The following is a 57,671-nucleotide window of genomic DNA, read 5'->3' as shown; positions in this document are numbered from 1 at the left end:
CCTTTTGTGAATTTTGTAGTCCCGGGCTTGCTGCTGCTGGTGATCTTTGGCTTGCTGCCCTTGCTGGTGCTGTATGGCCTGGTCAAGAAACCGAAGTGGACATGGGCGGCTGCGCTGACTCCGTTCAAAACGCTGCAAAGCGCATGGTCCCTCTCCCTGTACATTGGCTTCGGGCAGATTATTTGGATCATGGTCCAGACGTATATGCTGAACACCGTTTCTTTGATCCATATTTGCTATATGAGCCTTGGAATGCTGATACAGATTGTTACGCTGCTGCCTTCGGTGCAGAGATATTTTGTGCTGGACGGCGGCGCCCAAAGGCGTTAGAATGGCAGTGAATATAAAAGGGCTTTCATTGTGGGCCGGCGGGAGTGAACCGGATTGACAACAATTTATGATATTGCCAAAAAAACCGGCTACTCGCCAACCACGGTTTCCAAGGCGTTCAACAATTATTCCGATGTGCGGGAGAAGACACGCCAGGAAATCCTGCGGACGGCCCAGGAAATGGGGTATCTGCCCAACGCGCACGCCCGTACCTTGACGACCAAGAAGTCATGGACCATCGGTGTGCTGTTTGTGGAGGGGACCGGGGCGGGTATCCGCCATCCATTTTTCAGCGCGGTGATTGAGAGCTTCAAGCAGGTTGCGGTAGCCAAAGGCTATGCGCTGATGTTCATTTCCAAGGATGTCGGCGGCAAGCAGAGCGGTTATCTGGAGAATTGCCGGATTCGCGGGGTGGACGGGGTTGTGGTATTCCTGTCCGATTATAACGACCCTTACTTCCTGGAGCTGCTGGAAAGTGATATTCCCACGGTTATTCTGGATTATGATACGCCGCAGTCGCATACGGTCTGCTCGGATAACAGGGCGGGAGCACTGCTGGCGGTTAATTACCTGGCGTCGTTGGGGCACCGGAGAATCGGCCACATTTCTGGAGGCGGGAACTCCTTTCCGGGAAGCGAGCGGGAGCTGGGGTACATAGCGGCCATGGAGGAGCTGGGCCTTGGCGTGCCGGACGGCTATATTGCCGAAGGCGCTTTTTTCTCCAGAGAAAGCGGCTATGATGCCATGCTGAAGCTGCTTGAACTGCCGGAGTGTCCGACGGCTGTGTTTGCTTCGGGTGACCTGCTGGCACTCGGCGCGGTGATGGCAGCCAAAGACAAAGGCTTGTCCGTTCCGTCAGATATTTCGGTGATCGGCTATGATGATATCGAGCTTGCTGCATATGTATCCCCCGCGCTCACGACCATCCGGCAGGATACGGAGATGCTCGGGACACGGGCGGCTGAGATTCTTATCGCCTCCATCGACGGCAAAGGGCAAGACAAGGAAGCACTGATGCTTCCTGTTGAAGTGGTTGTGCGGGAGTCCTGCGCGCCGCCGGGCAGAGCATAAGACGGTTCTGCCGGGCGCGCATTTTTTTTCGAAATAATCGAAACCGGTTTCGATTATGATATAGCATAAAGGAGATGGCTGAAATGACAAAAGCTCGTACAGTAATTACCGCCAAGGATACGGGGGAGCGTCTAAGCCCGAGAGAAGGCATTGTTTTCAGTACCCGCAACACCGGGGAGAAGGCCGATGTGCAGTTGCTGCCGGAACGGGAGTTCCAGCAAATGCTTGGGTTTGGCGGCGCTTTTACGGAAGCTGCGGCCTACACGCTGTCACGGATGAGCCCCGGGAAACGGGCAGAGGTGATCCGGCGTTATTTTCACCCGGAGGAAGGATTGAACTACAGCATGGGGCGTGTGCACATCCACAGCTGTGATTTCGCGCTCGGCAATTATACCTATGTGCAGGATGGAGATTCAGCGCTGGCGACCTTTGATATTTCCCATGACCATAAGTGGGTGATTCCGCTGATTAAAGACGCAATGGACGTCAAAGGCGGCCCGCTTACAATGCTCGCTTCCCCCTGGAGTCCCCCGGCCTGGATGAAGACCAACGGTGAGATGAACCATGGCGGTTCGCTGAAGCCGGAATACGCGAATGCATGGGCGCGGTATTACACGAAATTTATTGAAGCTTACCGCAGGGAGGGCATACCGGTCTGGGCTGTCTCGGTGCAGAATGAGCCGGCAGCTGTTCAGACCTGGGATTCCTGTGTGTACAGCGCGGAGGAGGAGCGGGATTTTGTCAAAAACCATCTGGGCCCTGTGCTGCATGAGGCCGGTATGGCGGATGTGAACATTGTCATCTGGGACCACAACCGCGATATTATGGTCGAACGCGCCTCAACCGTGTTGTCCGATCCTGAGGCGGCCCGCTATGTCTGGGGCACAGGCATTCACTGGTATGGCGGTGAGGAGTTTGACAAGGTGGCGAAGGTGCATGAGCTTTTCCCGGAAAAGCATCTGCTGTTCACGGAAGGCTGCCAGGAGGGCGGTGTGCGGCTGGGTGAATGGTTCACCGGTGAACGTTACGGGCGGAATATGATCGGGGATTTGAACGCCTGGACGGAAGGCTACCTGGACTGGAATCTGGTGCTGGACGAAACCGGAGGGCCGAATCATGTGGGCAATTTCTGTGATGCTCCGGTGATTGCAGATACGACTTCCGATGAGGTTCATTACAACAGTTCCTATTACTACATTGGGCATTTCAGCAAATTTATTGCTCCGGGCGCTGTGCGCATTGGACTGGAATCTGCTGCTGAGGGTGTTCTGTCCACGGCATTCCGCAATCCGGACGGCAGCCTCGCTGTAGTGCTTATGAATGAGGGCGAGAATGTGCGCAGCATAACTCTGGGGCTGGGTGATGAGCTGGCCGAATGTGAGCTGCCGCCGCACTCTATTGCAACACATGTTATTTCACAGATGTGCTGAGGAATTGCGGGAATGATCAGAATTTAACATATTTTTTAGGAGGCAGGTTTATGAGCCATTATTATTTTGATTCCGGTAACTTTGTAATCGAGCAGTTTCATGAGGGCAAGCCTTTCGCCAGTTTTTTGCCCGGCCTTGCCGGATTGAAGGGAATTCCGATGTGGACCTTCTATGTGAACCGGGGCCAGGGAATTTGCAGCTTTGGGGTGCGTGACAAAAACTCGCCGATCATGGAATTTTCTCCGGCGAACATCTCCTATAAGAACGTAGCCTCTTCCGGCTTCCGCACGTTTATCAAAATAAAGGGTGTCCCGGAAATGTATGAGCCGTTCCAGTCGGCACGGCCTGATCCTGAGGCGAAGCGCAAGATGACGATTCTGCCGAACGGGCTGACCATCGAGGAATCCCACGCCGGGTATGGACTTAAGACAACCGTCCACTACTTCAATTTGCCTGGTGATGACTATGCGGCACTGGTCCGGCGTGTGGAGCTTGAGAATGTGGGAGGCCGGGAGCTTGAGCTTGAAATGCTGGACGGTCTGCCGGAGATCCTGCCGTACGGTGTGGAGAACAGCGGGTATAAGGAAATCGGCAACCTGCTGCGCAGCTGGATGGAGGTATACAATCTGGAGAACGGAATTCCGTTCTACAAGCTGCGCTCCAGCACGAATGATGATGCGCAGGTCAGCGAAATCCGCAGCGGCCATTTCTATCTGTCGTTTACGGCAGAAGGAGAGCGGACGGCACCGATTGTGGACTTCGAGACGGTATTTGGAGGCAATACTTCGCTTGGTTTTCCGGAGCGTTTTGCCGGTCTGCAGCTGGCAGAGCTGCTTGCACAGCCCCAATACCCCGTCAACAAGGTTCCCTGCGGCTTCAGCGGCGTGGCGCGGATACTCGCTCCGGGCGGCAAGCTGATCCTGAACACCATTATTGGGCATGTGAACGACATTGATAAAATCAACCGCAAAGCGGAAGCCCTCTGCCGTGATGAATACATTACGTCCAAAGCCCTGGAGGTGGCCAGCCTGACCGACGGGCTGACGGAGGACATTGCAACCCGTACCGCCTCGCCTATATTTGATGCGTACTGCCGGCAGTCCTATCTGGACAATTTCCTGCGCGGCGGTTATCCATTCATATTCGACAACGGGGGAGAAGGCGCTGTCGTGCATCTCTTCTCGCGCAAGCATGGAGACATGGAGCGTGACTACAACTTTTTCTCGCTGGCGCCGGAATATTACTCCCAGGGAAACGGGAATTTCCGCGACATGAACCAGAACCGGCGCAATGATGTATTCTTCAATCCCCGGGTCGGCAGCTTCAATATCAAGATGTTCTACAGCCTGATCCAGGCGGATGGCTACAATCCGCTGAGTGTGCAGGGAACGACCTTTGAAATCCTGCCGGGCAAGGCGCCGCAGCTTGCGGAATGGATTCACACGGCGGCTGCCGATCACCAGGAGGAACTGGTGAAGCTCTGTGCAGGCCGTTTCACTCCCGGACGGCTGATCAATTACATTGCCGACCATGGCGTCACGCTGAAGGCAGGAGAGCAGGAATTCCTGAGCGGAGTGCTGGCCCTGTCGCAGCAGAACATCGAAGCCGCCTTCGGGGAAGGTTTCTGGTCCGATCACTGGACCTACAACCTCGATCTGGTGGAGGGGTATCTGGATATTTTCCCTGAACGCAGGCAGGAGCTGCTCTTCGGAGATGAGACCTATTCGTTCTACGACAGCCCGGCCTACGTGCTGCCGCGCAGTGAGAAATATGTGCTGAGTGACGGCAAGGTCCGGCAGTACGGTGCCCTGCTGGAGGATGAAGAGAAGCTGCACCGGCTGAAGCGGAAGGCTTCGGAGACGCACTGGCTCCGTACGGAAGGCGGTCACGGAGACATCTACCGCACCAGTCTGTTCGTGAAGATGCTGTCTCTCACTCTGAATAAATTTGCCACACTTGACCCGTATGGCATGGGCGTGGAGATGGAGGGCAACAAGCCGGGCTGGAACGACGCCATGAACGGCCTGCCGGGGTTATTCGGTTCAGGCATGAGCGAGACATTTGAGCTGAAGCGGATGATCGTCTTTCTGCTGGAGGTTCTGGAGAGTGGCGGGAACGGGATTGAAGCTGCAGGAGCAGCCGTTAAACTTCCGGCCGAAATGTCTCTGCTGCTTGAGCAGGTGCACAGCGCCACAACCGCCATATTGGCCGGGGAGATTGCGCAGTTTGACTATTGGCATACCGTAGCATCCGCACGTGAGCTCTACCGGGAACGTATACGCTTCGGCATCACCGGGGAGGAACAGCCGGTAGCCTTTGCGTTGATTCGTGAGGCGCTTGGCCGGTTCCTGCGCAAGCTTGATACCGGTATCAGCCTTGCTGTAGAGATGGGCGGGGGGCTGGCTCCGACCTATTTCCGCTTTGAAGCGACGCGGTTTCAGGCGGTGACCGATGAGAACGGACAGCCGGTATTCAGCGGCTACGGACTGCCCAAAGCGGTAGTGGAGGAATTCGAAGCCTTTGCGCTGCCGCACTTCCTGGAAGGGCCGGCCCGCTGGCTGAAAACGCTCGACAGCCCGGGCGAGGCGCGGGAAATTTACAACCGGATTAAGCAAACGGAGCTGTATGATCCGGTTACGTCGATGTACCGGACATCGGTCAGCTTGGATGGGGAATCCAATGAGATCGGGCGGATTCGTGCCTTCACACCGGGCTGGCTGGAGCGGGAGTCGAACTTCCTGCATATGTCCTACAAATATTTGCTGGCACTGCTGAAAATGGGACTGTATGAGGAGTTTTGCGGGGAGCTGAAAACCTCGCTTATCCCCTTCCTGGACCCGGAAGTCTATGGGCGGAGCACGCTGGAGAATTCCTCCTTCATCGCTACAGGCGGCAATCCGGACCCGGAGACGCACGGAAGAGGTTTTGTCGCCAGACTTAGCGGTTCCACTGCAGAGTTCTTGAGCATGTGGCGGACGATGATGGCCGGAAGCCATGTGTTCTCGGTCATTGACGGGGAATTGGCCATGTCCTTTGCCCCGGCGCTCCCGGGCTGGCTGTTTGATGAGCAGGGAGAGGTGTCCTTCACCTTCCTGGGCCACACCAAGGTAACTTACCACAACCCCCGCCATCTGGACACCTTCGGTCAGGGAGGGGCGTTAATCCAGAGCCTGACGCTGGCCTACTGTGATGGCACCGTAAGCCGTATTTCCGGTGCGCTGCTGCGCGGTGCTGAGGCTGAGGCGCTGCGCCGGGGGGACATCGCCGAAATCCGGGCGGTGCTGGAATAGAAGTAATGCGGGAATGCTTAGTGAAAATTTTAAATCGTGTTCCCGCTCTCCTTCATTCTGTGCAGACGCAGACCATGCACCAGTACAATCAGCTTGGCAGCCCCGATCACGAGTGAAAGAATACTCAGGACAAACGCGAGATGTCCAAGTCCGGGCAGAAAGGAGAACACCACACTCCATGGAGCAAAAGTATGGCTAAAGCCGTATAAAACAGCAATTGGCAGCACTACATTAAACAAAACCAGGCAGAACGCAAACAGGATGATTCGCAGCGGGGTAAGTCTAAAGCTTTTCTTGCGTTTAAACAGATTAAAAACCGACACTCCCAGCATAATCATCAATGCCGCACTAATCACATCAATCAGAACATAGGTGCCGGTAATGCTTCCCGCATCATCCACCGGCTCCCGTCCATGCATAATTTCAAGAATTCCGTCAGCAACCATGCCTAGCTTAAAGGCGCGGACCGCATAATCATGGGCATTCATTAATACCACAACACCTATGTCCCCGTCCAGCTTCATATCGGCGTGAAAGCTTTCAACATCACCCGCATGCTGAACAACACCATGAGCGATTTCCCAGCCCATGCCATATTCACCGCCGGTGGCAGGGTCTTTTATGGCCGGCTGATGCATCTGTGCAACACTTTCCGTGGCAGCCACGCTGATATCGTGGAACTTTCCGCCATTGAGTTGAGCAACTAAATAATGGCTCATATCTTCTGCGCTTGAAATCAGATAGGCGGATGCGAGCATAGACGGGTTGTCCGGCTGCTCAAAAGGGGCCATAAAACCAAAGATGGACTTGTATCCTGTGGCCAACCCGTGTTTTTTCGCCTCAGATGTAGAAGTATAGCTGTTCTTCATGTCCAGAGGAGAATACACGTGGTCCTGTATATATTCTGCATAAGACTTGCCGGAAACGGCCTGGATAATTCCGCCCAGAATATCGTAATTGGCATTAGAATATTGATACTGGGTGCCAACCGGCTCGGTTAAGGGTGTGTTTTTTAGCCCATGTATGAGTTCATCAATAGTAGATGCCGTGTTGGTAAAAGCTGTCCGGCCATGACGAGTGGATATTCCGCTGCTATGATTCAACAAATGCCGGACCAGAATGGTTTTGGACGCTTCCTTGTCTTCAAGCTCAAATTCCGGCAAATAACGCTGCACCGGTGCATTCAGATCAATCTTTCCTTGCTCAACCAACTGCATGATGGCCAGCGCCGTAAACGATTTGGAGCTGGAGCCCAGTATAAAGGGCGTTTGCGGTGTAACAGGCTGTCCATCCGGACCCGAATGTCCATATCCCTGGGTGTAAACGATCTGGTCTCCCTTCACAATGCCGACCGCCATGCCGGGAACATCCAGCTTCTCCAGCATCGATTCAACAAAATTATCAATCCGGGCCGTGTCTACAGCATGTGGAGCTGCTTCCGCATGGGCCGTCCCCGGTTGCAGCAAGGGCAGTACGCTGCCTGCGATCATCAACAGTATGATCATTAGGGTTTGAATTTTAGGGCAAGTAGTTCCTTTCATTTCTCTCTACCTCTTCTCCTGATCTTGTCTTAATTTTCCTGTTTGACGTATGAATCAAAGATATCCCTTCAATCTTTCAGCTATCTTTCGTGAATCTTAAATTAATCTTACATGTACCTCTGCATGCAAATCCAAACCACCCGTTTTACGGATAGTTTGCTCTGAGGGCTATAAGCCGCTGGTGCCTTCACACTCAATTTATTCAGAGTTTCACCAACTAATTTGTTCAAATGGGCCAACCCGTTAAGTTTCAGAGTTAGGTGGAAAAAGGGAACTTAATTTGTACTTTTTTTGAGGTAATTGGGTATTTAGGTGGAAAAAGTAAGCTTAATTCGCTCTATTTCCTCGATTTCTTGTTTTGGGCTTGGAATTAAGTCTACTTTTTCCCACATAAGAGGATCCGAAGCTGAATCTTGAGAATTAGTGATACTTTTTCCACTTAGTAAGATGAGCGGGTTAGGGACCAGAGCCGCCGCGAGAAGGCCCAGGTGAGAATGCCAAGGTGAGAACGCGTGGTACCCACCGAAGTTGTTGAAGCCACGGAAGTTACTGGAGTCACGGAATTTGTTGGAGCCAGCGAAGTTGATCGAGCCACCGAAGTTACTGGAGCCACCGAAGTTGATGAAGTTACGGAAGTTACTGAAGCAACCGAAGTTGTTGAAGCTGCCGGAATTACCACAGTCACCAAAGCTATAGAAGCCGCCGGAGCACAGGTGGCAATCGAATCACTGAAGCCCGGCAAAGCGAGGCGGATTCGGCAGCATGGGTGCGAAAACAGGCAAGGGGAGGCTGCACAGGCCTCCCCTTGCCCTTCAAGCACCCGCCTGATTTTCTATATCATTTGAACTTAAAGTCCAACCTGAAGAGGTGGGAGTGACGGAGGGGGAGTTTGGAACTGTAGGAGCGGCAGCGTTCGCCTTTGTATCCGGATTTCATCCGCTTAGTAGCGGCATAAATCAAAGAAATCTGGATACAACAGCGACCGGAAGTCCAAACATTCCCCGCAGTCACGGCTTTCACCGTCCCAGCCGCACTTTACTTCAAATCCTATAGCCGAAAAATCAGCCCCCAAATACGAAATCTCGGCCCTTACACCCCAGACTGAAAGCCTATACAATAAACACATAGAGCTGTAAGCGCTTCAAAGTAAAAACAGAGATAGATTTTGGAGGCCATATGATGGAGAACAAAAGCAGCACCGAAGCAAATCCGGCGATGAATTTTTCGCCAAAAATCGAAACCGGTTCAGGTCCGAAAAGTCCGCTATGGAGGCGGCTGCTGGCCCAGCGCCATTTACAGACGATGGCCCTGCTCGGCGTGGTCTGGATGATTATTTTCAACTATATTCCGATGTACGGGCTGATTATCTCCTTTAAGGACTACAACATCGTGAAATCGATTGCCGAAGCGCCCTGGGTGGGGCTGACGCATTTCAGGGAGTTCCTGGATGACGAGGATTTGGTCAATGTCATTAAGAATACGCTGGGCATCAGCTTGATCAAGCTGTTGATCGGATTTCCGCTGCCGATTATTTTCGCCCTTTTCCTGAACGAGATCCGTTCCTTAAGGTACAAAAAAGCCATCCAGACAATCTCATATCTGCCGCATTTCCTCTCCTGGGTAGTGCTGGGCGGAATTCTCGCCACCTGGCTGGCGGATGTGGGGATTGTGAACAATATTCTGCTGTCGCTCCATCTGATCGATCAGCCGATTACGTATCTCGCCGAGCCGAGCTATTTCTGGACCATCATTATTTCCTCCGATATTTGGAAGGAGCTTGGCTGGTCCGCAATCATCTACCTGGCAGCCATCTCAGGGGTTTCTCCAGAAATGTATGAAGCCGCAACCATCGACGGAGCCGGGCGGTTTCAGAAAATGTGGTTTGTCACCCTGCCGGCGATTAAATCGACGATCAGCATCCTGTTCATTCTGGCTGTCAGCGGCGTGCTGAACTCCAACTTTGACCAGATCCTGGTCCTGCGCAACTCCCTTAACGACAGCGCCAGCAATGTAATCGACTACTACATCTACTATACAGGGATTGTCTCAAACCGCTTCTCCTACTCTGCAGCGGTCACTCTGATCAAGGCGGTCATTGCACTGATTCTGCTGCTGATTGCCAATCAGGTATCCAAAAAAATCAACGATACGTCGCTGTTCTAGACAAGGAGGACTTAGTATGTTTGCTCTCAAACGCAAGACGAAGGGCGAGGCCCTGTTCGATATCGTCAACAATCTGATTATGCTGTGTGTCTGTTTTCTGACGCTCTACCCGATCTGGTACGTGCTGATCAATGCCTTCAATGACGGAAATGACGCTATGCTGGGCGGGATTTACTGGTGGCCGCGTGTGTTCAGCCTGAAAAATTTCGATGCGGTATTCGCAAGCCCCGGGATCATGCAGGCCATGGGGGTTACGGTAGCCAAAACGGCGCTCGGTGTACTCGTGCATGTGTTCTTCACGGCGATGGTGGCTTATGCGCTGTCGCGCAAAGGGCTGATCGGCGGCAAGTTCTATATCCTGCTTGGCACGATTACCTTATTCTTCAACGGTGGGCTGATTCCGACCTTTCTGCTGAACAGGGACCTGCATCTGCTGGATAACTTCCTGGTCTATATCATTCCGGTAATGTTCAGCTTCTTCGATCTCATTATCTTCATGACCTTCTTCCGGGAGATTCCCGAGGGGCTGGAGGAGGCCGCACGGATTGACGGAGCCAATGACTGGTCCATCTTCCTGCGGGTCGTGCTTCCGGTATCCATGCCGGTTATTGCCACGATTGCCCTCTTCCATGGTGTGTATCAGTGGAATGATTATTTTGCCGGCATTATCTACGTCAATAATCCGGATCTGCAGCCGATTCAGACCTATCTCTTCCGGGTGGTGGCCCAGTCCAGCTCCAACCAGATGATGGTGGCCGTCCAGGGCAGCAGCCTTACCAAAAGCGTGACCTCGCAGTCCATCAAACTGGCGACGATGGTGGTCACCACGCTCCCGATTGTGTTCGTCTATCCGTTCCTGCAGCGCTATTTCGTGAAGGGCATGATGATTGGCTCAATCAAGGGCTGAGGTTTGGTTCTGGAGCAAGCAAAGGTCAAGCGAAGGTACAACCAGGTAACTCCTCCGGTGCTTGGACACATGCGGGTGACGGAGTTGAGCTTATAATTTACTACAATCTTAGAAAAGGGGTAAATAAGCATGGGCATGAAACGCAAGCCAAAAGCAATGGTACTGCTGCTCTTGGGGCTGATGCTGGCATTCTCGGCAGCGGGCTGTTCAAGCGGCAATAATGCCGGGAACAATGGCAAGGATAACACGGGGGGCGCAACCAATGCGGCAGAGGCTACCAAAGCACCGGCAGAACCGGCAGCGTCAGCAGTCTCGGCGGATGAGCCGGGCTGGAAAAGCGACACCTCACCGATTACGTTTGACTGGTATCTGAACTTCGCCTGGTTTCCGAATAAATGGGGTGTAGATCCTACCTCCCAATATGTAACGAAAAAGACAGGTGTGAACATCAACTTCATCGTTCCCGCAGGAAATGAGAATGAGAAGCTCAACACGCTGATTGCTTCCGGCAAGCTGCCTGACTTCATTACGCTGGGCTTCTGGGAAGATGCGATCAAGAAGATGATTGAAGGCGAGCTGGTGCTGCCGCTGAACAAGCTGGCTGAAGAATATGATCCTTACTTCTTCAAGGTGTCGGATGCCGACAAGCTGGGCTGGTATACGCAGCCGGACGGCAATGTATACGGCTATCCGAACTCCTCTTCCTCTCCTGCTGATTATAAAAAATACGGCGACAACTATGTCTCCAACCAGACCTTTGTAGTCCGTAAGGATATTTACGAAGCGATCGGCAGTCCCGACATGCGTACTCCGGAAGGTTTCCTGAATGCGCTGAAGCTGGCCAAAGAGAAATACCCTGAGATCAACGGCCAGCCGATTATTCCGCTCGGTCTGCATGAGTTCACTGAGAACGGAAACGACTCGCTGGAAGGCTATATTCAGAACTTCCTGAACATTCCTTGGGAAAAGGATGGCAAGGTCTATGACCGCGAAACCGATCCTGAATATGTACGCTGGATGAAAACACTCCGCCAGGCTAACCAGGACGGGCTGCTGGCCAAGGATATTTTCATTGACAAACGCGCTCAAATGGAAGAAAAAATTGCGCAGGGCCGCTATTTCGCCATGCTGTATCAACGCACTGACTTTGCTTCGCAGCTCGGCACCATTTACCAGAAAAATCCGGAACAAACCTATATCGCTGTAGACGGACCTGCCAATACCAAGCTGGACCCTCCGGCGCTGAACGGCCCGAGCATCGCGGGCTGGACCGTAACCCTGATCTCCAAGGATGTTAAGGATAAAGCCCGTGCGATTAAATTCCTCAGCTACCTGAACAGTGAAGAAGGCAATAAGGATCTTTACCTGGGCGAAAAAGGGGTCAGCTATGATACAATTGACGGCAAAGACCAGTTTCTTCCTGAGGCTTTTGATCTGATGAACAAGGACCGCGCGGCATTTGACAAGAAATACGGTTCGTCCTTCACGTTCTGGATGCTGCAAAACACGAATATCACCGACCAATGGGCGCCGAAGTCTGTTGAGCCGTTCAAACAGCTGGAAGACTGGACCCGCGGTAAAGCTAAAAACACTTCCGAATTCCAGCAAATTGATCCTACAGGCAATTCGCCTGAAGGCATTATTGCCACCAAGCTCAAAAACTTGCGCGGTAAAACGCTGCCGAAGCTGCTGATGGCGTCCTCCGATGCCGAGTTCGATAAGCTCTGGAGCGACTATCTGGCGAAGAAGGAAAAAGAAGGCCAGGCGACCTTCGACGCTTACCGCCAGACGAAATATGAAGAGAACAAAAAGAAACTCGGAATGTAACTTCTATACAGTTGCCCAATTGCCCGCTAACCGCGGGCTTTTGGGTTATTTTCTTCAAATATAAGGATGTACGTCAGGTGAGGTGTACAGGACACAGGTGAGCATACGCAAACGAACAGGGGCATTATGGAGCTCCTTCAATTATTGGTGGGGACGAAGATCGCTGCAAAGCCGGCTGGTGGCGGCCTATATTTTTATTATTCTGGGTCCGTGTCTGCTGGTCTCCCTCTATTCCTACAGATCGATCAACAATACGTATGTACGCGATGCCGTGGACAAAAACAGCTATTTGCTGCAGATGGAAAAGCTGCATATTCTCAACCAGATCGAGGCCATGGAACGGGCGGCGCAGATGGCCTATTCCGACAAGGCGGTCCAGAATTATCTGCTCAATGAAAAAGACCCCTCCCTCGGCGAACTGATTGATTTCAATACGACGACTTTTGTGAATCTCAGCAGAATCCAAATCAACAACCCCAATATTGAGCATTTGCGCCTTTATTCAGGAAGCGGGGAGGTTCACGAACTCTGGCCTATTATTTTCCGGGAGGACCGGGTATCCATGGAGCCATGGTTCCAAGAAGCCCTGAAGCTGGAGGGGCAGGAGCTGTGGTCTTTTCAAAATGAAGACCCTGATCTCATGCAGCGTTATTCGGGCGATCCCCCGAAGGGGCAGCCAAAGGTCTCTTTGTTGCGCGAGATCAGCATTCCGGCCGGCCATCATGTCGGGATGATTCAGGTGGATATGCTGCTCAGCCGGTTTACGCCGAAAACCTATACCGATGTGCGCGACAACCAGTCGCAGATGTTCATCGCGGGCGAGGAGCTGCAGTTGTTTACCCGCGCCGATAATTCTTTTGTGCAGGATAACCCGCAGCTGACCGGAGCGATTGCCGGACGCCTGCGGCAGTATGCGGAGACCGGGGAGTGGGATATCCACTATAAGGAGAACGGCAACTCTTTTCTGCTGGTTCATACCCCGCTTACGGAGATCGGCGCCTCACTGGTCAATGTGGTGTCCATGGAAGGGGTTATGAAGGATATAGCGCATACCCGCAATCTGATTATCGGACTCAATATCGGCTTTATTGTTCTGGTTACAGCTATTGCCTATGTGCTGAATGCCTTTATCCTGAAGAATCTGCGCCGGTTGACCGAGACGATGAAAAAAGCGCGCAGAGGGGAAGCGTATACGGGGATCAGCATCCGCGGAGGCGGGGAAGTCGGGGAGCTGGCCCATCATTTCTCCAAGCTGATGAACACGATTAATACGCTGGTAGCCCAGGCTGTGAACAAGGAGGCTCTCTCCAAGGAGGCCGAACTGCGGACGCTGCATAACCAGATCGATGCCCATTTCCTCTATAACACGCTGGAAAATATAAAAATGCTGGCCGAGATCGAGAATCAGCGGGGCATCTCCGATGCGCTGACTTCGCTTGGCGGCATGATGCGCTACAACTTCAAATGGTCAGGAGAGTATGTGAAGCTGCGGGATGAAATCCGCCATATCGAAAATTACATTGAAGTGATGAATATCCGGTTTGAGTATCCGATTCTGCTGGAACTGGAGATTGATGCTCCTTATCTGGAGCTTGAGGTGCTGAAGATGTCGCTGCAGCCGGTGGTGGAGAACAGTGTGAAGCACGCATGGGCAGCCGGAGAGGAGGAGCTTCAGAACCGCTCGATCCGCATCCGGATTTCGGAGGCCGATGGGGATATCTTTATCGCTATCCGTGATAACGGGTTCGGGCTGACCCCGGAACGGCTGACGGAGCTGCACAGCTCCATATATGCCAAGGAGGAGCCGGGGGCAGATGCTTCCGGTTCCTCAACTGGCGGTTACAGAGGGGGAGGGATAGGGCTGCGGAATGTGCATCAGCGGCTGCAGCTGTTCTATGGGGAAGCCTACGGGCTGGAAGTGAAGAGTCAGGCGGGGGAATGGACGACAGTGTTCATGACGCTGCCCAAAGTTCTTTTGACGGGGGATAGACAGACATGAAGAAGCTGCTGATTATAGATGATGAAAAGATGATCCGCCAGGGTCTGCAGGCCATGATCGAGCGGGAATACCCGTCCCGCTACAGCATCGCACTCGCGGGGAATGGTGCAGAGGCGCTTGCGCTGTATCAGCAGGAACGCAGAGATATCATCATTACCGACATCCGCATGCCGGTGATGGATGGTATCACGCTGCTGGAGCGGCTGTCCGCGGAAGCGGAGCCCGGCGGGGAAGGGCCGGCGGTCGTGATCTTAAGCGGCTACGATGATTTTGAATATGCCAAAAGCGCGATCCGCTACCGCGTTAAGGATTATCTGCTGAAGCCGATCCGGCGCGAGGAGCTGTTCGGGGTTCTGGAGCAGATCAGCCGGGAGTGGAAGGAGCAGGAGTCCAGCTCCCGGAGGCTTGCGCAGGAGGCTGAGGGCTACCGCCAGGAGCTGCGGACCGCCCGGCTGCGCGGTCTGCTGATGCAGGAGCCCGTGGAGCCGTCGCTGGAGCAGCAGCAGGAACTGGAACGGCTGCCGGCTCCTTTTACGGTAGGAGTGTTGAACTTCTATTATAATGACGGGACGCGGATGAAGCCGGAGGAAGTACAAGGGCTGATCGAGCGGATGAGCGGCCCGCTCTCCAGCCGTTTTACTGAGATTCTGACAGACTGGGAAGGGAAGCTGGTCCTGGTCGGAAGCGGCAGGGAGGCATTCCGGGAGCTTGACCGGCAGGCTGCAGCCAAGGATTTGAACGGGCTGCTCATCGGCATCGGCGGCGAAATGCGCAATCCGGCAGATTTCCGCACAGGGTATAAGGAGGCCTGCCGCGCGCTGCAGTATACGTTCCTGCCGCCGCAGGCCAGCTTCATGGACTACGCGGATCTGCGCGAAGGGCGGCTGCAGTTTCCGGCGCCGGAGGAAGAGCTGCGCAAGCTGCTGAACATGCTCGGGACCGAACGCGAGAAGGAAATCAAAAGTTTGCTGGGCGTTATTTTTCAGCTGGAACATTTGCAGCATTTGGATCTGGCATATCTGGAACATGTGGGCCGCAGCATCAATGAACGGGTGCTGGATGAGGTTTTCCGTTTGCACGGGGAGGCTTCGGTAGAGGTACTGAAGCTGTACCGCACAGTAGGCAATCTGTATAATTTCCGCCATTTTCACGACTATTACCGGACACTTGAGCATTTGCTCATTACGGTGAACGAATATATCATAGGAATTAGATCCGCTCACACCGAGCATACCGATATGGAGGAAGCGCTGGCCTATATTGAAGCGAATTATGCCCGTCCGCTGAATATGGCCATGGTCAGCAACTATGTGTCGCTTAACTATTCTTATTTCAGTGAGGCCTTCAAGGCCTACACCGGAGAGAGCTTTGTGCTGTATCTCAAAAAAGTCCGCATCCGCCACGCCAAAGCGCTGCTCTCCGAGAACCGCGTCAAGCTGGCCGGTGTCTCCGAAGCGGTCGGCTTCGAGAACAGCAAGCAGTTCGCCCGTGTATTCAAGGAGCTGGAAGGCATCTCCCCCGGCGAATACCGCGCCAAGCTGCTGCTGGAGCGTTACCCGGGACGAATGGGAGATAAGGAATCGTGAGAAGCCGGAAGCGGCAGGCGCTTGGCTGAGGCAAGGATGCTGCTGACAAGCTCCAACTAACTTTTTGTTAGTGGGAATTAGTACAACTAATTTAACGGAATTGTGCTCATTTTTTGATTTAGGTGGAAAAAGGGAACTTAAATTTTCAGCGAACAGCGAACTTGGGGGTATTTTAACCATTACAGAAAATTTAAGTGGACTAATTCCCACTAAATGCGGATTAAGTTTGTTATCAGAAGAATTAGTGGGAGAAATTCCATCTAATGAGTATGAAATCGAGTACGAGGTTGGGCAGGATAGGCAGGTAGATAGCAGATGCCCTCTAGGTGCGGTGACTTGTCCCCGGAAATCCGGAAGGTCACTGTGCTGAACCGTTGGACTGCCCAAGCCTGTTCAAGTCTGATCCAAGTCTATTAGGCTTGAGGTATGCTCTCAAATTGCAGAGGAGTAGATCCTCAGATATGAAAAGTTGAGGTGAGACATTCGAGTGGAAGAAGTTCAAGGGGAACTAATTACTGTAGAGACGCTGGCTGCGGATTTTCGGAGGCTGGGTGTGTGCGAGGGGATGACGATGCTGCTGCATTCGTCTTTCAAGTCGCTGGGGCAGTGGGTGGCAGGCGGGCCGGTGGCCGTTATTCTGGCGCTGGAACAGGTGCTTGGGGAAGAGGGAACTCTGGTGATGCCCACCCATTCCTCAGACTTGACCGATCCGTCAGGCTGGAGCAATCCGCCCGTGCCTGAGGCATGGTGGCCGGGCATCCGGGAGCATATGCCGGCCTATGACCCGGACCTCACGCTGCTGCGGGGGATGGGCGTGATTCCTGAAACGTTCCGCAAGCAAAAAGGCGTGAAGCGCAGCAGCCATCCGATAAATTCTTTTGCCGCCTGGGGCAGGCACAGGGATGAGATTATCGATGGGCATGCGCTGGAGTATGCCTTTGGCGAACAATCGCCTCTGGCCCGGATTTATGATCTGAAAGGAAGCGTATTGCTGCTCGGCGTAGACAGCCTCAACAATACCTCACTGCATCTGGCTGAATACCGGGCGGAGTATGCCGGGAAGCAGGAGGTCACTGCGGGAGCGCCTATGCGGGTTGATGGGGCCAGACACTGGGTAGAGTTCAGGGATTATAACTGGAATTCGGAGGATTTTGCCGCCATTGGCGGGGACTTCGGACAAGAGACGGGACAGATTACATATGGTAAAGTTGCCGCAGCACCAGCCCAGCTAATCCCGCAGCGGGAGATCGTGGACTATGCGGTGAAGTGGCTGGAGCAGAGGCGGGTGTAACGGATCAGGTTACGTATGCGGCTGGGAATAGCAGCTCTTCAGCGCAGTGACGGGCGATTTTTTGGAATTAGGGAGATCAAATTTGTCTTATAACTTATATGATTATGAAGGACTATAAAGGAGGGTGGCCTCTTGACTGCAACAACAGTATTTATAACCCGGCACGGTCAGACAGAATGGAATGTCCAGAAAAGGATGCAGGGGCATCTTGATTCACCGCTTACGCCGCTTGGCGAGCAGCAGGCACAGTGGCTGAACGCGGGGCTGCAAAAGGAGCCGCTAGATATCATTTATTCCAGCTCAAGCCCAAGGGCATTTCGGACGGCGGAGATTATCCGGGGAGAGCGGGACATCCCGCTAACTGCCTGCGATGAATTCAAGGAAATCGGCATGGGAGTCTGGGAAGGATGCGACTCCGGCGAGATCGAAGCCCGGGACCCGGTGCAGCACTTTAATTTTTGGAAGGACCCGGAGGAATTCAGGGTGGAAGGCAGCGAGACCTTTGCCGGTGTGCAGAAGCGTGCGCTGGACAAGCTGCAGGAAATTGTGGCCGCACATGAGGGGCAGCGCATCCTGATTGTTACCCATACGGTGGTTATTAAAGTGCTGATGGCTTATTTTGAAGAGAGGGCCATGGAGAAGCTATGGGATCTGCCTTATATTTATCCTACCTGCCTGTGCCGGGTTGATTTTACGGACGGGATGGCAGAGATCCTGCTGCACGGGGATACAAGCCATTATGTGAGAAGCACAGAAGATGAACTTTTTGATTAGACCTATAAAGATCATGGTTGCTAAAAGCTCCAGCCTGCAGGCGATACTCCAATGACACGGGTATCGCCTGTTTGGTGTTGGGATATGGATCGCCCGAATGTTGATCGGATCAGGCCAGACCCTGTGGCTCCGTGGCGGCGGGGTTACCTTTCCGCTAAAACGCCTGGAGCCACGGCGGGCAGCCTGCTGTTCTGCAATTGTCTGGCTTCAAGCATTGACAGGTCGCCATCGAGCATCCGGAGGCCGGGGAGCAGCAGGGCGATTCCGGCAAATACAGCCGGCAGCAGTCCTGCGGCGAGAAATAGGGCAGAGATGCCGTAGGCCTCGGCAATAGCCCCTCCGGCAAAAGCGCCTAGGGGCGTCAGGCTGCCGCCAATCAGAAACCGGATGGAATTCACCCGTCCCTGGAGATTGCCCGGAACCAGACGCCCGTGCAGGGAGGAGCTTAAAGAGCCGAAGAAGGGTCCCAGGGCACCGGATACAAATACGGCAGCAAGCGCGAAGGGGAGGCTGGGGACCAGCCCCCATATGGATGTAATGATTCCGATGGTGCCCAGACTGCCGAGCATGACCAGGCGCCTGCGCTGAATCTCGCCCAGCAGGGAGATCACACCAAGCCCGACCAGCGTTCCCAGTGCAGAAGCTGTGGTGAGCGTGCCCATGGCTGCAGCGTCGCGGTGGAGCACCTCGCGCACATAGGGAACCATCATCGTCCAGACGGCGATGGAGCTCAGATTGCTGACCGAAGCCATGAGCATAATGGTAAACATTGCCGGGAACTGCTTGTAGAAGGTGAAGCCTTCTGCGATTTCACGCATATATGCAGCCAGGGAAAAGCTGCCTGGAGCTGTATCCGGCTTGGGCAGCTTCGGCAGACACAGCAGCGTGGCAATGGCAGCGGTGCAGCACAGCATATTGATGCCAAGGGCCGGCAGCGCTCCGCTGGACGCGGTGATCACACCGGCCAGCGCAGGCCCAAGCAGCGCCGCCGCTCCTTTGCAGCCGTCGATGACGGCGAAGGCGCGCACCAGCTTCCGGCTGTCTGCGACGCCGGGAATGACAGCCATCGCCGTGGGCATGAACAGCGCGGCGCAGGCGCCGCTAAGCCCGGCTGCGGCGAACAAATGCCAGAGCTGGAGCTGGCCGGCGAGGCCCATGCCCAGCGGCAGGGCAATGGCCAGCAGCCGGACGGCGGCCAGGCAGGCCATGAAGCGCACGCGGTGCAGCCGGTCCGACAGCGGCGAGCCGATTAAGCGCAGCACCAGTTCCGGGATGCCGGAGCTGAGTGCCAGTGCGCCCATGGCCAGCTTGGAGCCGGTCAGCTCGTAGACCAGCCACTCCATCGCCAGCAGGCCAAAGGCATCTCCGAAAGCGCTCAGGGAAATCGTGGACAGCAAGCCATAATAGCTGCGTTTCAGCATAGGGAATTCACTCCTTTTTCACGTATCCCCGCCCAAGCGCTCAGACCATAAAGGGGACATAACCGCTAAGCGGCTAAGTGGTAAACGGCGGCTCATCCGGGTGATTGCTCTTTTAGCGCTTAACCGTCTGCTCCTGCTCACTTCTCCATATAATCGGCAATCTGCTGCGGCAGATTGTTCAGGGCATCCAGGCGCAGGCTGTAGGACGCGCTTTTGCCGCTGGTATGGACAATGACCAATCCGGCCGAACGCAGCGTGATGAGATGGTAGTGGATCGTGCTTTTGGACAGGCCGACCTGCCGCACAATTTCAGTGAAGCCCAGCTGCTTCCCGGCCAGCAGACGGAGAATGTAGAGCCGCGTCTCGTCCGAGAGCGCCCGGGTTAGCCGCAGCAGCGAAGGAGCGGGCCGCCCTTCCTCCGGAGGCAGCGCATCACAAGCATAGCTGGTAAAAACAAATTCATCGTATAACGAAGAGGTGACCAGCGGGCGGGCATGGTACTGTGGGATCAGTATGATCTGCTTCAATTGTTCGCCGGGATACAGCCGCATCCCCTGTGTCGCCTGCTCGTAGACCTCCAGAGCATTAGTGCTGTTTAATCCGGCCCGTCTGGAGTCTGCCTCCCGGCTCAGCGAGTCTAAAATAGCGGGATCGATTTCCCGGAAGTACCGTTCATTCCAATCCCGCAGAACCCGGGAGACTTGGCTGCGCATATCGGTGAGATTGGACGGAACCGTTGATCCGAAGCGTGCGGTAATTTCGAACAGTTCTCCCGGAGAGAGGCCGTCGAACCAATCCAGAAAACCGGATACTGTACGGTCACCAGGGCAGCTCCATATGTATGGGGTGAGCGTGAAATCGGCATTTTCCCTGGAGAACTCCTGCATGTTCTGAAGCTGGGCTGTGGTAAACTTTTTCTGAACCTCCTTAACCCAGAGCTTGCCGGACTCCAGAGCGTTATGATTCTGCTTGCCCAGAAAAGCAGTTAAACTGGTGAAGCATTCATACATAGGGGCAAAATCCACTTCTACCTTATAATCCATGTGCGTTCCTCGTTTCCTTAGATTGCCCCATGCAGGCGTTGGGGGAGCTGAAGGGCTGAATTCATATACAGCGGCGGATGCTGGTCGAAGCAGCCCACCATTAACGGTGATCTGAATATTTTGTTCTATAAATATAGAACTAAATTTTGTTTTATTATAAACGAACTAATTGAAGGTATCAAGGGTGTAGAACCATATTCCGGAAAATAAATCTATGGCCACTCGTACATAAGACACCACTTTTCAGTTACACAGATAAGGGCGGAGGATGCTTGGCGATAGGGTGGTTGGTGACCCTTTTTCCAACTAACGTTTGCGGGGAAGGGGGATAAGGGAGATTTAGGTTTACTTTTTCCACTTAAGTTTGTTACCGAACCGAGCAGATCCAAGCAGGGGGGACAGGGGGACAGGACCTCTCATCCTAGCAATCACAGTTTACAGGATTTTTAAGCAATCTTAAAACTAAAACGGCTGCACTATCCTGTGAAGGATGGCGCAGCCGTTTTGTTCCATTAACGATGAGCTTCCTGCCTCGCAGGGCTCTAAGCTCTGATAGCTTTAATTGATAAATTGAAGCGACTTCAGGGTCTTCTCTAGCATCGTTGCGGCTTCCGCCCGGGTAGCCAGCGCCTGCGGTGCGAATGAGCCGTCCGGTCTGCCCTGAATGATGCCTTCAGCAGCAATCTCGGCTATTGCCGCCTGGGACCAGGCCGGAATGACGGTGACATCGCTGAATTTGGCCAGTGCTGCAGGATCGGCATGCAGGGATTTGCCCGTGTACTTCATGGCTTTGGCCATAATTGTGGACATCTCCTGGCGGGTAATCGGACTGGCCGGCTTGAAGCTTCCGTCGGTATAGCCCGTAATGAGGCCTGCGGCGGCGGCTGTCTTCACAGCATCCGTATACCAGGCATTTGCCCCCACATCACTGAAGGTGGTTCCGCTGCTCATGGACGCAAGCCCGAGCGAGCGGGTAATCAGTGCGGCGAATTCCGCACGGCTTACCATCTGCGATGGCTGGAAGGCTGCGGCGCTCGTGCCGGTTATAATCAGCTTGGAGGCCAGCAGATCAATGGATGCTTTGGCCCAGTGTCCGGTAATATCTCCGAACGTCTTACTTGATTTTACGACGGTGTAGAAGCTGTTGCTGTTACGTTTGATCGTAACTTCGGTGGTTCCGTCAGGCTTACCGGTGAAGACGGAAGGCACGAAGGACAGCTTGCCGGTGGCCGGGTCAAACGAAACAGCGGTCGAACCCTGCGGGTTCAGCACTCCTGGTGCAGTAAGGGTACGCTTCACATAGGTGCTGCCGAAATTGTTCAGTGAAACGCTGCTGCTTCCAGCCTGTGCTGTAACTGTAAACTCCATCACGGGTGCAGCCAGGCTAAGCGGGCCGCCCTGGGCCGCAAGAGCCTGATTCAGACTGCTGAGTGTTGAAGCACTTGCCTGCAGCAGGGACACGGTAATGGTGAAGTCGCTGGTGCCGAGTTGAGCTGCCAGTGCTGTTCCGTTCAGTACACGGAGTGGAAGTGAATAGGAAGCTCCCCCAGGGACCGTGAACGTAAGGACGGCAGCAGGATTCTTAGCTGCCTGCTGTATAAGCACGCTGCCCGGAAGCACCACTTGTGCTCCGCCGCTTGAAGCGGTGAGCGGGATCACCAGCTCACTGGTTCCGTCAGGCAGGGCCGCCAGCCTGCTGGTCAGATCTGCTGCGGTGATCGTCGTCACCTGCGGCGGAGCCAGCGCAGAGGCGGTTGCGCCAGGCGTCGGCGTTGGTGCTGCCGTTGCCGTTGCCGGTGTGCCGCCACCTCCTCCCGATGGGCTAGTCGGAGTTGGCGTTGGTGTCGGTGTAGTTGAAGGTGTAGGTGTCGGTGTAGGGCTAGGAGTAGTGCCCTTCAGATCGGTAATCCGGCCCTCAACCTTGCTGTTAATTGGATGGTGCAGCTTCAGATAAGATAAAAGAACCTCAAAATCCGGAAGACCCAGCTCATAATACCGTCCGTCGGCCTTAGCTCCAGCCAGTGCGCGGTAGAAGTCACCGCCCCCGGCCATGAAGGAGTTGGTGGACAGGAGATAGTAAGCATGCGGATCAATCGGCAGATAAGAACCGTCCGTCTGCCGGATTTCTACTGACACTATACGTTCTCCGGCCTGGGTTACCTGACCGGTCAGCGAGTCTACAATCTCCGGTTTCTTCGTGGAATCATACGTATATTTCATCCCGGATACCTGTGCAAACCGGCCCTGATCCGAGCTCAGTCCGCTGACCGAGTTCTCCAGGGAGGAGATAATTTCCGCACCGGTTACTTTGAGAGCGGCCAGACTGTTGCCGAATGGCAGCGTGGTCAGCACTTCGCCCATCGTAATGTCACCTTTGTCGATGGCTGCGCGGATACCGCCGCCATTCTGGATAGCAACAACACCTTTGATGGAAGCGAGGTCGCCTGCCGATACGAAGTTTGGCATCAGCTCTCTGACTTTGTCTGCGATGCTGTCAGCAATCATGTTGCCGATTGGGGTTTCCTCCTGGCGTACAACTCTGACGGACTTGCCGTCGATCATGCGGTTAGTGTAAAGATCGACATCCGAGTAGCCGACGACGGTGTTGCGTACGGTGGCGAGTTTGGCATCATAGGGAGCAAGCAATTCTTTGGCCCTGCTGTCCTCACCGAACAAATTGACGTCAAGCAGCTTGCCGTTATAAGCAAGAATTTCGCCGTTTTTGTCAAACGTTACATTCAGTTCACCAAGGAACTGGCTGTATTCACCGGTCTGTACGATCAGCACATTTTTACCGGTGCCGGCATTGACGATTGGGGTCGGGGGATTATCGATCTTCGTATGCGAATGTCCGCCCACGATGATGTCAATTCCGGGTACAGCTTTTGCCAATTCCTGATCCACAGTGTAGCCAAGGTGGGTGACGGCGATAATTTTGTTGATGCCCTGCGCTTGCAGCATGGCTACTGTATTTTTGGCACTTTCCACATGGTCCTTGAAGCTGATTTGATCTCCGGGCGAGGACAGCCCCACGGTATCCTCAGTAGTCAGGCCGAAGATGCCGACCTTTTCACCATAAACATCCTTGATGACAGAAGGATAGATATTACCGTCCTTTGCGGTGCTCTTGGTCTCGTCGGTTTCAAGCGTGCCGATGGCATTGTGATAGAGTTCTGCCAGTTCGCTTCCCTTTGTCGTAAAGTCAATGTTTGCGCTCGCGAACGGGAATTTGGCGGCGGTCACGAAGTTCTTCAGGACTTCAGGCTGCTCCTTGTTCAGATCGAACTCGTGGTTGCCGAACGTCATCGCGTCATAGCCGATATTGTTCATGAACTCGATGTCGGCTTGTCCCTTAAACTGTGTGAAATACAGGGTTCCGGAGAAAACATCGCCTGCATCCAGCAGAACCGTGTTGCCTGTCCGTTCACTGCTGATGGCCGAGGTCCGCTTGGTGATATTCTCCAGATGGCCATGCGTATCGTTGGTATGCAGGACACGCAGGTTGAAATTTTCCGTGCCAAAATCAATTTGCGTCAGCAGCGGATCATGATCGCTCACGCGTCCTTCTTTCTCATCAAAGTCGGCATTGATATGCACAATGTCCAGTGCCGATCTGGCCGCCAGCTTATTGTTGACCAGCATATGATCCAGCGTCTGGGAATTGCCCTGGTATACGTAGGAGTAACGCTCTCCCAGCGGCAGGGTGTCGACCAGGTTAGTCAGCGCGCTGCCTTTGAGAATTTTCAAAGTATTCGAGAACTGGAAATCGTTCAGATCGCCAAGCACAACAAGATTTGCGTCGGGATTCTTGGCCAGCACGCCGGAAACGAAACTGTTCACGACTGTCGCAATTTCCGCCCGCTGGGCTTCACTTGGCAGAACCGGAGGCTGGATGCCGCCGTAAAGTGCGGAGTCTCCCGTCTTGGAGTTGAAGTGGTTGGCAATGACCACTACCTTTTGATTATTGAAGATAAATTCCGCTGCAAGCGGCTTGCGGGAATTGAAGAACGCGGGATTGGCCGGATCAATGCGCCCCGGATTCAGGCTGAGTCCGCCATCCTTGGTATAGGCTACCGCAGTGGTGGCATCGCCCTTAGTACCTTCCGCCAGCTGCACGCGTTCAGTGTTGTAGATGAATCCGGCACGGATATTCCCGCCCGGCGCACCGCCGTCCATATTGTTCACAGGAGCAATATCGGTAAAAGCATAGGTTGGACCGCCCTGCTGCTTAATGGCATCAATCAGCGCTTTATAGCTGTCCGTGGCATCAACGGTTCCGGTGTTGTCTGCGCCATCATTGTCCTGAACCTCCAGAAGGCCGAGGATATCCGGTGTGTTCAGATTAGTCACGATGGCCTTGGCGATATTCCCGATTTTGGTGGAGCCGCTTTTTAAAGAGAAGTTTTCCACGTTAAAGGAAGCTACCGTCAATTTATCAGCTCCGGCTTTCAAAGGGGTCGTCTCCCGCTCAATAGAAGTTCCTTTGTCGACCTCCGGCAGAGCGCCTTCCGGATGCACCTTGAAATTGCCGTAGTCATAACCGAGAACACCGGTGATGTTTCCTTTAAATACCTGTCCTGTCCGAACTGGAGCGCTCGGCTGGGCAGCGATCAGAACACGCTGGGGATTGAAATCCGCTCCAGTAAGTACCAGACCGCCCGCAGGTGAAGAAACTTCGGTTGTACTGGCGCCGTTGTTCACAGTAACCGGAATTTCATGATCATAAGGCCCGATAATCTTCGGGGTGTTGAGCTGAACGCGCATCCCCTCCAGACTCTCATAGAAATCGAGCGCATATTTGGCCGGGTCAAGCTCTTTGCTTAGCCCTACAGAAATCGTAGTAGCCGGAATCACACGCCCGCCCGTTCCAATAACCGTGGGTGCAGGGAGCGGGTTGTTGCCGGATAACACGGTTGCCTGGGTCGCCGCAATTTCCGTGGTCAGCAGATCAGTGGCATCTGCATATCCGCTTTCTTTATATTCCTTAACCCATCCATCCACAAGAACGGAATCGGCGGCCTTTACCTTGTTGCCCGGCAGGTAGACCATGATCGCCTCAGAGGTCCGGGGATCGTTGTCCGGCGCTGCAGTCTGAATGTAAAATGTGCTGCCGCTCGTGTATGTGACAATCCCCGCCACATCCTTCACGAGCTGTCCTGCATAGGTCGAGGATTGGACGGTGCCCTGAATCTTGGGAATCGTCAGTCCGCTGATAGCTTCCTTGGTGGTATAGCTGAATTGGGAGATGCCGCTGTCCGTTTTGCCTGCTTCGGCAGAATAAGCTTTAATCTGCACGGTATCATCCTGGAGCAGAATCGGAGTATTATACAAAGCAAAGTCTTCCAAAGCACTGGTACTGCCGTTAACGTACACGCTATAATATACGCTTGCCGTTACACTGCTTGTGCTCAGGGAAAGCTTCGTGCCCTTGGGCACCGTCTGCCCGGAGGCGATGGATGCAGAGACTGCCGGAGCCTTGGTGCTGTCCGTACCGGAGCTGCGAGGGTCCGGTGCCTGTACCGCGAAATCGGCAAGGTTCTGGTCCGTATCCAGTCCGCGGTTGCCGTCAGGGAGCAGGGAAGAGGACTTGCGCACGGCTGCGGTGGTGTTGGAGAGGGGTTGGGTCGGACCAGACCCTTCGATACCTGGGGTGCCTTCATATTCACTGGCTGATCCGTAACCGACCAGATCGGCCCGGGTTCCGGAAGCATCGAGCAGTTCGACCTTGCCGTTCGTGCCGCCCATAGCAATAACGGCATCGCCTTCAGCGATTAAATTGGGAGCCGGAAGAGCATCAGTACCTCCGGTGCCGGCGGCTTCCTGAATCAGAAAATACCCGCCAGCAGGAATACTTCCGCTGAGTGGGGTGAAGAATTTGGCGTTATCACTAAAAGTGCCTGAGGCAGAAGCGTACCTCACTTTCCAGCCGGTCAAATCAATATCTGTATCCGTAGGGTTGTACAGCTCGATGAAGTCATTTTTGTACTTGGCTCCGGTGTTGCCTCCGCCGCCATACACCTGGGAGATCACGGGAGTGCTGTTATCCGCTGCCGCTGAAGCCGTTCGGGCTGCAGGCAGGGCCATACCGGTAATCAACACAAATGAAAGCGCTGCCGACCACCATTTTGTTCGCCTTGAGGGAATGTTCATTTGATACAATCTTCTCCTCTCTAGATACGATATTGTTGTAGCCTTCTCCCAATCTATCATTTGCAGATTAAATGAGAGATTGTCTAACGTAAATATATAGTAAACAATGGCTGATTAACATCAATTTACAAGGAAATTTGTCATGTTGCACAAAAAAACTATGAATTTCTCCTGAACAGGCCGAAGCAGCGGCTGAATAGGCAAATTCATAGTTTTATAGCTTTCTGTGAGGATATATGAAAGGTTATCTGTGTGTCAGATGTCTTAATCTTAACCGGTCAATTACTCCGCAGCGGTCACCGCAGCGTGAAGAATTTCCTGCCCGTCCATATACTTGCGCAGCGCCTGCGGAATATAGATCGAACCATCCTCCTGCTGGTGGTTCTCCAGCAGCGGAATCAGAATCCGCGGCGTGGCCACTGCGGTATTGTTCAGGGTGTGGCAATAGTGCAGCCGGCCGTTCTCGTCGCGGAAGCGGATGCCTGAACGGCGGGCCTGGAAATCCAGCAGATTCGAAGCCGAATGGGTCTCCCCGTAGGCGCCCCGGCTGGGCATCCAGGTCTCAATGTCGTATTGCTTGTGGGTCTTCAGCGCCATATCCCCGCTGCAGACGGCTACTACGCGGTAGGGCAGCTCCAGCAGCTGGAGAATCTGCTCCGCATTCGCCAGAATCTCCTGCAGCAGCTGCTCCGAGACTGCCGGGTCATTCTTGCAGATTACAACCTGTTCAATCTTCGAGAACTGGTGCACCCGGTACAGGCCGCGCACATCACGGCCTGCCGAGCCGACCTCGCGGCGGAAGCAGGCCGACATTCCGGCCAGCCGCAGCGGCGTATCTGCCTCGACGATTTCGTCGCTGTAGAGCGAGACGAGCGATACCTCCGAGGTTCCGGCCAGCCAGCGCTTTTCTCCGTTCAGCTCATAGGTCTGGTCCATCCCTCCCGGGAAAAACCCGGTCCGCTCCAGCGCCTCCGGGCGGACAATAACCGGCACGTCCATCACGGTGAAGCCGCGCTCTGCCAGCACATCCAGCGCCAGCCGCTGCACGGCGAGGTGCAGGTACAGCCCCGCGCCCTTCAGCACGTAGCTGCGCGGTCCTCCGGCTTTGACGCCGCGCGGAATATCGATGATGCTGTGAAGCTCGCCCAGCTCCACATGATCGCGCGGCGTGAAGCCGAAGTCCGGCAGCCGGCCGCTTCGCCGCAGCTCCACGTTCCCGCTGTCATCCGCGCCAATCGGCGTATCTGCCGATACGGGATTTGGCGCAAGCAGCAGCAGCTCACCGCAGCGCTGCTCTGCTTCGGTGAGATCCGCCTCCAGCTTCGTTAGCTGAGCGTTAATCTCGCGCACCTGCGCCTTGGCTGTTTCTCCGGCCCCGGCCTCTCCCTGGCGGAGCAGGCGCTCGATCTCCTTCGTCAGCCCATTGCGTTCCGCACGCCGCCGCTCGGTTTCCCGGCGCAGCTCCCGCCGTTTATCGTCCCATTCCAGCAGATTCTCCAGCGGGAAGTCCACCTTTTTCCACTGCGCCGTGTTTCTTACAAGCTCCTCATTGTCCCTGATCCAGTTCATGTCCAGCATGCCGCTTCGCTCCTTTTTTGTCCTATAAAAATACAAAAAACGCCCTCATCCATGGGACGAGGAGCGTCAGCTCGCGGTGCCACCCAGGTTGACCGAATCCTCTGAAATCACAGCAGGACAAGGCCCTCTTTGGTCTTCGCGGTAACGGGCGAAACCCGGTAAACTTAGGGAACAACAGAATTGCTCCGGTCGCAGACGCCTCACGGTTGGATGCCGCTCATTGGCCTGATCGGGATGTAGTATTGCCGCTTATTATAGCTTAGGATGCTGCCGGGTGCAAGGGGCAGGATACGTTTGACAATAATCCCTGCGCTCTGCTAGGATTATTACTAATTTAAAGGATTTTTGCCGTAGAAGCGGCGGGAGCGTAATGTGGATAACGAACGGAAGAGGTGGAAAAGTGGCTAAAATAGTTGTCATCAACGGAACACCATCCCTGGTCTCGCGGGTGAATGCAGTCATTGAATATGCGGAGGCCAATTTGCGCGGGCGTGGCTTCGAAGTGGAGCGGATCAATGTGGCCGAACTTCCGGCCGAAGATCTGATCCATACCAAATTCGAAAGTGAAGCCATCGTCAAGGCTAACGGCCTTGTAGCTGAAGCCGATGCAGTAATCGTGGTCAGCCCGGTATACAAAGCTTCTTATACGGGGGTCTTAAAGACCTTCCTGGATCTGATCCCGGAAAAAGGGCTGGCCGGCAAAATCCTGCTTCCCCTCTTTATGGGCGGCAGTCTGGCACATCTGCTTACCATTGAATATGCACTTAAGCCGGTATTGTCCGTATTGGGGGCGCGCCATATTCTGGGCGGCGTGTACGCAGTGGATTCCCAGGCTGTGCGTAATGATCAGGGTGTCGTCGAACTGGCCGACGAACTCAAGCTGCGCCTGGACAGCGTCCTTGCGGAGCTGGCGGAAGAGACATTGCACAAGGCAGCGCGTAAATCTGCAGAGTAGCAAGTTAAGAAGCGGCGCCTAAGGTTGTTTGGCTCCCAGTTGCATACATTTAACGGGAGTGTTCCGGCGGTAACCAGCAGTAGACGGTGCTGTTTGGACTCTGTAGAGCAGGCCAACAGAAACAGTAGGCGCTGCTGTACGCTGCGCAGCTTCCATGGACCAGCGATAGCATCAGAAAAGCCCTTTACTGCCGGGATTCCGGCGGTAAGGGGCTTTTGGTAAATGTAAGGATTTATATGTGGTTTGAAGTGAGCGAATTGAAGTGCAGAGTCTGGGGCCTTAAATTGGCTCTGCGGATCTTCTGCCTCAACATCAAAGTCCAGCTTGGATCCGCACTAATTAGTTCTATTGCATTCTGTGCAGCAGAATTTCCTCCGGGAGCGCTGGAAGTCAATTCAATTGTACTTTGTGCAGCAGAATGTAGAGGATACGCCTTAAAAGTGCCTTTTGGCGAAAATCTGCTGCACGAAATGCAACAGATCGCTTTCTTATGCCGGAATTGGGCCGATCTGCTGTACGAAATGCAACAGATTGCTTTTTCTATGCTGGAACCGGATGAATCTGCTGCAGGAAATTCCATAAAATTACGGGAAATGCAACATATTGTCTTTTAGGCTGGAACAGATCTGGAACCAGGCGGATCAGCTTCATTTTGTGCAATAGACTGCGGGCGTCAGTCCCGCAGCCTTCTTTTACATGCCGGCCAGGCTTCATGCACGTTCCAACCATCACAGCTCCTTACAAATCATCGAACCCATTATCGTCGCCAACCTTGCCGTAGTTACGGGACTTGGCTTCGAAAAAGTCGGTTTTGGTCGCGTTCAGCGCTTCGTCGGAGAAAGGCTTGATCCATGGCATGCAGTTGACATCTACGCCGCTGTAGGCTTTTTCCAGACCCATAAGGGTCAGACGCTTGTTGGCCGTGTATTTGATGTAATCGCTCAGCTCGTTCATATCAATGCCGCGCACGTTGGTCAGCGTGTAATAGCCCCAATTCGTTTCGAGTTCTACAGCGCGGTCGATGGTGCGGTAGACATAATCCATATTTTCTTTGGTATTCAGCTCAGGGAAATCCACCAGCAGCTGCTTGAACACTTCGGCGAAGAAGTAGCAGTGCTGATTCTCGTCACGCTGAATGTAGGAGATCATCTGGCTGGTCGCCATCATTTTCTGGTCACGGGCCAGGTTATAGAAGAAGGCAAATGTGCTGTAGAAGAAAATTCCCTCCAGAATCAAATCAGCCACCATCGCCCGGAAAAAAGTCTCCTTGGACGGCGCATCGCGGAACTCCTGATAAATGTCCGAGATGAACTGGTTGCGCTCCAGCAGCACCGGATCATGCTTCCAGTATTCAAAAATCTCTTTCTGCTCGCTCTCCGAAACAATGGAAGAAAGGACGTAGGAGTAGGACTGGTTGTGCACAACCTCCTGCTGGCCGATGATCGCCGAAATCGCCTCCAGAGAAGAGTCGGTAAAATAACGCTTCACATCGCCGACGAACATCGTCTGCATGGAATCGAGCACCGCCAGCAGAGCGATGTTGATTTTGAACACGCGCTGTTCTTCCGCTTCCAGCAGCGGGAACTGCTGCGCATCCTTCGACATCGGGATTTCATCGGCGATCCAGTGGTTCAGCAGCAGCACCTTGTACAGCTTGTACATGTGCGGCATACGGATATCGTTCCAGTTCAGAATCCCTGAGCATTCCCCGTCGATGATGCGGGTGGATTGGTTCGGGGCTTCGGTATTAAAAATCTTTTGCAGTTGCATTTTGTTTCCCTCCTGTATTTTGGGCAGCTAATCTTATGCAGTGTTTTGCCAATAGAAAGATGGTGATTGAGACACGGAGAGGAAGTTTGGAGCTGGAGGAGCGATAGCGACCGCCTTTGTCATCGGATGTCAACCGCTAAAGGCGGTATACAATCGAGACATCTGATGACAACAGCGGCCGGAAGCCCAAACATTCCTCGTAGTGACGAATACATCACCGTTTTTCTATTCAAGGCACGAAGACAATTAGCTCGCGCAAGACTCACACTCTTCTATTGTTAAGGCACGGCTCCGCACATAATACGTCGACTTCAATCCGCCCTTCCAGGCGTTCAGGTGCAGGTTCAGGAAATCGGTGGCCTTGATGTCCGGCGTCACGTACAGGTTAAAGCTCTGGCCCTGGTCAACATGGCGCTGGCGGGCCGAGGCCATGCGGATGGACCAGTTCTGGTCGATCAGGAACGCCGTTTTGTAGTACCAGATCGTCTTCTCGGACAGATCCGGTGCCGGATTGGCGATCTTATAGGTGGTTTTCTCCTCATAGGAGAGCAGCTCATACAGCGGATCGATGCTGGCTGTGGAGCCGGCGATGATCGAGGTCGAGCCGTTCGGGGCAATCGCGAACATCCAGGCGTTGCGCACGCCGTCCGCAGCCACTTGCTCCTGCAGCTCACGCCACTGTTCGGTGGTCACGTATTTGCCTTCCTGTTCGCCGCTGGTATAGCCGCGCGAGGTGAAGTAAGCACCGGTATCCCAGTCGGAACCGGCGAACTTCGGATAGCGGCCCTTCTCGCGGGCCAGCTCCATGCTGGAGCGCACTACCAGATAGTTGATATGCTCATACAGATGGTTGTTGTATTCCACGGCTTCATCGGACTCCCAGCGGATGCCCTCCAGTGCCAGCAGGTGATGCAGGCCGAAGGTGCCGAGGCCCACCGCACGGTATTGGCTGTTCGTGTACTGCGCCTGCAGCACTTCAATATTGTTGATATCGATGACGTTGTCGAGCATGCGGACCTGAATCGGCACCAGCCGCTCCAGCACGCCTGCCGGAATAGCACGGGCCAGGTGGATGGAATTCAGATTGCAGACAACAAAGTCGCCGGGAACCTTCGAGATCACGATCCGGGTCTGGCCGTCCTTCGTAACCAGCTCTTCACTCTCAATAACCGTTGCCGACTGGTTCTGCATAATTTCTGTGCACAGGTTGGAGGAGAATACCATTCCCTGGTGACGGTTCGGGTTGGAACGGTTGACCGTATCGCGGTAGAACATATATGGCGTGCCGGTTTCAAGCTGGGATTTCATAATCCGCTTCATGATGTCGATGGCCGGAACCGTGATGCGGGAAAGCTCCAGATTGGCGGTGGCTTCGGCATACTTTTCCCGGAATGAGCCTTGTCCCAGCTGTTCATCATAGAAATCCTCCAGACCCAGCGCGCGTCCTTTGGCATCTTTCCAGCCCATCACCTTCTTCACTTCATGCGGGCAAAAGAGATTCCAGTGTCCCCGTGCTTCCACAGCCTCCATGAACAGATCGGGCAGGCAGACGCCGTGGAATACGTCATGCGCGCGCATCCGCTCGTCCCCGTTGTTCAGCTTGAGGTCGAGGAAGGCGAGAATGTCTTTATGGAAGACGTCGAGGTAGACGGCGACGGCGCCTTTGCGCGTGCCGAGCTGATCGACGCTGACCGCGGTATTGTTCAGCTGGCGGATCCACGGGATAACGCCGGAGCTGGTGTTCTTGTGGCCGCGGATATCGGAGCCGCGGGCCCGCACCTTGCCGAGGTAGACACCGATGCCTCCGCCCATTTTGCTGAGCCGGGCCACATCGGTATTGGAGTCGAAGATGCCTTCGAGCGAGTCATCCACGGTGTCGATGAAGCAGCTGGAGAGCTGTCCGGCGACCTTTTTGCCCGCATTGGACATAGTAGGGGTGGCAGCAGTCATATAAATGTTGCTCATGGCCCAGTAGGCCTCTTTTACCAGCTCCAGACGTTTCTCTTCAGGCTCTGTATGCATGAGGAACATGGCGATAACCATATAACGCTCCTGCGGCAGCTCCATGACACGCCCGTCAAAATCATGAGCCAGATAGCGGTCCGAAAGGGTCAAGAGGCCGATATAATCGAACAGCAGGTCGCGCGTGTGATCGATGCAGCTGCCCAGCTCCTCAATCTGCTCCTTGGTATAGTGGGAGAGCAGCTCTTCGCGGTAGATGCCTTTTTTCACCAGATCGGTAATCAGCGGATACAACTCGCCATAAGGCTCTTCCGGGTAAGCCTTGTAGCGGCGGTTGACGGCAGCTTTTTTGTACAGGGAGGTCAGCAGGGAACGCGCAGCGGCGAACTTCCAATCCGGCTCTTCTTTGGTAACCAGTTCAAGCGCACTCATCGTGAAGGCATTGCTGATCTCTTCTCCGCTGACCTCTTCACGGCGCAGCTTGGACTGCACACCGCGCAGCAGGGTTTCTTTGCTTAGCTGATCCAGGCCTTTCAGGATACGGTCGGCGTACACGGAGAGACGGATTTCATCAAAAGCCAACTGGCGGTTGTCGGGTTTCACTACGAGCTGTGGCATAGTTCATACATCCTTTCGTTTTTGGGTTTAATTTTCAATATCAAAAATTGAAGTATATAAGCGCAGAGAGCGGCCCGCACCAAGGCATGGCCTGCTCTTTGTATAGTTGCCCAATTTATAAGTCAGCCGGCTGCCAATGTACGATTTCCGTACCGGCAAGGCTGGCCTGAATATCGATAATCCGCTGGTTGCTGCTTCCCCGGTAGGGGAGAGTGGTATCCTTGAGTTCTTCCACAAAACGTCCATCAATCACGACCTGGCACAAGGCCAGCAGGTTCCATTCGGGTGAGCCGGGAGCCGCTGTAAGCTCCTCATACGTATAACCGGTGTAAATCCAGACGGAATAGTCCGGCAGCACGCTGCGCAGCTCCTGTATGAAGCCCGCAGCCTCCTCTGCCGAGAAAAAAGGGTCGCCGCCCGCCAGCGTCAGTCCGTCCAGCAGCGGATTCGCCGCCATCTCGGCGATAATCTCCCGCTGGCGCTCCAAGGTGAACGGCTCGCCATAATTGAAATTCCAGGTCTTCGGATTGAAGCAGCCCGGGCAGCGGTGACGGCAGCCGCTGAGGAAGAGGACGGCCCGCATGCCCTCTCCTTCGTTGATCGATTCCGGGTAGTAGCCGCATATATTCATAGATGCTTAACGCGGTCCCTTACTTCGGCTTGTTTGGCGGCATTGAAGCGGGTCTGGTAGTCGCCGGTCAGATAGCCGGTTACCCGGCGCAGGCGGCGGATATGCACATCCTTCTCATGCGCGCCGCAGGAAGGGCAGTTCGTGCCAATTACGCCTTCGTAGCCGCAGTCCGAGCAGCGGTCTATCGGATGGTTGATGCTGAAGTAGCTGACCTTCTGCTCCAGCGCATAACGGATGATCTTCACAAAAGCCGCCGGGTTGCTGCGGGCATTGCCGTTCAGCTCCACATAAGAGATCGCGCCGGCGTTGCAGTATTCGTGGAACGGCGCTTCCAGGCTGATTTTCTGTGCGGCGCTCAGCTCATGGTAGACCGGGATATGAAAAGAGTTCGTATAATATTCACGGTCGGTGACGCCCGGAATTGAGCCGATCACCTTGCGGTCCACCTTGGTGAACTTACCGGACAGGCCTTCAGCCGGTGTGGCGAACAGCGTGATGTTGAGGTTCAGCTCCTCACTCTTGCGGTCGCAGTATTCCCGCATGTGGCGGACAATCGCCAGCGCTTTGGCGTGGATCTCCATGTCCTCGCCGTGATGCTTGCCGTACATGGCCTTCATGCATTCCGCCATGCCGATGAAGCCAATTGACAGGCTGCCGTGCTTCAGCAGCTCGCCTACACTGTCTTCTGGAGCGAGCGCTTCGCCGCCTTCCCAAACGCCTTCGCGCATCATGAAATCGGAAGCTTTGGCCTTCTGGGAAGCCTGGATGCGGAAGCGGTGGAGCAGCCCTTCCAGAGCGATGTCCATGTAATGGTTCAGATCGTCATAGAAGCCTTGTTCGTCGGCGGCAAGGCGGCGTCCTGTGGCGATGCCGTATGCCAGTCCCAGCCGCACCAGATTGAGCGTATTGAAGGACAGGTTGCCTTTGCCGGAGCAGTGGTTGCGTCCGAAGCGGTCGCCCAGCACCCGGGTGCGGCAGCCCATAGTGGCAAATTCGGTATCCGGATCAGCCGGATCGTAATATTGCAGATTGAGCGGCGCATCCAAATTGGCGAAGTTCGGATATAATCTGCGGGCCGAGCATTCCGCCGCCTTGAGGAACAGCCCGTAGTTCGGATCGCCCTGCTGCTGGTTCACGCCCTGCTTGCATTTGAAGATCTGGATCGGGAACACCGGCGTTTCGCCGCTGCCCAGACCGTTCATCGTGGCGGTCAGCAGCGAGCTGATGACCAGCTGCCCCTCCGGTGAGGTACAGGTACCATAGTTGATGCTGGTAAAAGGAATCTGTCCGCCCGACCGGCTGGACATGGTATTAAGGTTATGTATCATGCTCTCTGCTGCCTGAAGCGTTTCGCTTTCCGTCTCCTTCAGCGCAAAGCGGAAGGCCCGCGGATACTGCTCCGCCAGATCGCTGCGGCTCATAGTGACTTCCCCGGTGATCTCTCCGGTTGTGCCTTCTTCGAAATACTCCAGTCCCTTGCGGAACAGCTTGGCGAAGGACTTGGTCACATATGGAGCCAGATCATAATCCAGTTTGTTGGCGGAGACGCCGCCGTATTGGGCATTCTGCTGTGACTGGAAAATAATCGCCACCAGCGACATCGCAGTCATAATTGAGTTGGGAGGGCGTACACTGCCGTTGCCGGTGTTGAAGCCTTCGCGGAGAAGCCGCTCGAACGGGATAAAGATGCAGTTGGTGGTTCCGATCGCGTATTGGTCCAGATCGTGGACATACACCACATTATCGAGGGTAGCCTGCACGAGCTGCGGCGGCATCGTGAAGTTGCGGGCATACCACTTGGAATACTCACTGCCGAACTTGCTCATTTTGCCGGAAAAGCTCTCACCGTTCAAATTCGCATTCTCGCGCAGCAGATCCAAATCCCGGCTGTCGATAATATCGCGCCCCAAATGGATCACTTCCTCTAAAAGAACCTCCTGTGCAGCTTGTCCACCGTTGTACCGTTTCTCCAGCAGCGTCATTGTCTAGCTCTCCTCTCCATATATGAAACATATTCTGATTGTAATAAAAAGGCATTTCCCGCCGAGGAAGGCGAAAAATGCCCGGATGCGTAGCGCAAACAGCCGAAGCCGGTTGTTTGCGGATGGTCTCCATGGAAATATGCTTTCCCGCAGAAGCCGATACCTGAACGCGATAAGGCTTATCGCGTTCAGGTATCGGCAGCCTTGGCTCCCTGGCATAGGGAAGACTAAATCTGCTTATGCAGGCCGCATGCGGACACCTCTCCTGTTCCTCGCAGGCATAAATAATGGTGCCCGGAAACAGGCAGGTCTCCTGGCTTCCGATGAATCCGGGGCGCCTTCCCAAGGGGAGCTGCCCCTCAGTGGCGTGAGCCTCAGGATACTGCTCCGCAGGGCTTCTGGAAGCCTGCGGGGCATCCGGTTACAGTGGCGGGACCACAGCGGATTTGCACCGCGCTTCCCTATTAAGCTTTAACTCTCCTGGGAGAGCAAAGCACCTGTTTCCACTATATTTTGTTGTCGCTAGATAAAAATAACCCAATATCTTGTGTTTGTAAACATTTTTTTGCGAACCCGCGCCCGGTGCGGAATCCGCCCGTTTACTCACAGATGATCCACAGCCCATCCACAGATAACCCGGTGTTCGTCCACAATTCGTCCACAGGTAATCCACAGCATGGAGGCAAATTATGCCGAATCCGATTCAAAAATTGTCCGAAATCCGCCACAAAGGTTCCGGAATTTTCCAACCTTTCTTTTACGGCCTTTTTCCGTGTCCGTTCGTGTGTCCCGAATATAGTAGGACTTTAGGAGATTTGTGAGGGGCGGCGGGAGTTGCTACAATAGAAGGGACCAGAGGCTTATGCAACGAAGCTTATATAGGAGGGATTTCAGGATGGCGATTGGCGAAGTAACCGTAATTCCGATTGGTACAGGCAGCACCAGCCTCAGCAGCTATGTGGCTGACATGCAGCGTGTACTGGAGACGGTGGAAGGCATTACCTACGAGCTGACATCCATGGGCACCATTATCGAAGGTCCGCTGGCGCGGATTCTGGCGGCTGTCGAAGCGCTGCACGAGTCTCCTTTTGCTGCCGGAGCACAGCGGGTGTCCACCTCGCTCAAGATTGATGACCGGCGGGACAAGCCGTCCACAAGCCGCAGCAAGCTGGAATCGGTGGAACGCAAGCTGCAGGCGGATTAATTCAGATTAACAATTACAGCGACAAGGAGCGGATGTTTAATGGCGGCAATCAAACAGCAGATCGGTATACAGATGTACACGTTGCGGGACAGCGCTGAGAAGGATTTTCTGGGAACGCTGCGCAAGGTGGCGGAAATCGGCTACAAGTCGGTGGAGTTTGCCGGATATTTTGGCGTGTCGGCTGCAGAACTGCGCAAAACGCTGGATGAGCTTGGACTGTCGGCCCCCTCAGCGCATATCGGGCTGGATTTCAGCAGTCTGGAGAATATGCAGTCGGCATTATCCAGAGAGATCGAATATGCCCGGGAGGTTGGGCTGGAGTATCTCATCACGCCTTCAGCTCCGCTTCCACAGCATCCGGCGCTGGACGACGTGCTTTCTCTGATTCCATTTTTTGAAAAGGCTTCCGAGCTGGTACGGGCAGCAGGGCTGAAGTACGGATACCATAACCATGACTTTGAGTTCAAGCAGGTCAACGGGCAGGCCGTCATCGACATCTGGCTGGAGCGGATTCCCGCTGAGCATATGGTGGCGGAGTTTGATTTGGGCTGGGTGCATGTGGGCGGTGCAGTACCGGCAGAGTATATCTCCCGCTATGCCGGACGCGTGCCGCTGGTCCATATCAAGGATTTCGGCGCAGGCCATGAGGAAACTGATCTCGGAGAAGGTCAAGTAGACTTCGATAGTGTCTTCAAGGCTGCGGATGAAGCTGGAATTCAGCACTACATCGTGGAGCAGGAGGTTTTCGCTACTTCGTCACTGGAGAGCGCCCGGCTGGCGCTGGATTACTTCCGCAAGCGGGGAATGCTGTAACCGTTTCCTGATTCGTTCAGTAAATACGTGCCACAGCAGATATCGTGAGGGGCTGTGAGAGAAAGGGTTGCGTTTTTCTCCAGACGATGTATAATGTATTTTGTTTGACGGAAAATGCTGTAAGCTGGTGTAGCTCAGGGGTAGAGCAACGCACTCGTAATGCGTAGGCCGGGGGTTCAATTCCCTTCACCAGCATCCTTAATAGTTTAATCATGGCGCGGTTTCCCGGGGTTTCGGGGGCTGCGCTTTTTTTCATAGGACCCCCTCTCATCTACCATTCATCTACCCTGTACTCGACTAAAGTGTTTTACCCGTTATTTGGAACTCTCTCTTTGGCAGTTAATTTTATTTCTGGCTTGAACTCATCTGTTATTTATGTATTGTATTCAGCTAGGAGCTGCCGAAAGGCAACTCCTTTTTTGCGTATCAAAAAGCATGCTTATAATATAAGTTTTTATACTTATAGTAGTGGCCAGGATAAGATAATCACATGAAATCAATTGTTGAAAAAAAACGAACCTTTTTTCCATCGAGCGACAATATAGGGTGTAAGCTGCTTACTCAGGAGGGCCCTCTGAATGCAAAGTGAATCTATGTACCACGTGCTCACAAAAATGATCGAAGGAGATCAGCAGGCGTTTCATACGTTGTATGATGCCACCTATAAGGATGTCTACCGGACCGTCTCTTTTCTGGTGGATCATCCGCAGGATCGCGAAGATATTATGAATGAGATCTACATGCAAATGTGGACCTCGCTTCCCAACTACGATCCCAATCGTTCTTTCCACTTCTGGCTGCACGGCTTGGTCATCCGACAAGTGCAAAGATTCCGGGTGAAAAGCTGGAGGAGATTCCGAATTTTCGAACGTATCCGTGTCTTTTCCCGGGAAGAGCATCATTGGGATCAGCCCACGGTGAGGACGGATGGGACAGCCCCTGAGATATCGGGGGCCATGCACAAGCTGACCGATAAACAGCGAACGGTGATCATCCTCCGCTTTTACCACGACTATACGCTGGCGGAGATTGCAACATTACTCAATATTCCGCTCGGTACAGTCAAGTCCAGATACCATGCCGGCCTGCAGCTGCTTCGAAAACAATTGGGAAATCTCCCGTTGGAAAGGAAGGAAAAGAACAATGCCTAATGAAAGTCAAATCCGCGAGTACCTGCACCAAGAGGCAGAGACCATGGAATGTCCCCCGGCTGTTTCCAAACGAATCGAACAATCCTATTCTCAATACGTACAACGGCAAAGGAGCAGAAAAACGATGAAAAAACGATTGATCGGCAGCATCGTTGCTGCAGTAATTATGATTCCAACCGCGGCATTCGCGGCCCCTCCCCTGATTGAATTGATTACGAGAACACCGATGACAGCCAAACAAGTCAAGATGGATGCGGTTGGCCAAGCAGCGCTTGAAAAGTTGTATCGCTCTTATCCGGAAACCAAGTCGTTTGAAATCATCGACGCCAGCCAGATTGGAGGAGACCCCGCGAATGCAAGTCAGGGAAGAGCCATTCAAACAAGCATCGTGCTGCAGGAAAAGGGAGCTCACGGCAAAAAGATCCGACTTGATTTGAACGGTATCACGGGTGAAATCGAACATGTGAACCAAGAGAATTGGGAGCCTCAGGAGAAACCGGTCATCTCCTTAACCAATCAAGAAATCAAATCGAAAGTAGATGATCTCATTAACAAACTGTACGGTAGCTCCAGTAAGTACGAATGTAACATGGAGCCGATGCAGAAACCGGACCAAAAAACGTTTATATTGAACTACACCGAAAAGGGATCAACCACGCCGTTTTATCAGGCATTGGTTCAAGGGAATACGATCAGCGTTTCTCTAATCGGAGGCGGCCCAGCTCCGTCCGTGGAAGGCTTTTTCACGACAAACGGCAAGTCTGACTATACTGCGGATGCCTTTTTAAACGATGAAAAGCTCTTTTCTTTACTTCACATGAGTCCAGCAGACTTGAAACAAGAATTGGCAAAGGGGGCATCTGTCGTCGAGATCGCAGCATCTAAAAAGATTTCCAAACAACAAGTCATGGACATAATCGCAACTACGCAGGCAAAAAAACAAATCCAAGCCGATCCGCATGGTGGAGCTACTCATGACGATCGTACGCTGGAACAATTGAAACGGATTCTTGAACCCAAAGTATTGAAAGTGATTGAACACAAAACGGAAACGCCTTGGTAGGGAGAGCAATACAGGCGCCAGAAATGGCGCCAAGTACTTTACTTTTTAGATATTCTTACATTACGCATTCGAAATGCAATTGATGTATTTTGGGCTGCTCACCCTGCTAGCCAGGCAGTAAACTTCGTTACAGCTAAAGTGTATGCTGTTTGCTACAGTTAAGTAAAACGCAATAAACGAAACAAAGAAAGCTTCAGGCTGATTCATCTGGTCTGAAGCTTTCTTTTCATTTGTCAGCTCAATATGAAATTTGAGCTTATATAATCCAAGTCTTAAGATATTTGGAAATGGTAAAGTATTACCATTTATTAACTGTGACTTTCTATCTATGTGAAAAAAATACAGCTAAATAGTATCATTTGTTTTATATGTTAAATCTGATATTATGGAAATCGGAATATTAATAGTATTAATATTCCAAAAAAACCGAAAAAGAGTAATTTCATGATCTCCAAAAAAATATTATTGACTGGAATTCTGGCTACTTCCCCTGAATTGGATTACCTATATGATGAAGCGTTAAATATCATTAGAGTGATGGAGGAAACAACAGGACGAGTGTTAAAAGACTTTAAAATGGATTTTAAACAGACATCCAGCGAGAATAAAGGAAACAATACTATCATTGCAGGAGAACTAACACAGACTATTATTTGGGAAGGTTCGGATGAAGATACTGCTTTGAAGGATATGGTTACTTTTACCATATCTGATGATACCAAAGTAGTTACTAGGTCAACCTTTCCAAAAAGCGCGATAACTGGTGATGAATTGGTGAAGAAGGCAATAAACAACCTTGAAAAGTATTCAACTAAAAAAAATGAACAGGCACAGGTAGAACAGGAGCTATCATATTCAGAGAAAGTAGGTATAGATACAACGCGTGAAGAATCTTCAGATCATTTAGATTCCACACCATCTTCAATAGTATCACCCGCAGCTTCCTATACATTTGATAGAACACAAGCAAAAGCATATGCACTTATTTATGCTATCAATAATAACTCGCAATACTGGACTTTCGATAATGATTGCACAAATTTTGCGTCTCAAGCACTTAATGCCGGAGGAATTCCAAAGCAAAAAATAGTAGAACCTTATGAAGGTATGCCCAACTGGTGGATGAACACCGGAGCAGCGGGACAATGGCTTTACGCTGTACCCTGGGTTCAGGCTGATTCCTTCTTCAAATTAATTAGAAGTGCAGACACCATCCATGGCTATGGGAAGCCGGGACCAGAATATTTATACGAGGGCGATATAATTTCTTATGACAAAGGTTCTGATTATACTATGAACCACACAGCGGTAATCACAAACCGAGACACACCCTCTACACCACTGGTTTCATACCACACGACTAATCGAAAAAATGTAACGTGGGATTTCTATATCATTAACACACCGGATAGTGTCATTCCATATTTCACACACATTTTGTAGAAAAATAACGCTAACAATGGTACAATCTCTAGATTGTACCATTGTTTTATTAATTCTGTATGCCTGAGGGAGAAATTACTAATGAAAAATAAAATGAAGTTATTCCTTTCATTTGTTCTTTTATTTGTTATTGCATATATCTCGTTTGGTGCATGGGTCGCACATGATACTAGAATTATTCTAGAAGAGGCCACGAAGGGGAATGCCGATATCAAGTACATGAATAGCTCAGCATTTAAAAATATTAATCCAGTCGAACGTGGAATGACAGCAGATAGCTTTAAATATAATAAAAGCTTACATCATATCGGTTTTGTATTTCCGTTGCATTTCTTCTTTGTATCAAGAGCGTTTGTAACTCAAGAATATACAAATGATGATCTTGCATTTAGAGAACCTGTCAGCCTATCACTAAAATTAAAATCTGGAAAGTGGTTTGCAACAAAAGCAAGCATTAAACCATAGATGGAACATGCAAGTCGAAAAAAAATGAGAAGGTCGGTTAAGTTTATCTTGGAGGGCCTATTTAGTTTTTTGGTCAATGGGAAATAGAGGGGAAACTTTGGCTCATGCTGCTTCTTCTATGGGGTCAGTCTAATTCTAGATTTTCCATGAACAATATTCTCATAACAAGTTATCCATGAGCTGCCTTCGGGCAGCTCTTTTAATAAATAAGAATTTATATGTTTTGGGGTAAGCGAAGCTAACCAAAGAGTGGAGTCGGATGATCATGGAAGATGTATTCCAAGTCAACCATCGCTACGTGGTATTTACCATAGATGAGGGGCTGTGGAGCATCTTTTTGCTGCATCGAAAAATGCTGAAAGGATTTATGGACGAGGCGGTAGGAATCATCAAAGAATATTTTACGCCTGGAATTATTGCAGGACTACATACGTTTGGCTCACGGTTAAATTTCAATCCTCATGTGCATATTTTGGTGACGATGGGTGGAATGAAGGAAAGCGGAGAATAGAACGTATGATTACGTGCCGTTTGAAATGCTTCGAAAACAGTGGCAAACGGTGGTGTTAAAGCTCATTCGAAAAAGTTTGAACGCAGAAGAAAAGAAACGGGTACAGTCTAGACTACAGCAAGCCTATTCCGCGAATGTAGAAGGCTTTTATGTGCATGCCCCGAAGCAAAAAGGGAAAGTACAGAAGCAGCTAGGCTACATCGGCCGTTATATCAAGCGACCGGCCATTGCATTAAAACGAATCCAGTCCTGTGACGGAGAGTACGTGGTATTCAGCTATTACGACAAAACAAGTGGGGAAGAGAAAACGGAACAAGTGACGGTAGAAGAATTTATGACCAGAGTGAATCCGTCATATTCCGGATGAACATTTTAAAACCATCCAGTACTCCGGTATTATGGGGTCTATTCGCGGAAGCTGAAAAAGATAAGCAAAACGTTAGTGACAAGATGGCAAAAGGAAGCTAGAAAGTGGATCATCCGTGCTCAAAGACAGCTCAAACGCAGAAAATGGAGAGAGCGAATCCAAAAAAGAACGGGAACCAAGGAGGAGTTTATTTTGCATAAAGTGCTTAGGTTGGCTGGGATTTTATGCAGTGTATCAACCATCATTCTCTCTTTTGAGATATTCATGAAATGTGGCGGTTTTACCCGAAAAATCCCCTCTCTGCAGAGATGGACAACATGTTCCATTCCCATAGGAGGGGATTTCGCGAAGCATCCCTTTCTTATTTCCCGTAACCGAGCTCATTCAATTGGCTGACGGCCGTATCGAGATAGTTCTTGTAGCTGAACGTGCCTTCCAGTGTCTCCAGAAACTTGCCGTAGTTGTCGATCTTGGCTTTGCCATAGACAAATTTGATCATTTCTTCTTCAATGAAGCGGTTGGCGTCGGCCGGGTTGTAGCCCGGAGGACTGGTCACGAAGCCGTCCAGTGTCTGAATGCGCGGAAGGTTGGCTTCAAAGTCAATATAGGCGGCCAGATTGCTGAATTTGGATTTCAGATAATCCGTTTCCGGGCGGCCTGTGAACTGGTACAGCCAGGTGAACGAAGCGTCGGAACGGCCTTTGTCGGTAATTTTGACAGTATCGCCGTCCAGCGTATAGTGGGTATTCTCCACCCCGTACTGCACCAGCCGGTTGCCTTCCGTTGTCGATACATAATTGAGCAGCTCCAGCACTTTGTTCAGCTTTTCCGGCTCGCTTTCCAGCTTTTTGGGGATGACCCACAGGCCGCTGGAAGCGCCGATATTCAGGGAATTGGCGTTTGCGATGCCGGTCGGTCCTTTCGGGGGAGCCAGCTGAATCCATTCCGCTTTCGGATTGGCACCTTTCCAGACGGCTACCTTGTCGTCTTTCATGATTTGCGCCCATTCGGTGTTGATGATGCCCACCTTGCCCTGGAACGCCTTGTCGATGGCCATCGTCCCCTTGTTGCTTACAATTTCAGGGTCAACGACTCCGGCATCGAGAAAGCTTTTGATAGTGGTGAGTACCTCTTTCATTTCAGGCTGGTAGAATGTGCTGACCACCTTGCCGTCACGGACGTACAGCTGCGAGGTGTCAAAAATATTGGTGAGGCCGTAAGCGCCGAATATCGGGTCGAAGGTCTGGAAGTTGGTGCCGGTGAGGCCAAAGGTGTCGTTTTTGCCGTTTTTGTCCGGGTCGTTGGTTGTAAACGCTTTAGCAACTTCCAGCAGTTCATCCACGGTAGCCGGCGGCTGCAATTGCAGATTATCCAGCCAGTCCTTGCGAATCCAATACGTGTAGGAAACCGGTTGACCCGTTTTGGGCAATGCATACTGCTTGCCATCCAGAATGCCTTTCTTCAGCACCTCATCTCCGATAAATTTGGTGTATTCCGGCAGTTTGTCCAGATACGGCGTCAGGTCGAGCAAAGAACCGGACTGGGCCAGTTTTTGCAGATGGGCTTTGCTGGTCGCCAGCAGCAGATCGGGGAGATTGCCCGAGGCCGCACGGACATTCATTTGATTCTCATAGTCGTTCTGGTCGCCCACGAGTGTCAGTTTCAGGTTAATGCCTACTTTTTCATCCAGCGCTTTCTTGATGAAATCATCTGCCGGCAGGCTGGTGCCCCAGCTGATTTCGGCTGCTTCGATGTCCACCGGCCCGGCTGCCGTCTTAGCGGAAGCATCGCCTTCTGCGGTTTTGGGCGCATTGGACCCGCCGCCGCAGCCGCTGAAAAGCGCGACAGTCATAGCCAATGCGGTCCACGCCATTACTCTGTTCTTCTTTCTCATTACAACCCCTGCCTTTTCCCTGATTTATTCCTTGCACAGTAGTATGAATGAAGTGGGAAGCCTTAACGGATTCCCAGTTATCCCTTGATCGCTCCCAGGAGCATCCCCTTGGTAAAATGCTTCTGGATAAACGGGTACACCACGATAATTGGCAAGCTTCCGGCAATGACCGCCGCCATCTGCATGGCTGCTGTTGGTACGGTAACCTCGGCCTGCAGCTCATTCGATTGAGTCAGCAGCAGCATGTTGCGGATGACCACCTGCAGCGGATGCAGCTTCACGTCGGTAATATACAGGATCGCCGAGAAAAAAGAATTCCAGTGGCCGACCATATAGAACAGGCCAACCGTCATTATGGATGGAACCGACAGCGGAATGACAATCTGCCATAAGATGCGGAATTCCCTGGCTCCATCCATTTTGGCAGATTCAAACAGTTCTTCCGGCAGATTCTCGAAAAAGCTCTTCATAATAAGCACGTTGAAGGTAGCGATTGCCCCCGGAATAATGAGCGACCACAGGGTATCAAGCATCCCCAGCGAGCGGACAACCAGATAGGTTGGAATCAGGCCGCCGTTGAACAGCATGGTGATGACAATGAACAGCAGGAAAAAGGTCCTTCCGCGCAAATTCCGGCGGCTGAGCGGATAGGCGGCCATCGTTGTCAGAATCATGTTGATGGCGGTGCCAGTCACGGTAACAAACACCGTGACCAGCATGGAGCGGCCAAGCGCCGGGTCGGCCAAAATCCGCTCATAGGCTTCAAAAGAAATGCTGCGCGGAATGACGACGAATCCTCCGTTTTTGATGACTTCGCTGTATGGCGTCAGCGACATTGAAATGACATAGAGCAGCGGGAAGACCGCCGCTACCGCCACTGCCGCGAGCAGGAGATAGACCACGCTGTTAAATAATTTATCGGACTTGGCGTTTACCATATTCCGCCCCCCCATCGTTTAGCCAGCTTGTTGGCCCCGAGTACCAGCACAAAGCCAATAGCTGATTTGAACAATCCTACCGTGGTGGCCAGACTAAAGTTCATTTGCTCCAGACCGGTCCGGTATACCCAGGTATCGATAATGTCGCCGACCTCATATACGCGGGGATTGTAGAAGACATAGATTTGCTCAAATCCGGCGTCCATGATGCTGCCGATTTTGAGGATGAGAAGCAGGATGATGACATTGCGGATACCGGGAAGCGTAATATGCCAAATCATCCGCAGCCGGCTGGCGCCGTCCACTCTGGCCGCTTCGAACAGCGTCGGGTCGATCCCGCTGATCGCGGCCAAATAAACGATGGCGCCCCAGCCGATATCCTTCCAGATTTCAGTTGAGACCAGCATGCTGCGGAACCATTCCGTCGAGCCGAGGAAAGGGATAGACGACCCGCCCGCTTCCGTAATCCAGCGGTTGACCAGCCCGGTCGTCTCCGAAAAAAAAGCTACCGAAATGCCGTAAATGATAATCCAGGACAAAAAGTGCGGCATATAGCTTAATGTTTGGACCCACCGCTTCAGCCACATCACCCGGCATTCGTGGAACAGAATCGCCAGAATGATCGAAGGCAGCATTCCGAACACCAGCTTGTATAAGCTGATCAGCAGGGTATTGGACATGAGCTGTGAGAAATACGGAGAATCAAAAAACATTTTGAAATACTTGTACCACGGGTCGGCCCAGGGGCTGTGCAGAATGCCGTCCGTAAAATTATAGTCCTTGAAGGAGATAATGACGCCGTACATCGGCAAGTATTTGAATACAAAATACCAGATTAGGCAGGGAAGCAGCATCAGGTACAACGCCCGCATTCCCCATATCCTGATCCATGCCTGACGCAGCGGTGACTCCGCTGTCTTGTTCCTTGTCATGCCAATGGATTCTTCCATACGCTCAACCTTCCTGTCTGTGTTTTGATACTATCATAGCGGACAGGAGAGGCAGGGCGTAATCTTCATATCTCAGCGATTCAGTGTACAATTTTAAGTTCTGGGGAGAGTAGCGAAGCGGACAGACAAGGGGGGATGAACGTGCCAAAAAGAACGGCGCCGCAGAAGTATATCCTGCGGGCGCATATGTTCAGGGGGAGCGGGTCAGAAGGACGGCGGCATTAAATTTATGGCGCCGGCGGCTCAGCCCTTTCTTTACGCTGTATCCTGTATTCGTTGGGTGTCAGTTTCGTCCAGCGCTTAAAAATTTTAAAGAAGTAGCTGGGGTTGGCGAACCCCACCCGCTCCCCGATTTCGGCGACGGTCAGGTCGGTCTGCTCCAAATAGAACCTCGCTTCATTCACCCGGATGTGCTGGAGGTAGTTAATGAAGGTCTCGCCCGTTTTTTTCTTGAATAGGCCGCTCAGATAATTTTCATCCATATTGACGTATTGCGCCATTGCCTGCAGGGAGATGTCCTCGTCATAATGATGCAGCAAATAGCGGATCATCGTATTGATCTCTGGATGGTCCGTCTCCTGCGGCCGCTGCCCGCCGAGACCCTTGGCATAAGTCCGCATCCGCGAGACCGTCCGCTCCAGCAATTCGGGATGGCGCACGCCATCCAGCAGTGCGCCGGGCGGCTCCGCAGGCTTTCCGGCAATGCGTGCGAACAGCTTGTCCAGCCGCTCGGCGGTCTCCTTGACTGCCGCCATCGGCATCCGGACGGCCGCCATGAACTGCCATAGCTGCTCCAGTCTGGCGGCGCAGTCATTGACATCGAGCCGCTCGAAGCAGCCGATAATCTCCCGTTCCTGATCCCAGGGAACGGAGAGGGCCTGCACCGGCAGCGCATCGGCTGCGGCCGTCGCACCGTTCTCTCCACGGACACCGCCATAATAATGGCGGTCCAGCACCCCCAGGTTCATCCGCCAGGCGCCCAATCCGCCGTCTGCCGCCGATCCCAGGCGGCGGATGGCGGGGAGCCCGTCATGGATGAACACCTCGGGCCGCAGTACCGGGCTGTGCTCCAGCCAGACCCAAAAAGTGCTCTGCCCCATATGTCTGAACAGGTGGCAGCGGGATGTCTGCCCTGCCTCTGCGGGCAGCAGTGAAGGCAGAGCGGCTTTGTCCAGCATCCGGGTGCCGCTCAGCACCGATATAAGCAGCAGCCCTGGGGAGTTTGCCGTTAGGCGGCGGAAATCCTCGAATTTGTCAGTTTCATCCTGGTGGAGTTCCTTGCCCCACAGGCTTCGCCACATATAACTGGCAGCCTCCCGGAACAGCTGGTCCTCCAGCCGGTCCTGCTGTTCCACCCGCTTCATCAGCTTGTCCCGGGCTTTGTTCAGCGCCTGGAGCAGTTCTTCGTCGCTCATGGACAGCTTCAGAATATAACTGGATGCGCCGTATTCAAGCGCAAGCCGGGCGTATTCGAACTCGCCGGCGCAGGTAAGCATGATGAATGATCCTTCAAAGCCTTTGGCCTGTGCAGCCTGAATCAGCTCCAGGCCGTCCATGTAAGGCATAAAAATATCGGTAATTACAATATCGGGCTGCAGCCGGTCCATAAGCTCCAGAGCTTCCTGCCCGTGGTTGGCTTCACCGGCGATAAAAAAGCCGTGTTCCTCCCAGCAGATCGATTGGCGGATCGAGCGGCGGACGAACGGCTCATCCTCAACCAGAAGTATTTTCCACATTTCGCTCCTCCTTGTCATAAGGCAAAGAATTCAACAGCGGAATATCCAGCACAGCCACCGTGCCTTGGGGGAGGGGCAGCAGGAGCAGCTCGCCTCCCCCCTTATAGAGCAGCGTAATCCGTTCCCTCAGGTTGCTGAGGCCGATTCCCTTGCGCCGTTTTCCCGAAGCGGAGCCGCTGCGCTCCAGCCCCTGGCCATTGTCACCGATTTCGACCCGCAGCCTGCCGCCGGCGCCGGCAATCAGAATGGTTATTTTCCCGCCCGCCTTCATATGCACAAGTCCGTGATAAATCGCATTTTCAACGAGCGGCTGCAGGCTGAACTTTGGAATCAGGGCATACTCCAGGCCGTCGCCGATCAAGTATTCCACGTGGAAGGAGTGGTCATAGCGGAAGGACTGGATGTAGACATACGCCCGGATCAGCCCGATTTCTTCTTTCAGAAAGACGAGGTCCGCATCGCTGTTGAGGCCTGATTCCAGCAGTTTGCCCAGATTTTGGCAGATTTCCGATGTCCCCATATCGCCGTGGTTGCGCGCGTTCCATTTGATCGTATTCAATGTGTTGAGCAGAAAATGCGGATTCATTTGCGACATCAGCATTTGAAAGCGGATCGCTTCCTTCTGCCTTTCCTCCATTTGCAGCCGTTCAATCAGCTTGCGGATATCGCCGGTCATCAGATTGAAAGCACGGGCCAGCCGCCGCAGCTCGCCTTTATATTTTCGTTCGGGGATGCTGACATTCAGATTTTTATCGACAAGCTCACTCATTTTTTTCTGTAAATTATGCAAGGGTCTGACCGTAGAAGAAACAATCGCATACATGATTCCGGCAAAAACAATACAGGTGACCAGAAACGACAGCATAATCTCCCGTTTCATCGCCAGAATGTTTCCGGAGAGCGCTTCCAAGGGGAAGCGGCTCACGAGGTACCAATCCATATTCGGCAGATAAGTGCCGTTGAAGATGAACAAGTCTTTGTCATCGGTAAAATAGTGGGCCGGGTTGCTTTTGAAGGTGGCCAGCATCCCGCGCAGCGCCTGTGCAGAGCGGTCATTGCGGCCCATCAGAATCGGCTGCCCGCCGCCGTCCAGCAAATAATAGGTCTGCTTCACCTGGAAGCCTCCCGTAATCGAGTTAAGCCAGGTCTTCATATCCAGACTGATTCGCAGATAGGCGAAGGTATGGCCGTCCGTTCCCTGCAGCTTCGAGAATAAAGAGAATAACTGCGAGCCCGGCAGGGCGTTCGCCAGCAAATAATCAGGCTCATGAACGGTCCAATAATAGGCTTCAGCACCTTGTCTCAGCTTCACGAACTCCGGCTGCTGCAGTAATTCCGCTCCTCTGACCGCCGGGACGGCCATGCCTTCCTCCAACGTGTTGTAGACCTCTCCCTTATCATCCAGCAGCGTGAGATGCACGGGGACAATGGCATTCATCAGCCGCTGCTTCACCAGCAGCAGCTCATTTTTGATTAGCATATTTTTTTCCGTGACGTTTTCTCCAGTGCGGCCAAGCTGTTCCCGCAGGTTCGGATCGCGTTCAAGCTGCAGCATTGCGCCCAATACACCAAATTTCAGGCTTTCAATATTGTTTTTGAGAAAAGTGAGCTGCGCCGTATTTTGCTGTGATATATTGTCCTTCATCATCGTTTCCAGCTGAGTGATATTGCGGATCTGCAGGAATGCGGAAGGAATCAGCACGAACAGCAGAATGGATAGGACTAACCGGTTTTTCATGCTTGACGGCCACAGCCATTGTAATTTGCCCATATGCTCTCCTCCGGAGCTTGAATTCAAATCCCCTCTATTCTAGCAAAAATGGCCGCCGCCCGCCCATGAATATAGCGGTCGGCAGCAAGTTAGTGCTTATTCAGCCAACGTGCCCCTATTGGGATACAGCAGACAGGTGTCAGAAACGGTAACAGCGGATTTCCGCGATGCACGCACTGGGATCGCCGTTCGTGGCGTGTACTGTAACGCGGAGTTTATCCGTCTTAACCGCCTCGGACAACGGATGACGGCGGCGGGTCTGGTAATTGCCCGTGACGGACGCGACTGTTGTCCATAAGCCGCCGGTCCAGGCGGCGATGCTGTAATCCCTTGGACACTGGGGATCGCGGTAGAATGGCGGATACCGGTGGTATTCGCGGAACAACTGGCCGGGAAAAGCCAGCTCGACCGTTCCGATGCACTGCTCCGTTTCCCATTCCAGCTCCAGCCGCTGCGGCAAAGGCCCGGCCGGATCGGAGCGCCACAGGTTCGTGTAATCATACGGCCGGGCAATGCCGGTCAAGACATTGGACGGCTCATAGCAGGCTTGCGGCGGGTCAATCCGGAAGCTTAGCGTTCCCCCGTCGCCGTACCGGCGCATTGTGGAAGGTGCCATCTCGTAGGCCGAGGTATGGCCGGGAATGACGGTGCCGCCTTTATGCCACTCCACCTGCGGATTTGCCGCCAGTTCCAGGCGGACATATCCTCCGCTCCGCAGCCCTTCGGCTGCGGTAAGCCCGGCTTCCCAGGCGACCCACTGCATCCGGCCGGGCGGGACGGCCAGCCGCTGCCGGGCCAGCGGCTGCTTCCCTCCGCATCCGTAGTCCCAGATGGAGTCCACCGGGACAAGACTGGCCTCAACGGTCTGCTCCGTCCCGGATTCATTGCTTAGGCACACGGCCAGGGAACGGATTTCCTCCGTACCGACGGCAATCCATTGCCCGCGCCGGTGCGTAAGCGGCTCCTTCTCCGGGAGCCGGGTTCCGCCAAAGCCGCCGGTGTAGTCGCGGCTCTCCGGCCCTACGCCATGCACGCGGGCGGAGCTGCCGGCCCGCGCCCGTGCCGAGCGGGCCACATCGCCGGGGTCCTCGTTGCGGCAGTTCGGCAGGAAGCAGCCCTCGCGGAGCAGAATCTGCTGGACTTCGCGGATATCCGCTTCCTCCAGGCTGCACGCCTCCCGGCCCCGCCGCAGCGCCACAGAGGCGGCCGTACCCGCCGCCTGACCCAGCAGCGCCGTCGTTGCCATGACGCGCACAGTGCCGAGGGCGGCATGGCTGACGCTGACATTGCGCCCGGCCAGCAGGAGATTGTCGGCATCCTTCGCCATGAGAATGCGCAGCGGAATCCCATAGGGCCCGCAGTAGCTTTTGATCGCATATTCGCTGGTTTCCGCGTAGCCTTCCGCCGCCGACGGCTCCGCAGTCGGGGCCAGCAGGCCGCCTGTGCTGTGCAGGTCGATGAACCAGCCGCCGAAGGCGATTTCATCGGGAAATACGGTGCGGCCCGCCGGATCATGCTCCGTCATGAAATAACGGCCCAGCACCCGCCGGCTCTCACGTTTGCCCGGCACCTGGCCGATCCAGTCCAGCGCATAGTTCGCAGCTTTTTCTTTCAGGAGCGGGTCCCTGTTCTTAATCCAGTCCCAGATGCCCAGCACATGGCGGGTCAGTTCATGCCGGATCTGCTCATTGTTATAGATGGTATTCCAGGGGATACCGATTTCAATCCACCAATACCCGGCAGCAAGGTCGTAGAAGTGCCGTCCCTGATCATAGAAAAAAGCGGGGTCCTCATATCTGACTGCCCAATCCGGTGCCTCAAACGGGACCGGCCGCCCCATATCCTTCGCCTTAAAATGTATTGAACTGCCCATCGTGTCGCCGCTGGCCGCAAGCGGGGCATGAGGTTCGCTGAATTCCTCCCGCCCCTCCGAACCCCAGCGCCATTCGCAGCCGGCCAGGTCGGCAACCACACCATCGCCGGTACAGTCGATGAACACCTGGCCTTCTGCGGTGATTTGTGTCTCTGCGCCCGCCACCCGCACGGTCACAGAGGAGATATGCCGCTCCGCGTGTTTGTGCACTCCGGTGACCGTGGAGTTTAAATGCAGCGTAAGGTTCGGCGTTGACACCGCCATATTGTAGAGCACCATATCCCATACGCTGTTCGTCCAGCCATTCTCCAGAATCGGTTCATGATTGAGTGCCCGTTCCTCAATCAGCAGCTCGGAAATAATGCCTGTCTCCCGGGCATAGGCATGAAATTGAGCCGCCCCGTGTGGAGTGACCCGGATTTCCGACGAGCTGTTGCCGCCCAGAACCGGTCTGTCCTGGATGATACAGACACTGGCTCCCTGCCGGGCTGCCGCCACAGCCGCGCAGACACCGGCCAATCCTCCACCGCATACCACCACATCATAAGCTTCCTGCTCCATCTTCACGATCATCCGCCCTTTCATCATATTACCATTAATTTTAAACGGATATGGAGGGGAGAAGTATCAACAAATCTGGCTGATCTTATGTACAAAACTGTTGGATTGGGTTGGATGCCGCAGGACAGTGTATTAACGCTTATACTATAAAAATCTGGATAATTCCGGTATAATAAATAGAAAAGTAAATTCAAGAAAAAGGAGAAATGAGCAATTTGAGGAATAAATACATATTTATATTCATGTTCACCTGTTTCGCGGCTTTCCTGCTGTTAGTTCTGCAACCGGCACTCGTCCACGCGGCGGATACAGGAACAATTGTGGACAGCGGCACAAAAGAACGGCTAATGGAGCAGTATGGACTTGAGCCGCCGAAGCCTTCTTTTTCCATGGGCTGGACCGGAATGGATGGCGGAATGAGTACACCGCTTCAAGTCTTTTTAGCCATCTGCGGACTGGCGGCCAGTCCTTATTTAGTTGTAATCTGGAAGTTTATTCTACTTCGTTTGTCGTAAAAGTTGCACAGAATCCCATAGCGGCATACAATACAGAAGTAGAAAGCACACACATTGCGCAGGCAGGGGCTTTGCCCCTTCTCCAGCATCCCGATAACTATAGGCGGCGCGGCTTTCCGGATGTTCGGCGGCTGCGTTTTTTGCTGTTCAGAGAGGAGAAAAGGCGGAGATGAAATGTCTGACGATCCGGCAGCCCTGGGCCACGTTAATTACGCTTGGGGAAAAACAGTTCGAGACCCGTTCCTGGCAAACGGCTTATCGCGGTGAACTGGCAATCCATGCCGGACTGGGGATCGACAAATCCGTCTGCAGACAGGAGCCGTTCAAGTCGGCCTTGGCGCGGCATGGCTTCACTGTGGACAATCTCCCTCGGGGAGCCATTATCGCCACAAGCCGTCTGGCCGGTTGCTATGAGGTAACGCAGGCGGATGCAGCTGAGGGCTGGCCTGGCGGCAATGAGTTGGTTTTCGGCGATTATGCGCCAGGACGCTATGCCTGGAAGCTGGAGGATGTGACGGCGCTTGCCCGGCCCATACCGGCGAAAGGCAGGCTGAGCTTCTGGGAGTACCCTGTGCTGGAGGGGGAGCAGTGACCTGCTGGAACTGTATAACCTTTTGGCGGAACAAGAAAAAATATTTAGCGGCCCAAGCCATGATTGGGTATGAACCGGCTGACCCGCGGGTAATCTTCTTATAGGATGTTTGGTGCTGCCGCTGTCCCGCGCGATCATCAGGATGTATAAGAAAGGGCGTATGCATAGGAAATGGGAAGTCTCCTTATTGCGTGGCTTTGTATGCTGTGTTTGTATTTTTCGTTTGAGGATAAGGTAAGCCGGAAAATTATACTTCCCGTGGCACTGGTCGTTTTTTTCGGCACACTGGGCTATTGGAAGCTCTTAATGTAATTTTTATGCAGCTGTCAGCTTATTTTCAGGTTGAGGATATATATTGAATGTACCAGACACACCCCGGTGTTTATAGATAGCTTGCAGGGCCTTGCCAACTCCCATGGTGAGGCCCGTTTTATTAAGTCTGGCTGATCCTTGCGCATTATGGACCGGATTTAATTCTATACTGCTCCTCAAAGCATCCGCTCATGATCCCCCGGCAGATGAATTTGGCTCCGATTCAAAAAATAATCACTGGAATTTATAAATAAGACAATTATATGTGATATTTTTCACAATAAAATAAGAAGAATTATTTTATATTAAAATTGAAATATAAAATATTGAAGCATACAAAATAAAGCACCTCAAAGAGGAGAATTATGATGAGTCATGAAGGAAGTCTCCGCCGTGGGTTGGCATTCGGGTTGTTTTTGAGTATTCCGTTGTGGGTGTCCATGATTGGCTGGATTCAGCTGCTGTAAATCCCAATTCGCTATATCCGCAATGTCTGGTTACGGGAGCGTATATAGCCTTACATAGAGAGGGCTGAAGAACTGCTGCCGGTGAATTCCGGGGCAGTTTTTTTGTTGTTTAGGAAATTATGATTTCTCTTTATTGTGGATAAAATGTGCATAAAGTTGGGGATAAGTAGGCGCGAATTCAGCGGATTTACTCAAACGGGTGGAAATCAGCCGGATTCTATAGCCTTTTTCCAAACTGGCGCTTGCGAAAAAGCAGGGTAGCAGTGCTAGTTGGAAAAAGGGAACTTATTTCTCCCACCAATTAACAATTGTAAAAATGAAGTGGAAAAAGGAAACTTAATTAGGCGATATTACTCCGTTAGAAGCCAAACCAGCAGAATTAGTTAACCTTTTTCCACTTGAAATTTTCGAGGAATACCAAAAGTCTTCCAGGCAACGCTAAACTGAAATCTATTCAATCAAGGACGGCGTATCCGTTTTGTTCTTGTGCGGTCCTAATTCGGAGGGATGTTCTTGCTCCTTAAGGAGCAGATATAGCTAGGTATGAAGGTACTGGATAAGATTTGAAATAATAGTTCGAATATACTAGATTTTAATATTAAAAATTGTAAATAAATACGGAATTGGATGCTGTGAAAAAGGCGGATAATCATTCTGTAGGGAAATTCTCTTCAGGGCAGGAACGCTGAGAAGGCTTATGTATAGCGGGTTTGTCTATGTCTCAGGTAAGCGTAACTTGTAAAAAATAGTTAAGGAATAGATTGACAACAGGGCAGGGGAGCGGCTAAACTGAAATTAGTTCAAAAGTAACAAATGTCATAGACTACATAATTTTTATCTATATTTCTCATGTATAAACGCAAACCGTCCGAAAGGACGGGACGCAAAGTCAGGAATCTAATGCCCGACCAGGGCTATGATCGTCCGGCCGCCGTGAAGCTAACCCTTCGTGGCGGTCTTTTTGTTGTTATAGTTTTTTCGCAAAATCATAGAATAAGTTACTAGGAGGTGCAATGCGATTTGAAAAAAAGAACACAGAAAGCAGCAGCTCTGATCCTGACAGGGATATTGGCATTGGGCAGCACGCTGGCTTGGGGATGGAATGTTAAGGCTGCGGGAAATATGCCGTATATCCCTACCCCTGTTCTGGGCGTTGCCGGCAATTTTAATGCATTTATCTTTGGAGATTTCACGCAATCTTACGATCAGATTCATGGAAGGCTCGCGGCTGAAGGAAATATTACTTTGCAGGGGTACGGCGTTTCTAAGGATGCGCCCGGCGGGGATGTGCTGGTTGCCGGCAAAAATCTCACTCTAACAGACGGAACTATATATGGAGCAGCTGTATACGGAGGCACTATAAGCAGCACACGGGCAGATCTCAAGGAGACTCCCCGCCAAGGGACACCGATTGATTTTGCGGCCGAGGAACAGTTTCTGGTCCGGCGTTCGGATGAATTGGCCGCATTGGCGCAGACACAGCCTTTTGTAAAGGAATATGGAAAAATCACTATTAACGCTCCGGATGCCTATAATGTTATTCATCTGGCTGCTGCTGATTTGGCTGACGCCAACGGGCTGCAGTTCAACATAGCAGGTGATGCCACCGTCATTATTAATGTGGGCGGAAGCGCTGTGAAAATTCCTAATTTTCAATTCTGGGGAGGCAAACCCCGCAAGGTCCTGTTCAATTTCTATGAAGCTGCTTCTTTGAAAATCGGGAACACCACAATCGAGGGCACTATATTGGCTCCTCATGCCAGTGTTTTTTATGATCATGCCGAGCTCCATGGCACGCTGATCGCAAAAGCATTCAGCGGTTATGTGCAGATGCACCACTATCCGTATGAAGGCTCCGAACCGCCTGCAACGGCGACACCAACGCCGAGTGCAACGGCGACCCCGATGCCGAGTGCAACGGCGACACCAACGCCGAGTGCGACGGCGACCCCAACGCCGAGTGCAACGGCGACGCCGACGCCGAGTGCGACGGCGACGCCGACGCCGAGTGCGACCGCGACACCAACGCCGAGTGCAACGGCGACGCCGACGCCGAGTGCGACGGCGACCCCGACGCCGAGTGCGACCGCGACCCCGACGCCGAGTGCAACGGCGACACCAACGCCGAGTGCGACGGCGACACCAACGCCGAGTGCGACGGCGACCCCGACGCCGAGTGCGACGGCGACACCAACGCCGAGTGCGACGGCGACCCCGACGCCGAGTGCGACGGCGACACCAACGCCGAGTGCGACGGCGACACCAACGCCGAGTGCAACGGCGACGCCGACGCCGAGTGCGACGGCGACCCCGACGCCGAGTGCGATGGCGACACCAACGCCGAGTGCGACGGCGACCCCGACGCCGAGTGCGACCGCGACACCAACGCCGAGTGCAACGGCGACGCCGACGCCGAGTGCGACGGCGACCCCGACGCCGAGTGCGATGGCGACACCAACGCCGAGTGCGACGGCGACCCCGACGCCGAGTGCGACCGCGACACCAACGCCGAGTGCAACGGCGACGCCGACGCCGAGTGCGACCGCGACGCCGACGCCGAGTGCGACGGCGACGCCGACGCCGAGTGCGACCGCGACCCCGACGCCGAGTGCGACGGCGACACCAACGCCGAGTGCAGTCGTAACGCCAACGCCGACCGCAGTCGTAACGCCGACGCCAACAGCAGTCGTAACGCCGACGCCGACCGCAGTCGTAACGCCGACGCC

Annotated in this window: 38 protein-coding genes, 1 tRNA gene, 2 pseudogenes and 2 riboswitches (1 of these 43 cut by a window edge); of the genes and pseudogenes, 25 read left to right on the top strand and 16 right to left on the bottom strand. The window is 53.1% G+C overall.

Annotation, left to right across the window (positions count from 1 at the left end):
• From BLQ82_RS05305 to BLQ82_RS05290, 4 genes are all read left to right on the top strand, one after another.
• A protein-coding gene (locus BLQ82_RS05305; RefSeq protein WP_074647954.1) for a hypothetical protein crosses the window boundary here: on the top strand, window positions 1–330 show its 3' portion. The gene continues 153 nt to the left of window position 1, outside the view; 330 of the gene's 483 nt are visible here — the last part of the coding sequence; its start codon lies off the left edge, out of view; the stop codon is at window positions 328–330.
• Between the two features lie 54 nt (window positions 331–384).
• Entirely contained in the window at window positions 385–1,401 is a 1,017-nt protein-coding gene (locus BLQ82_RS05300; protein WP_062525133.1) for a LacI family DNA-binding transcriptional regulator, read from the top strand.
• 83 nt (window positions 1,402–1,484) lie between these two features.
• Entirely contained in the window at window positions 1,485–2,831 is a 1,347-nt protein-coding gene (locus BLQ82_RS05295; RefSeq protein ID WP_062525135.1) for a glycoside hydrolase family 30 protein, read from the top strand.
• Window positions 2,832–2,881: 50 nt separating this feature from the next.
• Window positions 2,882–6,121: a hypothetical protein gene (locus BLQ82_RS05290; protein WP_062525136.1), complete on the top strand. Its 3,240-nt coding sequence runs from the start codon at window positions 2,882–2,884 to the stop codon at window positions 6,119–6,121.
• A gap of 29 nt (window positions 6,122–6,150) precedes the next feature.
• Here the strand turns inward: BLQ82_RS05290 and BLQ82_RS05285 are convergent, their stop codons facing one another.
• Window positions 6,151–7,662, bottom strand: coding sequence for a serine hydrolase (locus BLQ82_RS05285; RefSeq protein ID WP_062525138.1), 1,512 nt, complete (start codon window positions 7,660–7,662; stop codon window positions 6,151–6,153).
• A gap of 512 nt (window positions 7,663–8,174) precedes the next feature.
• On the opposite strand from BLQ82_RS05285, the gene BLQ82_RS05280 reads away from it, so the two are divergent.
• The 8 genes from BLQ82_RS05280 (at window position 8,175) to BLQ82_RS05245 (ending at window position 18,209) form a co-directional block, all read left to right on the top strand.
• Window positions 8,175–8,507: a hypothetical protein gene (locus BLQ82_RS05280; RefSeq protein WP_062525140.1), complete on the top strand. Its 333-nt coding sequence runs from the start codon at window positions 8,175–8,177 to the stop codon at window positions 8,505–8,507.
• A 370-nt stretch (window positions 8,508–8,877) separates the two neighbouring features.
• Complete coding sequence (locus BLQ82_RS05275; protein WP_062525317.1) at window positions 8,878–9,825, top strand: ABC transporter permease; 948 nt, start codon at window positions 8,878–8,880, stop codon at window positions 9,823–9,825.
• A gap of 16 nt (window positions 9,826–9,841) precedes the next feature.
• Window positions 9,842–10,732 (top strand): carbohydrate ABC transporter permease, encoded by an 891-nt coding sequence (locus BLQ82_RS05270; protein WP_062525141.1) that lies wholly within the window; start codon window positions 9,842–9,844, stop codon window positions 10,730–10,732.
• Window positions 10,733–10,861: 129 nt separating this feature from the next.
• On the top strand, window positions 10,862–12,559 hold the full coding sequence (locus BLQ82_RS05265; RefSeq protein ID WP_062525142.1) for a type 2 periplasmic-binding domain-containing protein: 1,698 nt from the start codon (window positions 10,862–10,864) through the stop codon (window positions 12,557–12,559).
• A gap of 97 nt (window positions 12,560–12,656) precedes the next feature.
• Window positions 12,657–14,558, top strand: coding sequence for a cache domain-containing sensor histidine kinase (locus BLQ82_RS05260; protein WP_244280702.1), 1,902 nt, complete (start codon window positions 12,657–12,659; stop codon window positions 14,556–14,558).
• Entirely contained in the window at window positions 14,555–16,144 is a 1,590-nt protein-coding gene (locus BLQ82_RS05255; RefSeq protein ID WP_074647890.1) for a response regulator, read from the top strand. Before BLQ82_RS05260 ends, BLQ82_RS05255 begins: the two co-directional genes overlap by 4 nt.
• Before the next feature lie 487 nt (window positions 16,145–16,631).
• Window positions 16,632–17,435, top strand: a complete 804-nt coding sequence (locus BLQ82_RS05250) for an AAC(3) family N-acetyltransferase (RefSeq protein ID WP_062525144.1) — start codon at window positions 16,632–16,634, stop codon at window positions 17,433–17,435.
• A 132-nt stretch (window positions 17,436–17,567) separates the two neighbouring features.
• The gene (locus BLQ82_RS05245; RefSeq protein WP_062525145.1) at window positions 17,568–18,209 is read left to right on the top strand and encodes a histidine phosphatase family protein; all 642 of its coding nucleotides are present in this window, start codon (window positions 17,568–17,570) and stop codon (window positions 18,207–18,209) included.
• A 143-nt stretch (window positions 18,210–18,352) separates the two neighbouring features.
• Here the strand turns inward: BLQ82_RS05245 and BLQ82_RS05240 are convergent, their stop codons facing one another.
• The 4 genes from BLQ82_RS05240 to serS form a co-directional block, all read right to left on the bottom strand.
• The gene (locus tag BLQ82_RS05240) at window positions 18,353–19,630 is read right to left on the bottom strand and encodes an MFS transporter (protein ID WP_062525146.1); all 1,278 of its coding nucleotides are present in this window, start codon (window positions 19,628–19,630) and stop codon (window positions 18,353–18,355) included.
• A 137-nt stretch (window positions 19,631–19,767) separates the two neighbouring features.
• Window positions 19,768–20,673 carry an ArsR/SmtB family transcription factor gene (locus BLQ82_RS05235; RefSeq protein ID WP_062525147.1) on the bottom strand — a complete coding sequence of 302 codons (906 nt, stop codon included), beginning with the start codon at window positions 20,671–20,673 and terminating at the stop codon, window positions 19,768–19,770.
• A 558-nt stretch (window positions 20,674–21,231) separates the two neighbouring features.
• Window positions 21,232–26,823, bottom strand: a complete 5,592-nt coding sequence (locus BLQ82_RS05230) for an S-layer homology domain-containing protein (protein WP_062525148.1) — start codon at window positions 26,821–26,823, stop codon at window positions 21,232–21,234.
• 282 nt (window positions 26,824–27,105) lie between these two features.
• A complete protein-coding gene (gene serS, locus BLQ82_RS05225; RefSeq protein ID WP_062525149.1) occupies window positions 27,106–28,401 on the bottom strand; it encodes a serine--tRNA ligase in 1,296 nt (431 codons plus the stop codon).
• Between the two features lie 400 nt (window positions 28,402–28,801).
• On the opposite strand from serS, the gene ssuE reads away from it, so the two are divergent.
• Both ssuE and BLQ82_RS05215 read left to right on the top strand, forming a co-directional pair.
• On the top strand, window positions 28,802–29,356 hold the full coding sequence (ssuE, locus tag BLQ82_RS05220; protein WP_062525150.1) for an NADPH-dependent FMN reductase: 555 nt from the start codon (window positions 28,802–28,804) through the stop codon (window positions 29,354–29,356).
• A 248-nt stretch (window positions 29,357–29,604) separates the two neighbouring features.
• Window positions 29,605–29,970, top strand: coding sequence for a hypothetical protein (locus BLQ82_RS05215; protein ID WP_157243830.1), 366 nt, complete (start codon window positions 29,605–29,607; stop codon window positions 29,968–29,970).
• 124 nt (window positions 29,971–30,094) lie between these two features.
• Here BLQ82_RS05215 and BLQ82_RS05210 read toward each other — a convergent pair whose 3' ends face one another.
• The 4 genes from BLQ82_RS05210 to BLQ82_RS05195 form a co-directional block, all read right to left on the bottom strand.
• Entirely contained in the window at window positions 30,095–31,126 is a 1,032-nt protein-coding gene (locus BLQ82_RS05210; protein ID WP_062525152.1) for a ribonucleotide-diphosphate reductase subunit beta, read from the bottom strand.
• A gap of 246 nt (window positions 31,127–31,372) precedes the next feature.
• Window positions 31,373–33,706, bottom strand: coding sequence for a ribonucleoside-diphosphate reductase subunit alpha (locus tag BLQ82_RS05205; protein ID WP_062525154.1), 2,334 nt, complete (start codon window positions 33,704–33,706; stop codon window positions 31,373–31,375).
• Window positions 33,707–33,821: 115 nt separating this feature from the next.
• A complete protein-coding gene (nrdG, locus tag BLQ82_RS05200) occupies window positions 33,822–34,337 on the bottom strand; it encodes an anaerobic ribonucleoside-triphosphate reductase activating protein (protein WP_062525156.1) in 516 nt (171 codons plus the stop codon).
• Window positions 34,334–36,319, bottom strand: coding sequence for an anaerobic ribonucleoside triphosphate reductase (locus BLQ82_RS05195; protein WP_062525158.1), 1,986 nt, complete (start codon window positions 36,317–36,319; stop codon window positions 34,334–34,336). The genes nrdG and BLQ82_RS05195 overlap by 4 nt, the downstream gene beginning before the upstream one ends.
• Before the next feature lie 286 nt (window positions 36,320–36,605).
• Window positions 36,606–36,835, bottom strand: a riboswitch (cobalamin riboswitch).
• A gap of 379 nt (window positions 36,836–37,214) precedes the next feature.
• Between BLQ82_RS05195 and BLQ82_RS05190 the strand changes: the two genes are divergently transcribed.
• The 8 genes and pseudogenes from BLQ82_RS05190 to BLQ82_RS33155 form a co-directional block, all read left to right on the top strand.
• Window positions 37,215–37,523 (top strand): MTH1187 family thiamine-binding protein, encoded by a 309-nt coding sequence (locus tag BLQ82_RS05190; RefSeq protein ID WP_062525160.1) that lies wholly within the window; start codon window positions 37,215–37,217, stop codon window positions 37,521–37,523.
• A gap of 39 nt (window positions 37,524–37,562) precedes the next feature.
• Window positions 37,563–38,336 carry a sugar phosphate isomerase/epimerase family protein gene (locus BLQ82_RS05185; RefSeq protein ID WP_062525162.1) on the top strand — a complete coding sequence of 258 codons (774 nt, stop codon included), beginning with the start codon at window positions 37,563–37,565 and terminating at the stop codon, window positions 38,334–38,336.
• A 123-nt stretch (window positions 38,337–38,459) separates the two neighbouring features.
• Window positions 38,460–38,531, top strand: a tRNA-Thr gene (locus BLQ82_RS05180).
• 383 nt (window positions 38,532–38,914) lie between these two features.
• The gene (locus BLQ82_RS05175; RefSeq protein WP_062525164.1) at window positions 38,915–39,487 is read left to right on the top strand and encodes a sigma-70 family RNA polymerase sigma factor; all 573 of its coding nucleotides are present in this window, start codon (window positions 38,915–38,917) and stop codon (window positions 39,485–39,487) included.
• A complete protein-coding gene (locus BLQ82_RS05170) occupies window positions 39,480–40,550 on the top strand; it encodes a hypothetical protein (protein ID WP_082722738.1) in 1,071 nt (356 codons plus the stop codon). The genes BLQ82_RS05175 and BLQ82_RS05170 overlap by 8 nt, the downstream gene beginning before the upstream one ends.
• Before the next feature lie 444 nt (window positions 40,551–40,994).
• Complete coding sequence (locus BLQ82_RS05165; RefSeq protein WP_062525166.1) at window positions 40,995–41,993, top strand: amidase domain-containing protein; 999 nt, start codon at window positions 40,995–40,997, stop codon at window positions 41,991–41,993.
• 81 nt (window positions 41,994–42,074) lie between these two features.
• Complete coding sequence (locus tag BLQ82_RS05160) at window positions 42,075–42,458, top strand: hypothetical protein (protein WP_062525168.1); 384 nt, start codon at window positions 42,075–42,077, stop codon at window positions 42,456–42,458.
• Between the two features lie 241 nt (window positions 42,459–42,699).
• Window positions 42,700–43,510: pseudogene (locus BLQ82_RS33155) on the top strand (IS91 family transposase); the annotation flags it as partial.
• A gap of 187 nt (window positions 43,511–43,697) precedes the next feature.
• Here BLQ82_RS33155 and BLQ82_RS05145 read toward each other — a convergent pair.
• The 6 genes from BLQ82_RS05145 to BLQ82_RS05120 all read right to left on the bottom strand — a co-directional run bounded on the left by BLQ82_RS05145 (window position 43,698) and on the right by BLQ82_RS05120 (window position 53,059).
• Window positions 43,698–45,230: an extracellular solute-binding protein gene (locus tag BLQ82_RS05145; protein WP_074647886.1), complete on the bottom strand. Its 1,533-nt coding sequence runs from the start codon at window positions 45,228–45,230 to the stop codon at window positions 43,698–43,700.
• 77 nt (window positions 45,231–45,307) lie between these two features.
• Window positions 45,308–46,168 (bottom strand): carbohydrate ABC transporter permease, encoded by an 861-nt coding sequence (locus BLQ82_RS05140; RefSeq protein ID WP_062525175.1) that lies wholly within the window; start codon window positions 46,166–46,168, stop codon window positions 45,308–45,310.
• Entirely contained in the window at window positions 46,162–47,100 is a 939-nt protein-coding gene (locus BLQ82_RS05135) for an ABC transporter permease (protein WP_425281127.1), read from the bottom strand. Before BLQ82_RS05135 ends, BLQ82_RS05140 begins: the two co-directional genes overlap by 7 nt.
• 245 nt (window positions 47,101–47,345) lie before the next feature.
• Window positions 47,346–48,854: a response regulator transcription factor gene (locus BLQ82_RS05130; protein ID WP_062525179.1), complete on the bottom strand. Its 1,509-nt coding sequence runs from the start codon at window positions 48,852–48,854 to the stop codon at window positions 47,346–47,348.
• Window positions 48,832–50,625 carry a sensor histidine kinase gene (locus BLQ82_RS05125; protein ID WP_062525182.1) on the bottom strand — a complete coding sequence of 598 codons (1,794 nt, stop codon included), beginning with the start codon at window positions 50,623–50,625 and terminating at the stop codon, window positions 48,832–48,834. Before BLQ82_RS05125 ends, BLQ82_RS05130 begins: the two co-directional genes overlap by 23 nt.
• 139 nt (window positions 50,626–50,764) lie before the next feature.
• A complete protein-coding gene (locus tag BLQ82_RS05120; protein WP_244280715.1) occupies window positions 50,765–53,059 on the bottom strand; it encodes an FAD-dependent oxidoreductase in 2,295 nt (764 codons plus the stop codon).
• A 215-nt stretch (window positions 53,060–53,274) separates the two neighbouring features.
• Here BLQ82_RS05120 and BLQ82_RS05115 point away from each other — a divergent pair, with 215 nt between their 5' ends.
• The 3 genes and pseudogenes from BLQ82_RS05115 to BLQ82_RS33150 all read left to right on the top strand — a co-directional run.
• Window positions 53,275–53,574, top strand: coding sequence for a hypothetical protein (locus BLQ82_RS05115; RefSeq protein ID WP_062525184.1), 300 nt, complete (start codon window positions 53,275–53,277; stop codon window positions 53,572–53,574).
• Window positions 53,575–53,743: 169 nt separating this feature from the next.
• A complete protein-coding gene (locus BLQ82_RS05110) occupies window positions 53,744–54,166 on the top strand; it encodes an ASCH domain-containing protein (RefSeq protein ID WP_062525186.1) in 423 nt (140 codons plus the stop codon).
• Window positions 54,167–55,793: 1,627 nt separating this feature from the next.
• Window positions 55,794–55,881, top strand: a riboswitch (cyclic di-GMP riboswitch).
• 186 nt (window positions 55,882–56,067) lie between these two features.
• A pseudogene (locus tag BLQ82_RS33150) lies at window positions 56,068–56,772 on the top strand (choice-of-anchor A family protein); the annotation flags it as partial.
• 11 nt (window positions 56,773–56,783) lie between these two features.
• Here the strand turns inward: BLQ82_RS33150 and BLQ82_RS32335 are convergent.
• Window positions 56,784–57,671, bottom strand: an 888-nt coding sequence (locus tag BLQ82_RS32335) for an aromatic acid exporter family protein (RefSeq protein ID WP_208861944.1), incomplete at its 5' end; no start/stop codon positions are given.

It is taken from the genome of Paenibacillus jilunlii (assembly GCF_900102965.1).
Lineage (GTDB): Bacteria > Bacillota > Bacilli > Paenibacillales > Paenibacillaceae > Paenibacillus_AQ > Paenibacillus_AQ jilunlii.
This window is presented reverse-complemented; position numbering and strand designations above follow the sequence as displayed.

What these genes read in the sequence shown, in the direction of transcription:
- BLQ82_RS05295 (WP_062525135.1), top strand. Translation starts at nt 1,485, where the DNA reads ATGACAAAAGCTCGTACAGTAATTACCGCCAAGGATACGGGGGAGCGT.
- BLQ82_RS05290 (WP_062525136.1), top strand. Translation starts at nt 2,882, where the DNA reads ATGAGCCATTATTATTTTGATTCCGGTAACTTTGTAATCGAGCAGTTT.
- BLQ82_RS05285 (WP_062525138.1), bottom strand. Translation starts at nt 7,662, where the DNA reads ATGAAAGGAACTACTTGCCCTAAAATTCAAACCCTAATGATCATACTG.
- BLQ82_RS05275 (WP_062525317.1), top strand. Translation starts at nt 8,878, where the DNA reads ATGAATTTTTCGCCAAAAATCGAAACCGGTTCAGGTCCGAAAAGTCCG.
- BLQ82_RS05270 (WP_062525141.1), top strand. Translation starts at nt 9,842, where the DNA reads ATGTTTGCTCTCAAACGCAAGACGAAGGGCGAGGCCCTGTTCGATATC.
- BLQ82_RS05265 (WP_062525142.1), top strand. Translation starts at nt 10,862, where the DNA reads ATGGGCATGAAACGCAAGCCAAAAGCAATGGTACTGCTGCTCTTGGGG.
- BLQ82_RS05255 (WP_074647890.1), top strand. Translation starts at nt 14,555, where the DNA reads ATGAAGAAGCTGCTGATTATAGATGATGAAAAGATGATCCGCCAGGGT.
- BLQ82_RS05240 (WP_062525146.1), bottom strand. Translation starts at nt 19,630, where the DNA reads ATGCTGAAACGCAGCTATTATGGCTTGCTGTCCACGATTTCCCTGAGC.
- BLQ82_RS05235 (WP_062525147.1), bottom strand. Translation starts at nt 20,673, where the DNA reads ATGGATTATAAGGTAGAAGTGGATTTTGCCCCTATGTATGAATGCTTC.
- BLQ82_RS05230 (WP_062525148.1), bottom strand. Translation starts at nt 26,823, where the DNA reads ATGAACATTCCCTCAAGGCGAACAAAATGGTGGTCGGCAGCGCTTTCA.
- serS (WP_062525149.1), bottom strand. Translation starts at nt 28,401, where the DNA reads ATGCTGGACATGAACTGGATCAGGGACAATGAGGAGCTTGTAAGAAAC.
- BLQ82_RS05210 (WP_062525152.1), bottom strand. Translation starts at nt 31,126, where the DNA reads ATGCAACTGCAAAAGATTTTTAATACCGAAGCCCCGAACCAATCCACC.
- BLQ82_RS05205 (WP_062525154.1), bottom strand. Translation starts at nt 33,706, where the DNA reads ATGCCACAGCTCGTAGTGAAACCCGACAACCGCCAGTTGGCTTTTGAT.
- nrdG (WP_062525156.1), bottom strand. Translation starts at nt 34,337, where the DNA reads ATGAATATATGCGGCTACTACCCGGAATCGATCAACGAAGGAGAGGGC.
- BLQ82_RS05195 (WP_062525158.1), bottom strand. Translation starts at nt 36,319, where the DNA reads ATGACGCTGCTGGAGAAACGGTACAACGGTGGACAAGCTGCACAGGAG.
- BLQ82_RS05190 (WP_062525160.1), top strand. Translation starts at nt 37,215, where the DNA reads ATGGCGATTGGCGAAGTAACCGTAATTCCGATTGGTACAGGCAGCACC.
- BLQ82_RS05185 (WP_062525162.1), top strand. Translation starts at nt 37,563, where the DNA reads ATGGCGGCAATCAAACAGCAGATCGGTATACAGATGTACACGTTGCGG.
- BLQ82_RS05175 (WP_062525164.1), top strand. Translation starts at nt 38,915, where the DNA reads ATGCAAAGTGAATCTATGTACCACGTGCTCACAAAAATGATCGAAGGA.
- BLQ82_RS05170 (WP_082722738.1), top strand. Translation starts at nt 39,480, where the DNA reads ATGCCTAATGAAAGTCAAATCCGCGAGTACCTGCACCAAGAGGCAGAG.
- BLQ82_RS05165 (WP_062525166.1), top strand. Translation starts at nt 40,995, where the DNA reads ATGATCTCCAAAAAAATATTATTGACTGGAATTCTGGCTACTTCCCCT.
- BLQ82_RS05160 (WP_062525168.1), top strand. Translation starts at nt 42,075, where the DNA reads ATGAAAAATAAAATGAAGTTATTCCTTTCATTTGTTCTTTTATTTGTT.
- BLQ82_RS05145 (WP_074647886.1), bottom strand. Translation starts at nt 45,230, where the DNA reads ATGAGAAAGAAGAACAGAGTAATGGCGTGGACCGCATTGGCTATGACT.
- BLQ82_RS05140 (WP_062525175.1), bottom strand. Translation starts at nt 46,168, where the DNA reads ATGGTAAACGCCAAGTCCGATAAATTATTTAACAGCGTGGTCTATCTC.
- BLQ82_RS05135 (WP_425281127.1), bottom strand. Translation starts at nt 47,100, where the DNA reads ATGACAAGGAACAAGACAGCGGAGTCACCGCTGCGTCAGGCATGGATC.
- BLQ82_RS05130 (WP_062525179.1), bottom strand. Translation starts at nt 48,854, where the DNA reads ATGTGGAAAATACTTCTGGTTGAGGATGAGCCGTTCGTCCGCCGCTCG.
- BLQ82_RS05125 (WP_062525182.1), bottom strand. Translation starts at nt 50,625, where the DNA reads ATGGGCAAATTACAATGGCTGTGGCCGTCAAGCATGAAAAACCGGTTA.
- BLQ82_RS05120 (WP_244280715.1), bottom strand. Translation starts at nt 53,059, where the DNA reads ATGGAGCAGGAAGCTTATGATGTGGTGGTATGCGGTGGAGGATTGGCC.
- BLQ82_RS05110 (WP_062525186.1), top strand. Translation starts at nt 53,744, where the DNA reads ATGAAATGTCTGACGATCCGGCAGCCCTGGGCCACGTTAATTACGCTT.